This is a genomic window from Pseudomonas sp. MWU16-30323, assembly GCF_020515595.1.
GTDB classification, from domain to species: Bacteria; Pseudomonadota; Gammaproteobacteria; order Pseudomonadales; family Pseudomonadaceae; genus Aquipseudomonas; species Aquipseudomonas yamanorum.
The window spans coordinates 57,672-111,335 of record NZ_JAIWYM010000021.1 but is presented as its reverse complement, the minus strand read 5'-3'; the positions used below and the strand labels follow the sequence as shown (position 1 = coordinate 111,335).

The 53,664-nt window shown below is 61.7% G+C and carries 39 protein-coding genes and 1 pseudogene (1 of these 40 cut by a window edge); 22 read left to right on the top strand and 18 right to left on the bottom strand.

Annotated elements, in window-relative coordinates; genetic code table 11:
• Positions 1–43: 43 nt before the first annotated feature.
• A complete protein-coding gene (locus tag LIY45_RS21910) occupies positions 44–484 on the bottom strand; it encodes a hotdog fold domain-containing protein (RefSeq protein ID WP_026077972.1) in 441 nt (146 codons plus the stop codon).
• A 146-nt stretch (positions 485–630) separates the two neighbouring features.
• Here LIY45_RS21910 and LIY45_RS21905 point away from each other — a divergent pair, with 146 nt between their 5' ends.
• Entirely contained in the window at positions 631–1,248 is a 618-nt protein-coding gene (locus tag LIY45_RS21905; RefSeq protein WP_226477584.1) for a TetR/AcrR family transcriptional regulator, read from the top strand.
• 7 nt (positions 1,249–1,255) lie between these two features.
• Here LIY45_RS21905 and LIY45_RS21900 read toward each other — a convergent pair.
• Positions 1,256–1,665, bottom strand: a pseudogene (locus tag LIY45_RS21900) (Rrf2 family transcriptional regulator).
• Between LIY45_RS21900 and LIY45_RS21895 the strand changes: the two are divergent.
• Entirely contained in the window at positions 1,664–2,554 is an 891-nt protein-coding gene (locus LIY45_RS21895; protein WP_226477580.1) for an NAD(P)/FAD-dependent oxidoreductase, read from the top strand. The pseudogene LIY45_RS21900 and the gene LIY45_RS21895 sit on opposite strands and share 2 nt — an antisense overlap.
• A 2-nt stretch (positions 2,555–2,556) precedes the next feature.
• On the opposite strand, the gene gudD is transcribed toward LIY45_RS21895, so the two are convergent.
• Entirely contained in the window at positions 2,557–3,906 is a 1,350-nt protein-coding gene (gudD, locus tag LIY45_RS21890; RefSeq protein WP_226477579.1) for a glucarate dehydratase, read from the bottom strand.
• A gap of 10 nt (positions 3,907–3,916) precedes the next feature.
• A complete protein-coding gene (locus LIY45_RS21885; protein ID WP_226477578.1) occupies positions 3,917–5,266 on the bottom strand; it encodes an MFS transporter in 1,350 nt (449 codons plus the stop codon).
• Positions 5,267–5,554: 288 nt separating this feature from the next.
• Between LIY45_RS21885 and LIY45_RS21880 the strand changes: the two genes are divergently transcribed.
• Together LIY45_RS21880 and LIY45_RS21875 are read left to right on the top strand one after the other, a co-directional pair.
• The gene (locus LIY45_RS21880) at positions 5,555–6,265 is read left to right on the top strand and encodes a FadR/GntR family transcriptional regulator (RefSeq protein ID WP_017477549.1); all 711 of its coding nucleotides are present in this window, start codon (positions 5,555–5,557) and stop codon (positions 6,263–6,265) included.
• 85 nt (positions 6,266–6,350) lie between these two features.
• On the top strand, positions 6,351–6,938 hold the full coding sequence (locus tag LIY45_RS21875) for a LysE family translocator (protein ID WP_017477550.1): 588 nt from the start codon (positions 6,351–6,353) through the stop codon (positions 6,936–6,938).
• A 1-nt stretch (position 6,939) separates the two neighbouring features.
• Here the strand turns inward: LIY45_RS21875 and LIY45_RS21870 are convergent, their stop codons facing one another.
• The 12 genes from LIY45_RS21870 to gloB all read right to left on the bottom strand — a co-directional run bounded on the left by LIY45_RS21870 (position 6,940) and on the right by gloB (position 25,527).
• On the bottom strand, positions 6,940–7,764 hold the full coding sequence (locus tag LIY45_RS21870) for a helix-turn-helix domain-containing protein (RefSeq protein ID WP_226477583.1): 825 nt from the start codon (positions 7,762–7,764) through the stop codon (positions 6,940–6,942).
• A 63-nt stretch (positions 7,765–7,827) separates the two neighbouring features.
• A complete protein-coding gene (locus LIY45_RS21865) occupies positions 7,828–11,271 on the bottom strand; it encodes a hypothetical protein (protein ID WP_226477577.1) in 3,444 nt (1,147 codons plus the stop codon).
• Positions 11,272–11,427: 156 nt separating this feature from the next.
• A complete protein-coding gene (locus LIY45_RS21860; protein ID WP_226477576.1) occupies positions 11,428–13,896 on the bottom strand; it encodes a TonB-dependent receptor in 2,469 nt (822 codons plus the stop codon).
• Between the two features lie 96 nt (positions 13,897–13,992).
• A complete protein-coding gene (locus LIY45_RS21855; protein ID WP_226477575.1) occupies positions 13,993–14,952 on the bottom strand; it encodes a FecR domain-containing protein in 960 nt (319 codons plus the stop codon).
• On the bottom strand, positions 14,949–15,479 hold the full coding sequence (locus tag LIY45_RS21850) for a sigma-70 family RNA polymerase sigma factor (RefSeq protein ID WP_226477574.1): 531 nt from the start codon (positions 15,477–15,479) through the stop codon (positions 14,949–14,951). The genes LIY45_RS21855 and LIY45_RS21850 overlap by 4 nt, the downstream gene beginning before the upstream one ends.
• A 234-nt stretch (positions 15,480–15,713) precedes the next feature.
• A complete protein-coding gene (locus LIY45_RS21845; protein WP_226477573.1) occupies positions 15,714–17,318 on the bottom strand; it encodes an ABC transporter ATP-binding protein in 1,605 nt (534 codons plus the stop codon).
• A gap of 1 nt (position 17,319) precedes the next feature.
• The gene (locus LIY45_RS21840; protein WP_017477556.1) at positions 17,320–18,339 is read right to left on the bottom strand and encodes an ABC transporter permease; all 1,020 of its coding nucleotides are present in this window, start codon (positions 18,337–18,339) and stop codon (positions 17,320–17,322) included.
• Between the two features lies 1 nt (position 18,340).
• A complete protein-coding gene (locus LIY45_RS21835) occupies positions 18,341–19,414 on the bottom strand; it encodes a microcin C ABC transporter permease YejB (RefSeq protein WP_226477572.1) in 1,074 nt (357 codons plus the stop codon).
• 1 nt (position 19,415) lies between these two features.
• Positions 19,416–21,254: an extracellular solute-binding protein gene (locus tag LIY45_RS21830; RefSeq protein ID WP_226477571.1), complete on the bottom strand. Its 1,839-nt coding sequence runs from the start codon at positions 21,252–21,254 to the stop codon at positions 19,416–19,418.
• Complete coding sequence (locus tag LIY45_RS21825; RefSeq protein WP_226477570.1) at positions 21,251–23,080, bottom strand: extracellular solute-binding protein; 1,830 nt, start codon at positions 23,078–23,080, stop codon at positions 21,251–21,253. The genes LIY45_RS21830 and LIY45_RS21825 overlap by 4 nt, the downstream gene beginning before the upstream one ends.
• 168 nt (positions 23,081–23,248) lie before the next feature.
• The gene (locus LIY45_RS21820; RefSeq protein WP_226477569.1) at positions 23,249–24,661 is read right to left on the bottom strand and encodes a lytic transglycosylase domain-containing protein; all 1,413 of its coding nucleotides are present in this window, start codon (positions 24,659–24,661) and stop codon (positions 23,249–23,251) included.
• 98 nt (positions 24,662–24,759) lie between these two features.
• The gene (gene gloB, locus LIY45_RS21815) at positions 24,760–25,527 is read right to left on the bottom strand and encodes a hydroxyacylglutathione hydrolase (protein WP_226477568.1); all 768 of its coding nucleotides are present in this window, start codon (positions 25,525–25,527) and stop codon (positions 24,760–24,762) included.
• A 65-nt stretch (positions 25,528–25,592) separates the two neighbouring features.
• Here gloB and LIY45_RS21810 point away from each other — a divergent pair, with 65 nt between their 5' ends.
• The 3 genes from LIY45_RS21810 (at position 25,593) to dnaQ (ending at position 27,716) form a co-directional block, all read left to right on the top strand.
• On the top strand, positions 25,593–26,351 hold the full coding sequence (locus LIY45_RS21810; protein ID WP_017477562.1) for a methyltransferase domain-containing protein: 759 nt from the start codon (positions 25,593–25,595) through the stop codon (positions 26,349–26,351).
• Between the two features lie 101 nt (positions 26,352–26,452).
• Positions 26,453–26,905: a ribonuclease HI gene (gene rnhA, locus LIY45_RS21805; protein WP_053255695.1), complete on the top strand. Its 453-nt coding sequence runs from the start codon at positions 26,453–26,455 to the stop codon at positions 26,903–26,905.
• Positions 26,906–26,975: 70 nt separating this feature from the next.
• Positions 26,976–27,716, top strand: coding sequence for a DNA polymerase III subunit epsilon (dnaQ, locus tag LIY45_RS21800; RefSeq protein WP_226477582.1), 741 nt, complete (start codon positions 26,976–26,978; stop codon positions 27,714–27,716).
• A gap of 3 nt (positions 27,717–27,719) precedes the next feature.
• Here the strand turns inward: dnaQ and LIY45_RS21795 are convergent, their stop codons facing one another.
• Entirely contained in the window at positions 27,720–28,586 is an 867-nt protein-coding gene (locus tag LIY45_RS21795; protein ID WP_226477567.1) for a LysR substrate-binding domain-containing protein, read from the bottom strand.
• Between the two features lie 234 nt (positions 28,587–28,820).
• Here LIY45_RS21795 and LIY45_RS21790 point away from each other — a divergent pair, with 234 nt between their 5' ends.
• The 10 genes from LIY45_RS21790 to metC all read left to right on the top strand — a co-directional run bounded on the left by LIY45_RS21790 (position 28,821) and on the right by metC (position 39,445).
• On the top strand, positions 28,821–29,657 hold the full coding sequence (locus tag LIY45_RS21790) for a transporter substrate-binding domain-containing protein (RefSeq protein WP_226477566.1): 837 nt from the start codon (positions 28,821–28,823) through the stop codon (positions 29,655–29,657).
• A gap of 3 nt (positions 29,658–29,660) precedes the next feature.
• Positions 29,661–30,467 carry a transporter substrate-binding domain-containing protein gene (locus LIY45_RS21785; protein WP_226477565.1) on the top strand — a complete coding sequence of 269 codons (807 nt, stop codon included), beginning with the start codon at positions 29,661–29,663 and terminating at the stop codon, positions 30,465–30,467.
• Complete coding sequence (locus tag LIY45_RS21780) at positions 30,460–31,881, top strand: FAD-binding oxidoreductase (protein WP_226477564.1); 1,422 nt, start codon at positions 30,460–30,462, stop codon at positions 31,879–31,881. Before LIY45_RS21785 ends, LIY45_RS21780 begins: the two co-directional genes overlap by 8 nt.
• Positions 31,878–33,089 carry an aminotransferase class I/II-fold pyridoxal phosphate-dependent enzyme gene (locus tag LIY45_RS21775; protein WP_226477563.1) on the top strand — a complete coding sequence of 404 codons (1,212 nt, stop codon included), beginning with the start codon at positions 31,878–31,880 and terminating at the stop codon, positions 33,087–33,089. The genes LIY45_RS21780 and LIY45_RS21775 overlap by 4 nt, the downstream gene beginning before the upstream one ends.
• Positions 33,086–33,820 (top strand): amino acid ABC transporter permease, encoded by a 735-nt coding sequence (locus tag LIY45_RS21770; RefSeq protein WP_226477562.1) that lies wholly within the window; start codon positions 33,086–33,088, stop codon positions 33,818–33,820. Before LIY45_RS21775 ends, LIY45_RS21770 begins: the two co-directional genes overlap by 4 nt.
• Positions 33,810–34,502 carry an amino acid ABC transporter permease gene (locus tag LIY45_RS21765; protein WP_063030764.1) on the top strand — a complete coding sequence of 231 codons (693 nt, stop codon included), beginning with the start codon at positions 33,810–33,812 and terminating at the stop codon, positions 34,500–34,502. The genes LIY45_RS21770 and LIY45_RS21765 overlap by 11 nt, the downstream gene beginning before the upstream one ends.
• Positions 34,489–35,313, top strand: coding sequence for an amino acid ABC transporter ATP-binding protein (locus LIY45_RS21760; protein ID WP_226477561.1), 825 nt, complete (start codon positions 34,489–34,491; stop codon positions 35,311–35,313). The genes LIY45_RS21765 and LIY45_RS21760 overlap by 14 nt, the downstream gene beginning before the upstream one ends.
• A gap of 16 nt (positions 35,314–35,329) precedes the next feature.
• Positions 35,330–35,926, top strand: coding sequence for a cysteine dioxygenase (locus LIY45_RS21755; RefSeq protein ID WP_226477560.1), 597 nt, complete (start codon positions 35,330–35,332; stop codon positions 35,924–35,926).
• A gap of 135 nt (positions 35,927–36,061) precedes the next feature.
• Positions 36,062–36,709 carry a glutathione binding-like protein gene (locus LIY45_RS21750; protein ID WP_226477559.1) on the top strand — a complete coding sequence of 216 codons (648 nt, stop codon included), beginning with the start codon at positions 36,062–36,064 and terminating at the stop codon, positions 36,707–36,709.
• 24 nt (positions 36,710–36,733) lie between these two features.
• Entirely contained in the window at positions 36,734–39,445 is a 2,712-nt protein-coding gene (gene metC, locus LIY45_RS21745) for a cystathionine beta-lyase (protein ID WP_226477558.1), read from the top strand.
• A gap of 848 nt (positions 39,446–40,293) precedes the next feature.
• Here metC and LIY45_RS21740 read toward each other — a convergent pair.
• On the bottom strand, positions 40,294–44,400 hold the full coding sequence (locus LIY45_RS21740) for a DUF6543 domain-containing protein (protein ID WP_226477557.1): 4,107 nt from the start codon (positions 44,398–44,400) through the stop codon (positions 40,294–40,296).
• A gap of 307 nt (positions 44,401–44,707) precedes the next feature.
• Between LIY45_RS21740 and tpx the strand changes: the two genes are divergently transcribed.
• The 5 genes from tpx to LIY45_RS21715 all read left to right on the top strand — a co-directional run.
• Positions 44,708–45,208 (top strand): thiol peroxidase, encoded by a 501-nt coding sequence (gene tpx / locus LIY45_RS21735; RefSeq protein ID WP_226477556.1) that lies wholly within the window; start codon positions 44,708–44,710, stop codon positions 45,206–45,208.
• Positions 45,209–45,438: 230 nt separating this feature from the next.
• Positions 45,439–46,749 (top strand): MdtA/MuxA family multidrug efflux RND transporter periplasmic adaptor subunit, encoded by a 1,311-nt coding sequence (locus LIY45_RS21730; protein WP_017477567.1) that lies wholly within the window; start codon positions 45,439–45,441, stop codon positions 46,747–46,749.
• A complete protein-coding gene (locus LIY45_RS21725) occupies positions 46,746–49,847 on the top strand; it encodes an MdtB/MuxB family multidrug efflux RND transporter permease subunit (RefSeq protein WP_017477568.1) in 3,102 nt (1,033 codons plus the stop codon). Before LIY45_RS21730 ends, LIY45_RS21725 begins: the two co-directional genes overlap by 4 nt.
• The gene (locus LIY45_RS21720; protein ID WP_226477555.1) at positions 49,844–52,951 is read left to right on the top strand and encodes an efflux RND transporter permease subunit; all 3,108 of its coding nucleotides are present in this window, start codon (positions 49,844–49,846) and stop codon (positions 52,949–52,951) included. The genes LIY45_RS21725 and LIY45_RS21720 overlap by 4 nt, the downstream gene beginning before the upstream one ends.
• Positions 52,948–53,664, top strand: partial view of an efflux transporter outer membrane subunit gene (locus LIY45_RS21715; protein WP_226477554.1) — the 5' end (the start) only. The gene runs 762 nt beyond the window's last position; 717 of the gene's 1,479 nt are visible here — the first part of the coding sequence; its start codon is at positions 52,948–52,950; its stop codon lies off the right edge, out of view. The genes LIY45_RS21720 and LIY45_RS21715 overlap by 4 nt, the downstream gene beginning before the upstream one ends.

Genomic DNA, 53,664 nt, shown 5'->3' with positions numbered 1-53,664 from the left:
GTCAGCAGCCGTTACCGCAGCAACGGATATGCCCCCAACCCCCTCACCCCAATTTCACATTCATGGTAATCCGCGCGGTAAACACCAATTTCCCCTCCGCATCCAGCATCTCCACCGGCACCACCTTGTCACCCGCCGTTTGCCAATCAATCCCCTCACCATTGGCCGTCGCCGTCACGCTGCTCTTGGCCTTGGCCAGATACTCCACCGTCATCCCCTTGGGAATCCACCGCGCCCCGGCCGGCACAGAAACGTCCGTCATGGTGCCCGCCGCCAACTCCGCAGCGTTGCACATGGCAATCGCATGCACCGTCCCCAGGTGGTTGGTAATGGCCTTGCTGAACGGCACTTCCACCGAGGCAAACCCCGGACGCAGCTGGGTCATCAACGGATTGATGGTGCTGAAGTAGGGCGCCATCTGACACGCCAGTGTGCTGAACGCTTCGGGACCCACACTGTTGAACATGCTCAAAGCCTGACTCATGGTGCTGCCTCGCTGAGGGTGTGAGATTTACGGAATCTTGTTCCGTTACAGAATAATATTCTGTAACGGAACAGTATTCTGCCCATGGGAAATCTGTCAAGCTGCCCGGGCTTATCCTTTCTTCAACGATTGAGTTCGTGTTCAGCATGCAAACCCCGGATCTGCTCCAGCGTTGCTTCCCTGGCCGAAGGGCCGAATTGAAGCGCGACATCTTCAAGGCCGCCCTCGACCTGTTCAACGAGCAGGGCCTTGAAGCCACCACCATCGAGATGATTCGCGCGCGATGCGACACCAGCGTCGGCGCGATCTATCACCACTTCGGCAACAAGGAAGGCCTGGTCGCCGCGCTGTTTTTTACCGCGCTGGAGGACCAGGCCGAATTGCGTGGGCGCTATCTTGAGTCGGCCGAAACGGCGAAGGAGGGCGTGTACGCGCTGGTCCACAGCTATGTCGATTGGGTCGACAGCGAACCGCAATGGGCGCGTTTCCAGTACCACGCGCATTTCGCCGTGACCAAGGGGCCGTTCGCCGCCGAACTGGAAAGCCGTAACCAGGCGCGCAATGCCGTGCTGAAGGATTGGATGGCGCTGCCTGGGCGTAGTGATCAGCTCAACCAGGTACCCGCCGAACTCTTGCCATCACTGATTATCGGCCAGGCCGACAGCTATTGCCGCGCCTGGCTGGCCGGCCGGTCAGTCAGCAGCCCGCGGGTTTACCGGGAAGCCCTGGCCGAGGCCGCGTGGCGTGCGGTGGGCGGTGCTTAGGGCGCCGTTACGCGCACGGCACCGGCGTCATCGCTACCTGGTAGCGCTCGTCAAAATCATCCGCCAACTGGGCCAGCGTCACCTCGCCCAAGCGCTGCAGGAGCAACGCCTGGGCGTCATCAAAGGCCTGGTTCAGCGCTGCGTTAACGGCCCATTGCGGATGATCAGTGGACAAGCCGACGGCAAAGATCGACGACGTGCCGAGGGCATTGTGGATGTCCAGCAGGGTGATTTCACTCAAGGGTTTGCCCAGGCTCCAGCCGCCCTGATGACCTTTTTCTGAACGCACATAACCCTTCTCCTTGAGCAGGCCCAGGGTGCGGCGCACCACCACCCATTGGTGCCGAGCATCTGCGCGATGGTCTCCGAGGTGGCGCGTTCCTCGTGACGGCCCATGTGGATCAGCACGTGGAGCATGCGCGAAAGTCGAGTGTCTATCGTGGGCGGCAGCTACGCCGGAATGTCCGCTGGGCTTCAACTGGCGCGGGCTCGGCGCAAGGTGCTGGTGATCGATGCCGGGCAGCGGCGCAATCGGTTTGCGGCCACCTCCCATGGTTTCCTCAGTCAGGATGGCCAGCCGCCGGAGCTGATCGCCGCCGAAGGGCGAGGGCAGTTGATGGCGTATCCGACGGTGACCTGGGTGCAGGACACCGCCGTTGAAGCGACCCAGCGCCAGGACGGTTTCGTGGTGCAAACCCGCTGCAACGGTGGGTTCAACGCTAAGCGCCTGATTCTCGCCACCGGCGTGGTGGATGAGTTGCCCGAGGTGGAAGGGCTGAAGGCGCGCTGGGGCAAGCATGTGTTTCATTGCCCGTATTGCCACGGCTACGAGTTGAATCAAGGCCGCATCGGCGTGCTGGCGACTTCGCCGCTGGCGATGCATCACGCCATGCTGCTGCCGGATTGGGGCACCACCACGCTGTTTACCAACGGCGTCTTTGTGCCGGATGCCGAGCAGCAGGCGCAACTGGATCGGCGTGGGGTCAGCGTCGAACGCTCGGCGGTGCGGCGGATTGTCGGGGAGCGGGCGGATGTGGAATTGGCCGACGGCCGGGTGATCAACCTGGACGGTATTTTCACCCTGTCCCGAACGCGCATGGCCAGCCCGTTGGCCGAGCAGTTGGGGTGTGAGTTTGTCGAAGGACCGACCGGGCCCTATTTGCTGACCAACGAGACGCGCCAGACCACGGTGCCCGGCGTGTTTGCCTGCGGTGATGCCAACCTGGCCGGCGGCTCGGTAGCGCTGGCGGTGGGCGAGGGCGTGCGCGCCGGGGTGGGCGCGCACTTTTCGATGATCTTCAACTGAGGTCAGCGCACCAGGCACGGCCGCTTGTTATCGAACGTCCAGCCCGGAATCATGAACTGCATCGCCACGCTGTCATTACGCGCCCCCAGGCCCATGCCTTTGTACAGCTCATGGGCGTGGGCCACGGCGTCCATGTCGATGTCCACGCCCAGGCCCGGTTTGGTCGGCACCTTGATATGCCCGTCGACAATCTTCAATGGAGCCTTGGTCAACCGCTGGCCGTCCTGCCAGATCCAGTGCGTGTCGATGGCGGTGATTTCCCCCGGCGCGGCGGCGGCCACCTGGGTGAACATCGCCAGGGAAATGTCGAAGTGATTGTTGGAATGCGAGCCCCAGGTCAGGCCCCATTCGTGGCACATCTGCGCGACCCGTACCGAGCCCTGCAGGGTCCAGAAGTGCGGATCGGCCAGGGGAATATCCACGGACTGCAACTGGATCGCGTGACCCATTTCCCGCCAGTCGGTGGCGATCATGTTGGTGGCGGTTGGCAGCCCGGTGGCACGGCGGAATTCGGCCATGACTTCACGCCCGGAGTAACCGTTTTCCGCACCGCAAGGGTCTTCGGCGTAGGCCAGTACGTGGTGCTGGTCGCGGCACAGGGTGATGGCTTCTTTCAGTGACCAGGCGCCATTGGGGTCCAGGGTGATGCGCGCATCGGGGAAGCGCTCGGCCAGCGCCGTGACCGCTTCGATTTCTTCGGCGCCGCGCAGTACGCCGCCCTTGAGCTTGAAGTCATTGAAACCGTATTGCGCCTTGGCCGCCTCAGCCAGACGCACGATGGCTTCGGGGGTCATGGCTTGTTCATGCCGCAGGCGGAACCAGTCTTCGGCATGGTCTTCACTGCGATAGGCCAGGTCGGTTTGCTGGCGATCACCGATGTAGAACAGATAGCCAAGCATCTTCACTGCGTCGCGTTGCTGGCCTTCGCCGAGAAGGGCCGCCACTGGGACTTCAAGAAACTGGCCGAGCAAGTCCAGCAGTGCAGCTTCCATCGCCGTGACGGCATGGATGGTGATGCGCAGGTCAAACGTCTGCAAACCCCGGCCCGCCGAATCCCGCGCGGCGAAGGTCTGGCGCATGGCATTGAGGATGCTCTGGTACTGGCCGATGGGCTTGCCGATCACCAGGCTGCGGGCGTCTTCCAGGGTTTCGCGAATGCGTTCGCCGCCGGGCACTTCACCGACGCCGGTACGGCCGGCGCTGTCGGTAAGGATCACGATATTGCGCGTGAAAAACGGCCCGTGGGCGCCGCTGAGGTTGAGCAGCATGCTGTCGTGGCCGGCCACCGGGATGACTTGCAGGCCGGTAACGACTGGGGCGCCATTGGCGTGGTGCTGGTGTTCTGTGTTCATCGTGGAGTCCTTATTTGCTCAAGACGGGGGCGGGTTGCAGCACGCTGCGGGTGGTCGGGCCGGGCAGTGTCCTGGCGAAAAACACCAGGATGGCCGCAAGGATCGAAGTGCCCGCCAGGCCATACAGGCCGCCCTGGATCGAGCCGGTGGTCTGTTCCAGGAAGCCAAAGGTGGTGGGCGCGACAAACCCGCCGAGGTTACCGATGGAGTTGATCAACGCGATCACCGCTGCGGCAATGCGTGCATCCAGGTAACCCTGGGGAATCGGCCAGAACAGCGAGGACGCCGACTTGAAGCCAATCGCCGCAAAGCAGATGGCGATAAAGGCAAAGATCGGCCCGCCGGTGGTGGACAGGAACATCCCGACCGCAGCGATCAACAATGCCGCAGCGACCCACGCTTGCTGGAACTTGAACTTGCCTGCCAGTGCGGCGAAGGCGTACATCGCGATGATGGAAATCAACCACGGGATCGAGTTGTAGAAACCCACCTGGATGTCGCTCAGGTCGCCCATTTTCTTGATGATGCTCGGCAGCCAGAAGGTGGCGGCGTAAATGGTCAGCTGGATGCAGAAGTACAGGGCGCAGAACAGCATGATCTGGCGGTCCTTGAGCAGCTTGCCCAGGGTCGGCTTGACCGTGGTGGCGGCGTCACGCTCGCGCTGTTCGCGGTCGATCTCGCCCACCAGCGCATCCTTTTCTTCAAGGCTGAGCCACTTGGCGTCGTGGGGCTTGGAGTCGAGCCAGAACCACACGAAAAAGCACAGCAGTACCGACGCCATGCCTTCAATGATGTACATCCACTGCCAGCCGTGCAGGCCAAGGCCGGTGATTTGCAACAGCACGCCGGACAAGGGGCCGGAGATCAGCGAGGCGAGGGCCGAGCCGCTGAGGAAAATCGCAATCGCCTTGCCGCGTTCGACACCGGGCAACCAGCGGGTGAAGTAGTAGATCACCCCAGGGAAGAAGCCGGCTTCGGCCACGCCCAGCAGGAAGCGCAGGATGTAGAAGTGGGTTTCGTTCTGGATGAAGGCCATCAACGTCGCGGTGATGCCCCAGGTGAACATGATGCGGGTCAGCCAGATGCGTGCGCCGACTTTTTGCAGAAGCATGTTGGACGGTACTTCGAACAGCGCGTAGCCGATGAAAAACAACCCGGCGCCGAAGCCGTAGGCGGCGGCACCAATGCCCAGGTCGTGCTCCATATGGGTACGCACAAAGCCGATGTTGACGCGGTCGATGTAGTTGACGATGAACATGATCACGAAGAGCGGGAGCACGTGGCTCTTCACTTTCTTGATCGCGCGGGCCAGGACCGGGTCGGTGGCGGGCGCAGCTGTCGCAGGGCTGGAAGAGGTCACGAGGTCAAACTCCCACTGATTATTGTTGTGCGGGGACGTGCTTGGGTTACCAGAGATGTCTGACAACTTGATAGACATCATACAACTGCAATTTCAGAGATGGCAACCCTTTGTAGGAGCGAGCTTGCTCGCGAAAAGCCTCAATGATTACGCGGTAATATTGATTTTTTGCGGTGCGGCGGGCTTTTTCGCGAGCAAGCTCGCTCCTACAGGTATTTGTTTGTTGTCATACAAGTTGGTTCGTTTAAGAATGCTAGTATTGCCAGGCGCCCTTGAACGGAATTCCTGATGCAAAACCCCAGCTCGGCACCTCATCGCAAGCGCTCCCCGGGCCTTGCTCACGACATCGTCACCGCGTTGACCCAGCAGATTCTCCTGGGGCAAATGGCACCGGGTGAAAAACTGCCGTCCGAATCGGCCATCGTGGGTGAGTACGGCGTCAGTCGCACGGTGGTGCGCGAAGCGCTCTCCAAATTACAGGCCGCCGGGCTTGTCGAAACCCGCCATGGTGTCGGCACCTTTGTGCTGGCGCGTGACGAACGCCAAGGCCTGCACCTGACCCATGACACCGCCGCCAGCGTGCGCGGCATTCTTGAGCTGCGCATGGGCCTGGAGACTCAAGCGGCCGCACTGGCGGCCCTGCGCCGCACCGACGAACAACTGCAGCAGATGCGCCAGGCACTGGATGATTACCAGGACTCACTGGCCAACAACGACAGCGCTGTTGAGCCGGATGTGCGTTTTCACCGCCTGATCGCCCAAGCCACCGGCAACACCTATTTCACCGACGTGATTTATCACCTGGGCAACTCGGTCATCCCGCGTACCCGAATCAACGCTGAAGAACGCGGCGACGCGGACCTGATGGAGTTGGGGCGGCTGGCAAACCTTGAGCACGAGGCGATCCTGAAAGCCATTCGCCGACAGGACCCGGATGCCGCCAGAGCCGCCATGCTGTTGCACTTGAGCAACAGCCTGGAGCGGATGACGGGAGAGTAGCCTCGCCAGGGGCATTTTCTTCAATACCGCGATCCGTCTTCCCCTTAAGGTTCCGCTCATACCTGCACAACAACAAGGAACTGCAATGAGCTTGATCATCTCCATGGCCGCCTTCGCCCTGGCCACCTCCATCACCCCGGGACCGGTGAATGTGGTGGCCCTCAGTTCAGGCGCGCGCTTTGGGTTTGCCGCCAGCCAGAAGCATGTGGCCGGGGCGGCGCTGGGATTTACTTTGCTGTTGGTGCTGATTGGCCTGGGGCTGCATGAGGTGCTGGTGCGCTGGCCGCTGCTGACCCAGTTGATTCAGTGGGGCGGGGTGGCCTTCCTGTTGTACATGGCCTGGAAACTGGCAGTGGACGATGGGCGCCTGGAGGCCGACGGTACGGCTACGGCGCCCTCGATGCTGTATGGAGCAATCATGCAGTGGCTCAACCCCAAGGCCTGGTTGGCGTGTGTGGCGGGCATGGGGCTGTTTGTCGCCGATGGTGATGCCCGGCAAGTCTGGCTGTTTGCGGCGATCTACCTGGTGATTTGCTACCTGTCGGTGGCGTGCTGGGCCTACGCAGGCACATTCCTGCGGCGCTACCTGAATAATCCGCAGGGCGTGCGCCTGTTCAATCGCTCGATGGCGGCGTTGCTGGTGGCCAGCGTGGGATATTTACTGCTCGCCTGAATCAGCCGCGATACTGCCCGGGCGTTGCCGCCAGATGCTGTTTGAACGTGCGCTGGAAATGCGCCTGGTCAGAAAAGCCAGCCGCCAGTGCGACGTCGGCAATCAACTGGCCGCTGCGCAACTGGGTGCGGGCAAACTGAATACGGCGATTGACCAGAAACGCGTGGGGCGTCATGCCGTAATACTGCTTGAACGCGCGGATCAGGTACGACGGCGACAGTTCCGCTGCCTGGCAAATGTCTTCGAGCTTCAGGGCCTCGGTGCAATGTTCGCGGATATAGTCGGCGGCCCGCTCCAGCTTGTGATTGACCTCGCGCACCGGGGTCTCCGACGGGTTGAGGCGTTGCTGCACCTCGGTGAAAAAACTCACCACTGCACTCTGCTTGTGCAGGTGTTCGGCGTGGTTGTCCACCAGCACCTCATACAGCTCGTTCAGCCCGCGGTACAACGCGACATCCGTGGTGTGGGTGGCGGTGAACGGCCGAAAGTCCTGGTCCTTGCTGAAACCCAACTGGTGCTGCAGGTCGGTCAGCCAGGCCGTATCGATATACAGCATGTGATAGGACCAGGGCAGATCATCAATGGGGTTGCAGGCGTGGACATCTCCGGGGTTCATCAAGACCACGGTGCCGGTGCTGATCTTGAAAGTCGATGCCCCATGGATGTACAGGCTCTGCCCGGCCGTGATCGCACCGATGGAAAAGTGTTCGTGGGCGTGGCGGGTGTAGCAGACCTTCCTCCCATCGGCGATGGTGCGGGCCTCAATGAACGGCAGGCGTTCATCGCGCCAGAAGGAAGGGGCAGTCGGTTTGAGGGGCGATCGCATCACTACAAGTCTCACCGGGAAACAATGAAGTGAATAATTACACAGAACCCGGCCTGTAACGTTTCATTTCATGGTTTCGGGCTCCATTCTGCGCAGGAAACCGACCCGCGGGTCCGTGCCGCTGATGGCGTCTGCCAGGGACAAGGGTTGTTTCGCCGCGGCTCGCGCCTCATCGGCGCCTACCAGCAAGTGCTGGTCAATCACAATGCTGGCAATGGCCAGGCTGCGTGGTGAGGTGAAGGTGTTGGGCACCGCAGGGCGAGGCCCATAGACGTCAGGCAGTCCGGCAAAGCGTTGGGCGATGACGTGTGCTTGTTGCTGCCCGTTGGGGCGCGTGCCGCGGGCGTAGGCTGCCCAGTCGATCGGGAGCGTACTGCCCTGGGTATTGCCGGTGCGCAGGGCCTGCTCGAACATTTGAACGCTCAGGCCCGGTAGTGGGGCAACCTTCAATTGCTTGGGGAGAAACTCATAGAAGCGCTTGTCGCCGGCGTACTGGCACAACACCAGCACCCCGAATCGCCCGATGCCCGCTGGTTGCCCGCCAGCGCTGGGGCGCAGCGTTCGCAGGCGATGGAATTCCAGGTTGCCATATTCCATGCCTTCACGACTCAGCAGAGGCAGTTGTGACATCCAATACATGATCGACTGCAGCAGCGCTGCGCGCACCGCCGTGTAGCGCTTCTCGAACTCGGCGGCGAAGGCGGAGTGGATCGACCCCAACTCATTGAACCGTAACGCCATGCTGGGGAAATCAATGTCCTTGAGGGTGGAACGCCATTGCGTCGTGCCCTTGGTCAGCTTGCCTGCCATGTGCAACTGAACCAGCGAAACGGAGGTGTTGCCGGCGATGCCCGGCTCGGGTCCGGTACCAGGCCTGGCTTGCCACTGCATGACCAATCGCTCCAGGTCAGTGTTGCCGGCAAACACCCGTTGAAGGTCCTGCAAGGCCATCTCATACAGGCTGATATGCCCGTTCTTCAACAACTCGGAACTGACCTGCAACAGATTGATCTGTTCGTTCAACGCGGCAATGGCGCGATTCTTTTCGGTGGTGTCTCGGGCATTCGCGCTTTTGGCCAGCACCCCGTTGGCCACGGCCCAGTCGGTAATCGGCAGGCTGCCCCGGCGGACCCTGCGGGAAGGAATGATGAAGTAGATCAGCGCCCTGAAGTCAGCGAAGCTCATGGTCCGTGATGCGCCTGGTGTTTCAGCTTCGATCAGGTCTACGTATTGCTTGAAATGCACCCAGATATGCGAACTCATGTACGACACCTCATCAGGGATGTATCGCACCAGCAGCTCCGGGGCGACACCCGCCAGCAGCAAGTGTGCGGCCATGGGCACGGCGTTGGTGCGCAACACTTTGAACTGGACCATGGCTTCTACGACGCCACGTACTTCATCGAAGGTCAGGCCCCAGTTGTGGGAATCCGTCAGGTCGTAACCCGCGACGGTGGCCCGTCGCGTGCCGGCATTCGCGTCCAGGCTGAGAATCAGTGCGGCGAACAACAGTGCGTTGCGGCTGGCACGGGTGTTCGCGGCGCCGGCATGTTCACCGTACCAGCCCACGGTTTCTGACAGCCGCGCGGCCAGCGCCTGGGCCAGGGGCGACGCCAACAGTTGGTGCAGCAGCAGATCAGCCTCGGCGCGCACTTGGTCGCGGTTTTTTTCGCCGACGATCGGTTCGCTCAGGTAGTCGAATAGTTTTATGTCCGGGTTGGGCAGGAAGGCGGCGACGGTCTGCAGCACCTGGGTGCGTTGCGCCGCCAGCAGTGGCATCACCTGCAATGCCCGCCAGTAGTTGCCGTGCCGGGGCGGCTTGAGTATCGCAATGTCCAGCAGGCGTGCGGTGATGTGCGCTTCGTCACGGGTGCCTGGTATTGCCATCTGGTACAGGTTAAGTAACTGTCGCAGGCTGACTTGGCCATCGGTGCTGATGCGACCGCCGGATTGGCGGGCCAGCTCCAGCAAAGGTTCGGCCATCGCGGTCAGGCTTGAAAGGGGTGTGTCGATACGGGTAAGTACCTTGGGGGTGTCGTCCAGCGCATGACCACTGAGGTCACCGTCCGCGTTCAGCACGTATTCCCGGGCCGAGTTGAACTGGCGGCTGGCGCTCAGGCGTTGGAAGGTCGCTTCCTGGCGCAGGCCTGCGAGCAATTGCGCGCCTTTGTCGACCAGCGCGGAAAAGGGCGAGTCCAGGGCCAGGTTGAAGGTCATGTCCAGGGTGCTGTTGAGCTGTGTATCGAGGGTGATCGACTTGAGTGCTGCCCGCATGGTGTAGCGGTCGTTGAGCACCGCGATATGCCGCGTGTGTTTGCTGACGGCCATCAACGAGTGCGCCGCCGAGCTGACATAGGGAAACGTGGCAACGGTGGTGGCGCGCAGTTGTTCGATCAGGGCCTGGGCTTCCTCAGCGCTGGCGGGGCGGGGTAGGCGATACACCGTCATCAGCGCCGCCAGCGTGAGGCTGGCGTCCGGCAATATGTCGGTATGGGCGAGATTGGCCAAGCGCTCGAGTTCGTCCCATTGCTGGTTCAGCGGCGAGTTGCTGGAGCGATCCCGGGGCGAGGTGTTGACCTCTCGCGCGCCGGTCATGGCAATCACTGCTTTTTGGTCGACGGAGTAGCGGTAGGTGGTTACTGCGCCTTGACTCGACGGGTTGAGGCTTGCGAATTCTTCCCCTTGCGTCACGGTGTCAAGCAGTTGTGCCGCGTCCTTTAACGTGCTCGACAACATCGAGTCTGATTCCAGGGTGCAGCGTTGCAGGTAGAGCTGAAGCCAATCGAAAGGCGGGCTGCCGTTTGTGCTCTGCCCCAGCAGGGCCTGCAGCGCGTCGGCCAGTTGCTGGTAATCCCGTTGCTCCTCGGTCAGGCGCTTGCGCAGGGTTGATTTGAGGCGCCCGCTTTCATCGACACCGGGTAGCGTGTCAAGGGTGTGGATTTCTTCGAGAATGACCTGGGCCTGCAAATGGTTGGTCGGTACCGGATAGCCGTAGAACGGCAATATCAGATTCAGGGGCAATGCCCGCGAACGAGGCTCAGCGGGGTTTTCCATGTACCGCAAGCCGGCGTTGACCGGGTCGATAACCTGCACTACTTCCAGGATCGGGGTCGCGACGCGCCACCAGTCGGAGTCTTTGTCCAGGGTGAAGGTGTACGGTGTTTTGACCGTGCCTTCCAGGATCGTGGCCTGCAAATCGCCGCCCCGAAACACCAGGCTCGCCAGTTCCAGGTCATGGTGCGAGGCCCACTCACGGAAGGCTCGGCGGCCGATGGCATCGCAGAAGAGCCGCGCCCACTGACCGAGCATGCTGTGTTCGGGCACGTTGACCAGGATGGGGTCGGTGGCGGGCGTGGTGCCTTGGCCAACCAGGCTGATCAAGCCCGCGATCAGCTGCGCGATCAGCACTTGGTCATCCTTGAGGCGCAATGCCTGGCGCTTGATCAGGTCCAGGGCGGAGGGCGAAATATTCTTCAACAGGTGGGACAGAAAGGGTAAGTCATCCATGGCGTTCAGGCTCTGTGCAAGGTCGCCCACGTGCTGTGGGCGACCGGAGCCTGCATCGTCGGCTGGGCCGGACAAGAACAAAAGACGTACCTTCCTGATGGGGTGTAGCACGAGTCGACTGCCGTTGCAGGCGCTACGGCAGTCTGGCGTTTGGGCTCAAAAATCCCAGCGGGTCGCCAATTGCAGGCTGCGCGGCTCGCCGTAGAAACCGGTGCCGAAGTTGCCCAGGCCGGTGTAGTACTTTTTGTCGAACAGGTTCTTCACGTTCAACGTGGTGCTCAAGTGCTCGTTGAAGCGGTAGCGCGCCATCACGTCCACCAGGAAGTAGCTGTCCTGGGTGATGCGTGAGTTGTGGCCGAAATTCATCGAGTCATTGGGATCGGGCTGGAACACATTGCCGAAGAACTCGCTCTGCCAATTCACGCCACCACCCACGGTCAGGTTTTCCAGAGCGCCGGGCAGCCGATAGGTGTTGAACAGCCGCACCACTTGCTGCGGCGTGGTGGTTTGCAGCACGGAGCCATAGACGTAATCGCCGTTGGCGTCACGGCTGTGCTGGTAGGTGTAGCCCGCCGAGACGTTCCAGCCGTCCAGCACTTCACCGGCCAGTTCGACTTCAAAGCCCTTGGTGGTGGCGCCGGCAATCGGTCGATACACCGAGTCGGTCTCAAACCCGGAAACGTACTGCGCGACGTTGTCCTGTTCGATGCGGAATGCGGCGAAGCTGGCGTTCAGGCGGCCGTCGAAAAACGCTGCCTTGAGCCCGGCTTCGTAGGTGTCGCCTTCAATCGGATCGAGCAACTTGCGGTCGGCGTCCTTGCTGTTCTGCGGCTTGTAGATCTTGGTGTAGCTGGTGTAGACCGACCAGGTGTCATTGAGGTCATAGACGATGCCGGCATAGGGCGTGACCACGCCCGACTGGCGATAGGTCATACGGTTGTCGGCCTTGGTCGGGTCGTAGAAGTCGGTGTTGTCGGTGCCGCTGAAGTTGCTGACGCGGGTACCCAGGATCACCGACAGGTCATCGGTGGGTTTCAAACGCGTGGCCAGGTACGCGCCGGTCTGGCGTTGCACGATGTCGTTCTGGCCGCTGCGGGGAATGTCTGGCTTCGGGTATTCGCCGCGCCAGTCGTAAATGCTGCCACCCACGGGCGGGTAGATCGAGCCGTACACCGGCACGTCCTGTTTCGAGCGGGTGGCCATGAAGCCCATGATCAATTCATGCTCGCGCCCGAACAGGCTGAAGGGGCCATTGAGGTTGATGTCCAGGGTGTTTTGCACCTGGTCACCCTTGTACTTGCCCATGAACATGTACATCCCGTCGCCCGTGACCGGGTCCGGGTTGCCGCCGCTGGCGGAGGCGAGCAGGGTGTCGTGCTGGCTGCGCTTGCGATCGAGGCTGATTTTCAGCGACCAGTCGTTCGCGAGCTTTTGTTGCACCGAGGCAAACAGGGTCTGGTTCTGGAAGTCGCGGCGGCTCCAGTCGGCGGCCGGGTTGAAGGAACGCGAGAAGTCGGTGCGCGAACCGTTGCTGAAGTACATCGGGAAACCGGTCCAGCTGGCGCCACGGGAGCGGGTGTCCTGCTGGTCGATGCCGAAGGTCAGCAGGGTGTCCGGCGTCAGGTCCGCTTCGAGAATGCCGTAGGCGATGTCCTTGGTGTTCTGGTAGTGGTCCAGGTACGACTGGCGATCCTGATGCACCCCGACGAAGCGCCCGCGCACGTTGCCGGCGTCGGTCAGTGGCCCGGAAATATCGCCTTCGGTGCGGTAGTTGTCCCACGAGCCGAACGTCTGCGTGACCGAAGCCTTGAAGTCCCGGGTGGGCTTTTTGCGAATCAGGTTGACCGTCGCCGAAGGATCACCGGAGCCAGACATCAGGCCCGCCGAGCCCTTGATGATTTCCAGGCGGTCATACACCGCCATGTCGGTGCTGGTGGTGCCGTAGTCATACACGCCGTCGTAGGTGGAGTTGACCCCGTCATACTGGAAATTGGTGATCGGCAGGCCGCGGCTGGAAAACTCCCAGCGCTCGCTGTCGTAGTTCTGCACGCTCACGCCGGGCGCACGACGCAGGGTGTCGGCGATGCTGGTGGAACCCTGGTCATCCATTTGCTGGCGGGTGATGACCGTCACCGATTGCGGTGTCTCGCGCATCGACAGCGCCAGGCCGGTGGCCGAGGCCATGGCGCCGGTGGTGTAGGAGTGAGTGTCTTCGGTGGTGGCGCCCAGGCCTTCGCCGGAGATGGTGGTGGCGCCCAGTTCCAGGGCGCCGGTGTTGGCCGGAATCAACTCCAGCACGTAGCCGTTGTTGCCCTGGGACACGGCCTGCAAGCCGCTGCCTTGCAACAGCCGTTGCAAACCGCTGGCCGGGGTGTAGCTGCCGTTGAGGCCCGGGCTGGTTTTGCCGCTGGCCAGGCTGTTGTGGCCGGCGAAAAAGATCCCTGACTGCTCGGCGAAGCTGTTCAGCACGTTGACCAAAGAACCCGCGGCGATGGTGTAGTGGCGGGCCGTTTCCTGAGTCGACGGCGACTCGGCGGCTTGCGCGTCGAGCGCGCCCAGGCACAACAAGGTAGCAGTAACAGCCAGCGCCAGCGGGCGTAAAGTGAAGCGAGCGGGTTGCGACATGAACATTCCCTTTGGATCAAATCGATCGGCGAATTGAAAGCATCTGCTGGGTTAACCGAACGAGTTTTGGAAAAGGGAACTGACGGCTGAAAGTTTTTATGTGCTTGGGTGTTTGGGCCTGACCGTGACCCACCACGGCATGAGTATGTCGACCTGAATCGGCAGCGCAGCCTGTAGCAGGCGCAGTGCGTGGTCGCTGTCTTTGAGGGGAAACGAGCCCATTACCGGCAATTGCGCCACCGCCGGATCACAGCCCAGGTGGCCGGGGCGATAACGGTTGAGCTCGGCGACCAGTTGGCCAAGCGGCAGATTGTCGGCCAGCAGCACGCCACGGCTCCAGGCCTCACGGGTGGCGGATGCGGGTGAATTGAGGTTGAACCCGTCGCGGGTGAAGGCCACTTGTTGCCCGGCCTTGATGATTCGTTCTTGCTGGCTGGCGGCGGTGCGCACTTCGACCCGGCCTTCAAACACATTGAGCACGGTGCTCGCGCCGTCCTGCAACACGCTGAAGCGGGTGCCGAGTGCCCGCAGGCGACCCTGTTCAGTCTCCACCAGAAACGGGCGGTTCGGGTCCTTGGCGGTCTCGATCAGCACTTCGCCGAAGCGCAGGTGCAGCAAGCGCTGGCCGCGGTCAAAACGTACATCCAGGGCGCTCAAGGCGTTCAGCCACAGGCGGCTGCCATCGTCCAGCAGCGCTTCGCGGGTTTCGCCGTCGGCGGTAGCGTAGTCGGCACTCCAACCCCCTACCAACCGGGGCAGGGCAGTGTGGCGCCAAGTGCCCCAGGCCAGGGTTGAACCGGCGCACAGCACCAGCAGGGTCTTGAGCGTCTGGCGCCGAGAGCTGCGCAATGCACGGCTGGCGCTGTGGCATTGCTCGGTCAGCGGCGCAAAGCGTTGGCTGACCCGCTCTACGTAACCCCAGGCAGCCTGGTGTTCCGGACTTTGTCCGAGCCATGCCCGCCAGTGCTGGGCAGCCTCTGGCTGATCCTGCAGGCGCACGTACCATTGGGCAGCCTGTTCCAGGCTGGCATGGCTGAGTTTTCCGGGGCTGGTCACTCCACGAGCATCCCGTCCAGTTCCGCTTCCAGCGCCGCGCAATGCAGCAGCGCCTGGGCCAGGTATTTTTTCACCATCCGTTCGCCCACCCCGAGTTGCTCACCGATCTGCTTGTAGGGCATGCCGTGCAACTGCGCCAGTAAAAACGCTTCGCGCACCTTGTGGGGCAGTCGGGCGAGCATGGCGTCCACTTCGTAAAGGGTTTCGACGATGATCGCCCGCTGCTCCGGCGACGGTTGCAGCGCTTGCGGCCGATCCGCCAGGCTTTGCAGCCACGCTTGTTCCAACTGGCGCCGGCGCCAGTGATCAATGCACAGTCCCCGGGCGATGGTGGCCAGGTAGGAGCGCTCCCGCGTCTCATCGGCGTCGGCAGGCGGACGCTTGAGCACCCGGATAAACGTGTCGTGGGCCAGGTCCGCCGCATCCCAGCGATTGCTCAGGCGTCTGCGCAGCAGGCCCAGCAGCCAGGAATGGTGATTGCCGTAGAGGTCGCTGAATGAGGTGGGCGAGGTCGACACAGTATCCATGTGGCGTAGAAGCCTTGGCGTAAATAAGAATTGGTCGCGATTAAACCAAAGGGCCAGGCACTGCGCAAATGATATTGGTTTGCTTTTGGGCAAGAAGGACCCGAGCGCCCGTAGCAGCTGTCGAGCCCAGCGAGGCTGCGTCCGGAGCGCCCCGGTGCAATGCCTGGCTCGATAACACGGGTGCGGCCAACGCAGCCTCGCTGGGGCTCGACAGCTGCTACGGTGGTTCTGTTACTAGGGGCCGGGCACCAAAAACGCGGCCTCCAGCAGTTGCCGGGTGTAGGCATGCTGGGGGTTGGCGAAGATCGCGGGTGCATCTCCCTGTTCAACCGCCTGCCCGTGCTTGACCACCATCAGCTGGTGACTCAAGGCCTTGACCACCGCCAGGTCGTGGCTGATGAACAGGTAGGTCAGGTTGTACTTGGCTTGCAGGTTGCGCAGCAGTTCCACCACCTGGCGCTGCACGGTACGGTCGAGGGCTGAGGTGGGTTCATCCAGCAAAATCAGCCGTGGCTTGAGCACCAACGCGCGGGCGATAGCGATGCGCTGGCGTTGGCCTCCGGAAAATTCGTGGGGGTAGCGATTGCGGGTTTCCGGGTCCAGGCCCACTTCCTTGAGCGCGGCGATAATCGCTGCTTCCTGCTCGGCAGCAGTCCCCATCTTGTGGATGCGCAGGCCTTCGCCGACGATCTCGCTCACGCACATGCGCGGGCTCAGGCTGCCAAACGGGTCCTGGAACACCACCTGCATTTCCCGCCGCAAGGGTCGCACCTGCTGCTGGCTGAGTTTGTCCATCTGATGGCCTTCGAAGCGAATGCCACCCTTGCTCGCAATCAGCCGCAAAATCGCCAGGCCCAAGGTGGATTTGCCCGAGCCACTTTCACCGACGATGCCGAGTGTCTGGCCCTGGGGCAGGCTGAAGTTGATGCCGTCCACCGCCTTGACGTAATCGACTGTGTTGCGCAGGAAGCCTTTCTTGATCGGGAACCAGACCTTCAGGTCATCGACTTCCAGCAACGGTGGGCCGATTTCATTGGTGGCAGGGCCGCCGCTGGGCTCGGCTGCCAGCAGCTCCTGGGTGTACGGATGCTGCGGCGACTGGAACAGGGTTTCGCATTCGGCCTGTTCGACGATGCAGCCTTTTTGCATCACGCATACCCGGTGGGCAATGCGCCTGACCAGGTTCAAGTCGTGGCTGATCAACAGCAAGGCCATGCCCAGGCGCGCCTGCAATTCCTTGAGCAGCTCCAGGATCTTCAACTGCACGGTGACGTCGAGTGCCGTGGTCGGTTCGTCGGCAATCAGCAGCTCGGGTTCATTGGCCAGGGCCATGGCGATCATCACCCGCTGGCGCTGGCCGCCGGACAGCTCGTGGGGCAAGGCCTTGAGGCGCTTGTGGGGCTCGGGGATGCCCACCAGTTCCAGCAACTCCAGGGTGCGTTGGGTGGCGACCTTGCCGGTCAATCCCTTGTGCAGGCCGAGCACTTCGTTGATCTGCTTCTCGATGGAGTGCAGCGGGTTCAGCGAGGTCATCGGCTCCTGGAAAATCATCGCAATCCGGTTGCCACGAATATGCCGGATGGTCTTTTCTTTCAGGGTCAGCAAATCGTGGTTGGCGTACTGGATCGTCCCCGAGGGGTGACGCGCCAGCGGGTACGGCAACAGGCGCAGGATCGAGTGCGCCGTGACCGACTTGCCCGAACCGCTTTCGCCCACCAGCGCGAGGGTTTCGCCGCGCTTGATATCGAAGCTGACATTGTTCACCACACGCTGCTGGGTGTTGCCTACGACGAACTCGACGGAGAGGTCGCGGACTTCGATCAGATTGTCCTGATTCATCTCATTTCCTCGGGTCGAAGGCATCGCGAGCGGACTCGCCGATAAACACCAGCAAACTCAACATGATCGCCAGCACGGCAAAGGCACTGATGCCCAGCCACGGCGCCTGCAGGTTGGATTTGCCCTGGGCCACCAGTTCACCCAGGGACGGCGAGCCGGCTGGCAGGCCAAAGCCCAGGAAGTCCAGGGCGGTGAGGGTGCCGATGGCGCCGGTCAGGATGAACGGCATGAAGGTCATGGTGGAGACCATGGCGTTGGGCAGGATATGGCGGAACATGATCGAGCCGTTCTGCATCCCCAGCGCCCGGGCCGCCCGTACGTATTCCAGGTTACGCCCGCGCAGGAATTCGGCGCGCACCACGTCCACCAGGCTCATCCAGGAAAACAGCAGCATGATCCCCAGCAGCCACCAGAAATTCGGCTGCACAAAACTGGCAAGGATGATCAGCAGGTACAGCACCGGCAAGCCGGACCAGATTTCCAGGAAGCGCTGGCCGGCCAGGTCGACCCAGCCGCCGTAGAAGCCCTGCAAGGCCCCGGCGATCACGCCGATGATCGAACTGAGTACGGTCAACGTCAGGGCAAACAGCACCGAAATCCTGAAGCCGTAGATCACCCGTGCCAGCACATCGCGGCCCTGGTCATCGGTGCCCAGCAGGTTGTCCCGTGAGGGCGGCGCGGGTGCAGGGACTTTCAGGTCGTAGTTGATGCTCTGGTAGCTGAACGGGATCGGTGCCCACAACGTCCAGGCCTCCTTGGCCTTGAGCAGCTCCTGGATATACGGGCTCTTGTAGTTGGCTTCCAGCGGGAATTCGCCGCCGAAGGTGGTCTCGGGGTAACGCTTGAGCGCCGGGAAGTACCAGTCGCCGTCGTAATGCACCGCCAGCGGCTTGTCGTTGGCGATCAGCTCGGCGCCCAGGCTCAGGCCGAACAGGATCAAAAACAGCCACAGCGACCACCAGCCACGCTTGTTGGCCTTGAAGCGCTCGAACCGGCGACGATTGAGGGGGGATAGATTCATCTCAATGCTCCCGGCTGGCGAAGTCGATGCGCGGATCGACCAGGGTGTAGGTGAGGTCACCGATCAGTTTCACCACCAGCCCCAGCAGGGTGAAGATAAACAGCGTGCCAAACACCACCGGATAGTCGCGGTTGATCGCCGCTTCAAAGCTCATCAGGCCCAGGCCGTCAAGGGAGAAGATCACTTCCACCAGCAACGAGCCGGTAAAGAAGATGCCGATAAAGGCCGACGGGAAGCCGGCAATCACCAGCAGCATCGCGTTGCGAAACACATGGCCGTAGAGCACGCGGTGGTTGGTCAGGCCCTTGGCCTTGGCGGTGACCACGTACTGTTTGTTGATCTCGTCCAGAAAGCTGTTTTTGGTGAGCAGGGTCATGGTCGCGAAGTTGCCGATCACCAACGCCGTCACGGGCAGGGCGAGGTGCCAGAAGTAATCGAGGATCTTGCCGCCCCAGCTCAATTCATCAAAGTTGTTGGAGGTGAGCCCGCGTAATGGAAACCAGTCGAAGTAACTGCCGCCGGCGAACACCACGATCAGCAGGATCGCAAACAGGAAGGCCGGGATCGCATAGCCGACGATGATCGCCGAGCTGGTCCACACGTCAAAGTGGCTGCCGTGCCGCGTAGCCTTGGCGATCCCCAGGGGGATCGACACCAGGTACATGATCAGGGTGCTCCACAGCCCGAGGGAGATGGACACCGGCATCTTTTCCTTGATCAGGTCGATGACCTTGGCGTCACGGAAGAAGCTGTCGCCGAAATCCAGCTTGGCGTAGTTCTTGACCATGATCCACAAGCGTTCCGGCGCCGACTTGTCGAAGCCGTACATCTTCTCGATTTCCTTCACCAGCGCCGGGTCCAGGCCCTGGGCACCGCGGTAGCTGGAGCCGGCCACCGAGACTTCGGCACCGCCCCCGGCGATTCGGCTGGTGGCGCCTTCAAAGCCTTCAAGCTTGGCGATCATCTGCTCCACCGGGCCACCCGGGGCGGCCTGGATGATCACAAAGTTGATCAGCAAAATGCCGAACAGCGTCGGGATGATCAGCAGCAGTCGACGAACAATATAGGCCAGCATCTCAGTCGCCCCCGCTCGCCGGATCGGCACTCTGGTGGGTGTCCACGGTTATCGCAGGCTTGGCGTCGGGTTTGCTCCACCAGGTGGCGGTGCCGACGTCATACCGTGGTGAGACCTTCGGATGGCCGAGGTGGTCCCAATACGCCACGCGGAAGGTCTTGATGTGCCAGTTGGGGATCACGTAGTAGCCAAACTGCAGCACGCGGTCCAGGGCCTTGGCGTGGGCCACCAGGCTCTTGCGCGAGTCGGAGTCGATGAGCTCTTCCACCAGTTGGTCGATGGCCGGGTCTTTCAGGCCGATGTAGTTGCGGCTGCCGGGCTTGTCGGCGCTGGATGACTTCCAGTACTCACGCTGCTCGTTACCGGGCGAGGAGGACTGCGGGAAGCTGCCCACCACCATGTCGAAATCCCGGGAGCGGATGCGGTTGATGTACTGCGAGATGTCGACCCGGCGGATCACCAGGTCGATCCCCAGGTCTGCCAGGTTGCGCTTGAACGGCAACAGGATGCGTTCGAACTCGGTCTGGGCCAGCAGGAACTCGATGGTCACCGGTTTGCCGGTGCTGTCGACCATCTTGTCGTCGACGATCTTCCAACCGGCCTCTTGCAGCAACTGATAGGCCTCGCGCTGCTGGGTGCGGATCATGCCGCTGGCGTCGGTCTTCGACGGCTCGAAGGCTTCGGTAAACACCTGGGGCGGGATCTTGTCCCGCAGCGGTTCAAGAATCGCCAGCTCATCCGGGCCGGGCAGGCCGGTGGCGGCCATCTCGGAGTTTTCAAAATAGCTGCGGCTGCGGGTGTAGGCGCCATTGAACAGCTGTTTGTTGCTCCATTCAAAGTCCAGCAGCAGGCTGATGGCCTTGCGCACCCGCACATCCTGGAACATCGGCTTGCGGGTGTTGAACACGAAGCCCTGCATCCCGGTAGGGTTGCCGTTGGGAATTTCTTCCTTGATCAGGCGGCCCTGGGCAACGGCGGGGGTGTTGTAGGCGTTGGCCCAGTTTTTCGCACTGATTTCCAGCCAGTAATCGAACTGCCCGGCCTTGAGGGCTTCGAGGGCCACGGTGTTGTCGCGGTAGTAATCGGTGACGCGGTAATCGAAGTTGTAGAAGCCCTTGTTGATGGGCAGGTCCTTGGCCCAGTAGTCCTTGACCCGCTCGTAGCGGACCGAACGCCCGGCCTTGACCTCGGCCACCTTGTACGGGCCGCTGCCCAACGGAATCTCCAGGTTGCCCTTGGAGAAGTCGCGACCCTCCCAGTAATGCTTGGGCAATACCGTCAGTTGCCCAAGGATCAGCGGCAGTTCGCGGTTGTTGGTGCGCTTGAACTTGAACAGCACCCGCAACGGGTCTTCGGCGACCACTTCGTCGACGTCGGCGTAATAGGTCTTGTAGATCGGCGAGCCGTCCTTCATCAGCGTCTGGAAGCTGAATACCACGTCTTCGGCGCGGATCGGGTGGCCGTCGTGGAAGCGCGCTTCGGGGCGAATGTAGAAGCGTACCCAACTGTTGTCCGGGGCCTTTTCGATCTTGCCGGCCACCAGGCCGTATTCGGTGATGGGTTCGTCCAGGCTTTGCTGGGCAAGGGTGTCGTAGATCAGCCCGATATTGTCTGCCGGCACGCCCTTGCTGATGAACGGGTTGAGGCTGTCGAAGCCGCCCATGCTGGATTCGCGGAAGGTACCGCCCTTGGGGGCGTCGGGATTTACATAGTCGACATGCTTGAAGTCGGCGGGGTACTTGGGGGGTTCGTTATAGAGGGTCAGGGCATGTTGTGGGGCCGCATTGGCCGCGCCGCACAACAGCAGGCTGCCAAGGATCGCAGTACGCAAAGGCATCATTGGGCTTTCTCCGAAGCTTTCAGCCACCATGCGCTCAGGCCCAGGCTGTAGGGCGGCGTGGTGACGAAGGCGAACCGGTTGCGGTACGCCAGGCGATGATAGTTGAGGTACCAGTTGGGAATACTGTAGTGCTGCCACAGCAGGACGCGGTCCAGTGCCCGGCCGGCGGCCAATTGTTCTTCACGGGTTTGCGCCGCCAGCAGCTGGTCCAGCAGATGGTCGACCACCGGGTTGGCGATGCCTGCGTAATTCTTGCTGCCCTTGATCCCCACCTGGCTGGAGTGGAAGTACTGCCACTGCTCAAGGCCGGGGCTGAGGGTCTGGTTGAGGGTCATCAGAATCATGTCGAAGTCGAACTGATCGAGGCGTTGTTTGTACTGTGCGCGGTCTACCGTGCGCAAGCGGGCATCGACGCCGATGCTTGTCAGGTTTTCGACATAGGGTTGCAGGATGCGCTCCAGGTTCGGATTCACCAGCAGGATTTCCAGGCGCAGGGGCTGCCCGTCACTGTTAAGCAACCGTTGCCCTGACAGCTTCCAGCCCGCTTCGGCCAGCAAGGCGAGGGCGCGGCGCAGGGTGTCCCGGGGGATGCCGCGCCCGTCGGTCTGGGGCAGGCTGAACGCCTGGGTAAACAGGTTGGCCGGTAGTTGATCGCGATAGGGCGAGAGCATCAGCCACTCATGGCCGGTGGGCACGCCGGTGGCAGAGAATTCGCTGTTGGGGTAATAGCTGAGGGTGCGTTTATAGGCGCCGCTGAACAGGGTGCGGTTGGTCCACTCGAAATCGAACATCAAGCCCAGGGCTTCACGCACCTTGGCCTGGCTGAAGGCCGGGCGTCGGCTGTTCATGAACAGGCCCTGGCTCTGGGTCGGGATCTGGTGGGCGATCTGTGCCTTGATTACATCACCCCGGTTGACTGCCGGGAAGTTGTAGCCGTTGGCCCAGTTCTTCGCCTGGTGCTCGATATAGATATCGAACTCGCCGGCCTTGAAGGCTTCGAAGGCCACGTCGCTGTCGCGGTAGAACTCCACCTCGACCTTGTCGTAGTTATAGAAACCACGGTTGACCGGCAGGTCCTTGCCCCAGTAATCCTTGACCCGTTCGAACACCAGTTGCCGTCCCGGCGAGACCTTTGTGATGCGGTAAGGCCCGCTGCCCAGCGGCGGCTCGAAGGTGGTGGCCTTGAAGTCACGGTTTTTCCAGTAGTGCTGGGGCAATACGGGCAGCTCGCCCAGACGCAGGATCAGCAACGGATTGCCGGCGCGCTTGAACACGAAGCGAATGCGGTGCCGGTTAAGAATGTCGACCCGGGCCACTTCCTGCAGGTTGGTGCGGTATTGCGGGTGGCCTTCGGTCAGCAGCGTGCGATAGGAAAACGCCACGTCGTAGGCGGTGATCGGCTTGCCATCGTGGAAGCGTGCCTCGGGGCGCAGATTGAACACCACCCAGCTGCGGTCCTCGCTGTATTCCACCGATTGGGCAATCAGGCCGTAGCTGGAAGTCGGCTCATCGCCGGAAGGGGCGTATTGGCCGGTGCCGACCATCAACGGCTCATTCAGCTCGTTGACCCCGTATTGCAGGAAGTTGGCGGTGGAGACCGGGCTGGAACCCTTGAAAGTGTAAGGGTTGAGAGTATCGAACGTGCCAAACGCCATGACCCGCAAGGTGCCGCCCTTGGGCGCTGCGGGGTTTACCCAGTCGAAGTGGGTGAATTTGGCCGGGTACTTGAGCGTGCCGAACTGCGCATAACCGTGGCTCTCGGTGATGGCTGCGTTCGCGGAAAAGCTCAAGGCCAGACTTATTAGTAGAAGGAGGGGACGCTTCAAGTCAGAGATCCGATCCAGGCGGCTTGGGCTTTATGAAGCGTACAGTAACAGCTTGTTCCGATTGGAAAAAGGCTGTTGCCGCAGGAGGGGGACTACAGGCTTGGGTGTGGGTTGGCGGGGTTAAGAACAAAGGGGGAACTGTTGCCAGTTCCCCCTTGTGTTTGCTGCTTAGCGCGGCCCGGAAACCACCAGCATCTGGCCCGGCTTCAACGCCTGACCCGTGCGCGGGTTCCAGCGCTTGAGATGTTGCATCTCGACGTTGAAGCGCTTGGCAACGATGTACAGCGAGTCGCCTTTCTTGACCTTGTATTGCACCGGCTTCTTGCTGTCAGCCTTGGCCACCAGCTTGCGGGTGTCCTGCATCACCAGGGTCTGGCCGACCTTGAGCGCCTGGCCATTGAGCTTGTTCCAGCGCTGCAGGTCATGCACGTCGACCTTGTTGGCCTTGGCAATCAGCGTCAGGTTGTCGCCGCTGCGCACCTTGTAGCTGCGGGTACGACCGGCAATGGCCTTGTGCTCAACGTCGTCGAACACCGGCTTTTTCGGACGCATGCTCAGCAATTCTTCGGGCTTCATCGCCGAAAGGCTGCTGGCCAGCAACTGCGCCTTGGAAGTCGGCACCAGCAAATGCTGCGGGCCGTCCAAAGTCGTGCGCTGCTTCAAGGCCGGGTTGAGCTGGAACAGTTCGTCTTCGTCGATCTCGGCCAGCGCGGCGACCCGTGACAGGTCCATGCTGGTTTTGATCTCTACCACTTCAAAGTACGGCGTGTTGGCAATCGGGTTCAGGTTGACGCCGTACGCCTCGGGGGCCAGCACCACCTGGGACAGCGCCAGGAACTTGGGCACGTAGTCCTTGGTTTCCTGGGGCAGTGGCAGGTTCCAGTAGTCCGTCGGCAAGCCGAGCTTCTCGTTACGTTCGATGGCCCGGCTGACCGTGCCTTCGCCCGCGTTATAGGCCGCAAGCGCCAGCAGCCAGTCACCGTTGAACATGTCATGCAGACGTGTCAGGTAGTCCAGGGCGGCGGTGGTGGAGGCGGTGATGTCGCGGCGGCCGTCGTAGGCGCGGGTCTGGCGCAGGTTGAAGTAGCGCCCGGTGGCGGGAACGAACTGCCACAGGCCCACCGCATCGCTGCGGGAATAGGCCATTGGGTTGTAGGCACTTTCAATCACTGGCAGCAGCGCCAGCTCCAGGGGCATGTTGCGTTCTTCAAGGCGTTCGACGATGTAATGAATGTAGAGGCTGCCGCGTTCGCCGGCGTTCTCAAGAAAGGATGGGTTGCTGGCAAACCACAATCGTTGCTGTTCAATGCGCGGGTTGACGCCTAACCCGTCCTGCAATTGAAAGCCCCGGCGCATGCGTTCCCAGACATCCTGGGGCACTTCCGGGCTTGGCTTCTCTGATAGCCAAATGGGTTTTTGCTTGATCTTGGCGGTAAGGTTGGGCTTGGGTTGCACGGTGGATTGTGCGGCAAAATGGGTCGATTGGCAGCCCGCCAGAGTAGCGGACACAGCCACCGCCACGGCTTGAGCCAGGCGGGTCAATGCGTCTGAATGGTTGGCTTTACGAATAGATGACGACATTGGCTGGAAGTAAGTTCCGGGCAAAAATGTCGGGCGATTCTAGAAAGCGCGTGGGTTGCGGTCAACCATTCAGAAATTACGTACTAAATTCCGCGCGCTTAGAACGTATCTTTCCACGACCTCAAGCTAGCAAATACCTCACTCCCGGCCCGGTTATCGCGGCCATTCCGTTCGTCCGCTTTTTCTTTAACGGATGTTTCAGAGGTCCGCAGAAAAGGATTAGTGAGTTTTTCCAGGGCCAAAGTCGAAGGCAATGTTATCTGGCCGTTCGCCCGCAGTTGCCGCACGTTCTCCACCCGTTCGGCGATATCCGCGTTATGCGGTTCCACAGCCTGGGCGAATTTCAGGTTACTTTGTGTGTATTCGTGGGTGCAGTACACCCGCGTGTTGGCCGGCAAGGCCGCGAGGCGTTCCAGTGAGGTGTGCATTTGCTGTGGGGTGCCTTCGAACAGCCGGCCACAACCGGCGGCGAAGAGGGTGTCACCGCAGAACAGCACGCCCTCGTGATAAAAGGCGATATGGCCCAGGGTGTGCCCGGGTACGGCAAACACCTCGAAGTCCCAGCCCAGCACGTTGATGCGGTCGTTGTCCTGGAGTGCGACGTCCCGCGCCGGGATTTTTTCGTTCGCCGGGCCGTAGACCGTGGCGCCTGAAACACTTTTCAGTTGCTCCACGCCACCGACATGATCGTGGTGATGGTGAGTCACCAGGATGTCGCTGAGGGTCCAGTCGGGATGCTGCTGGAGCCAGGCCAGCACGGGCGCGGCATCACCGGGATCGACCACCGCGCAGCGCTTGTTCGGCTGATCCTGTAACAACCAGATGTAGTTATCGGTGAAAGCGGGCAGGGCACTGATCTGTATCATTCTTTGATTCGCCAAGCTGAACACATTGGTGCATCTTAGAGCTTCTTGGCGAGTTGGAGAATGCAATGACTGATAAAGCGTTCGCCCAGGCCGATCCCGAGTGGCTGGCACTGATCAGTGCCGCCCGTGAATGGCTGTCCGGGCCTGTCGGGCAATTTTTACTGGATGAAGAACGACGCATGCTCGAAGACGAGCTGGGTCGGTTCTTTGGTGGCTACCTGGTGCATTACGGCCCGTCGGCACAAACCCCGCCGGCGGCGCCCCAGGTACAACGCAATGTGCGCCTGGGGGCGCCGTTGCCGGGTGTCGAGATTGTGTGCGAGGAACAGGCCTGGCCGTTGAGCGAGCATGCGGCCGACGTGGTGGTGTTGCAGCATGGCCTGGATTTCTGCCTGTCGCCCCATGGTTTGCTGCGCGAAGCCGCCAGCAGTGTGCGCCCAGGTGGCCATTTGCTGATCATTGGCATCAACCCCTGGAGCAGTTGGGGTTTGCGCCATGTGTTCGCCCACGACGGGTTGCGCCAGGCGCGCTGCATCTCGCCGTCACGCGTCGGCGATTGGTTGAACCTGCTGGGCTTTGCGCTGGAGAAACGCCGCTTCGGGTGCTATCGTCCGCCGCTTGCGTCTGCCAAGTGGCAAGGCCGGCTGGCCGGCTGGGAACGCAGGGCCGGTGCCTGGCAATTGTCCGGCGGTGGTTTCTACCTGTTGGTGGCGCGCAAGATCGTCGTTGGCCTGCGCCCGGTGCGCCAGGTACGCCGCGAACCAATGGGCAAGCTCGTGCCGATGCCCATGGCCAAGGTCAATCGCAAGCAGAGCGAACAGTAAAAAACCTTTTTTGATTTCAGGTCGAGTCTCTCGACCTCGGGCCCTTGTCGGTCGATTATCGACAACCCGCTTTGATGGATCCCGCTTTAATGGACAGTGAAATGACCGATACCGTAGAACTCTTCACCGATGGCGCCTGCAAGGGCAACCCCGGCCCCGGCGGATGGGGCGCCTTGCTGGTGTGCAAGGGCGTGGAGAAGGAACTGTGGGGCGGCGAAGCCAACACCACCAACAACCGCATGGAACTGATGGGGGCGATCCGCGGCCTGGAAGAGCTCAAGCGTCGTTGCGACGTGTTGCTGGTGACCGACTCCCAATACGTGATGAAGGGCATCAACGAGTGGATGGTCAATTGGAAGAAGCGCGGCTGGAAAACCGCTGCCAAGGAACCAGTGAAAAACGCCGACCTGTGGCAGTTGCTCGATGAACAATGCAACCGCCACAACATCACCTGGAAATGGGTGCGCGGGCACATCGGCCATCCTGGCAACGAGCGGGCCGACCAGTTGGCCAATCGCGGCGTGGATGACGTGCGCGGCTACAAGCAGAGCTGATGCCGGTTCACGTGTTAAGATCCCGCCCCTTGAAATGTACCAAACCGTTGAGAGCTGAACCCTGATGGCCATCCGATCTGTTGTACTCGATACCGAAACCACCGGCATGCCGGTGACCGACGGCCACCGGATCATTGAAATCGGCTGTGTCGAACTGATGGGCCGCCGCCTCACCGGCCGGCACTTCCACGTCTACCTGCAACCGGATCGCGAAAGTGACGAAGGCGCCATCGGCGTCCACGGCATCACCAACGAATTCCTGGTGGGCAAGCCACGGTTTGCCGAAGTGGCCGATGAGTTCTTCGAGTTCATCAACGGCGCGCAGTTGATCATCCATAACGCGGCGTTCGACGTTGGCTTCATCAACAACGAATTCGCCCTGATGGGCGCGACCGACCGGGCGGATATCACCCAGCACTGCTCGATCCTCGACACCTTGATGATGGCCCGTGAGCGTCACCCGGGCCAGCGCAACAGCCTCGATGCCTTGTGCAAACGCTATGGGGTCGACAACTCCGGCCGTGAACTCCACGGCGCCTTGCTCGACTCCGAGATTCTCGCCGACGTCTACCTGACCATGACCGGCGGCCAGACCAGCCTGTCCCTGGCCGGTAACGCTTCGGACGGCAATGGCTCGGCAGAAGGCTCGGGCAATCGCCCTTCGGAAATCCGTCGCCTGCCAGCGGATCGCCAGCCCACCACGATTATTCGCGCCAGCGAGCAGGACCTGGCCGAACACGCGGCGCGCCTTGAGGCAATCGCCAAGTCCGCCGGCGCACCCGCGTTGTGGACCCAATTGACCCAGCAATAACCGTCACCCCAGCGCCAGCCCCTGGCTGGCCCTGATCAAGTCATAAGCCTTGCGTGCAATCGGGTTCGCCGTGTTCGGGCGGATCCACAGGTAATACGTCACCTCCGGCATCCTCGGCAGCCCATCGTTCTCCCCCAATACCCGCATGTCCGGCCCGAGCATTTCCATGCTCCGTGGGGTCACGCCGAGCCCTGCGCGGGTGGCCGCCTTGATCCCGATCAGGTTCGACGCCAGGTACGCCTGGCGCCACGGAATGTTCGCCCGTTCCAGTGCCTCCAGGGCATAGCGCCGATAGATGCTCGGCTCATCCACCAGAATCAACGGCAGCGGTTCGCTCGGCGAGTGAAGGTATTGCGCCGAACAAATCCACCACACCGGCGAGGTGCGCAGCGCAAAGCCTTCCAGGTTGGCATCGGCGCGGGTGGAAATCACCATGTCGACCTTGCCCCGGTGCAAGTCGTCCATCAGGAACGGGCTGCGGCCCACGTCGATCTCCAGGCGCAGGCGCGGTGCGGAGCGGGCGATGTGGCTGAGGATCGGCGGCAGGATGGTGTCGGCGATGTCGTGGGGCGAGCCGATGCGCAACACACCGCTGAGGCTGCTTTCCCGCAGGGAGTTGAGTGCATCGTCATTCAACGACAGCATTTGCCGTGCATGGCGCAACAGCTGCATCCCAGGTTCTGTCAGCTGCTTTTGCCGACCACGTTTTTCAAACAGGCTGACGCCTACTTGCTGTTCGAGGCGCTGCATATGCTGGGTGACGGACGATTGCGTGCGGGCCAGATGGATGCCGGCTTCAGCAAAGCTGTGGTGGTCGACCACGGCGATAAAGGTGCGGAGCAGTTCGAGATCGAGGGTCGACATGGCCATTCCAAGGCATTTTTTATATCAGGGGCGTGAAGATAAACATTACATATATTTATGTGTTGTCGCGTCGAATTTTTACAGAAGCCAATGATTACGAGTATATGGCCAAAGATGAGGTCGTCCATATACAGGAAGTTATAACGATATTAGATATTTGAATTTCCGTTGCCCCGGCACTCTCCCTAGCATGCCCCCACATCAGGTCGGGGTACGCCGATCGCTAATGAGGGGAGTTCCATGGGTTTTGTGCGCGCGGCGGTAAAACGAAGGTTGCCTGTGGTCCTGGGCGCGTTGATCGCCCTGGGCGGCAGCGCGGTGGTGCAGGCCGACGCGACCCTGGACAAGATTCAGCAACGCCATGTGCTGGTGGTCGGCGTGCTGCTGTCCGGCGGGCCGTTTGGCGGCATCGATCCCACCACCCAAAAGCCCAAGGGCTTGAACGTCGACCTGGCCAACGAGCTGGGCCGTCAGTTGGGTGCCGAAGTGCAACTGGTGCCGGTATTGCCGGCCAATCGCGTGCAGTTTCTGCAACAGGGCAAGGTTGACTTGCTGATCGCCAATATGGAATGGACCGCCGAGCGCGGCGAAATCCTCGGTTTCGTACCGACGCCGTTCTACAGGATCGGCGGCACCGCAGCGGTCCTCAAGGACAGCAAGATCACCCACTGGGAAGACCTCAAAGGCCAGCCGGTGTGCACCTCCCAAGGCAGCAGCTACGTCAAGCCGCTGACCGAACTGGGCGCCCAGATCAAAGGCTTCAAGAGCTCCTCCGAATCCCTGCTGGCCCTGCGCGGCAACAACTGCGTCGCGGCGGTGCATGATTCCACCCTGATCAACCCGCTGATCAACGACAGCGCCGAATGGAAGGACTACCGCGCCATCAGCCCCGAGCTGAACCCGGCGCCGTCGGTGATCTGGACTCGCCGCGGCGAGAACGACACCCAGGCCAGACTCGACCCGATCATCCAGGAACTGCACCGCAGCGGCTGGCTGATCGACGCCCAGACCCGCAACCACATCACCCCGGCGTCCCCGGCACTGGTGGAGTTGCAGAAACAGTTCAAGGGCGTCTGACACATGACATTGAGAACCCTGACTGCCTTGGGCCTGGCACTGTGCGCCAGCCTGGCCCACGCCGACGCCACCCTCGACAAAATCCAGCAACGCCACGCCATCAGCGTCGGCGTGATCCTCAGCGGTCCGCCGTTTGGCACCCTCGACCCCAAGACCGGCGAACACCTGGGCTACAACGTCGAGTTGGCCAAGGGTCTGGGCCAGGCGCTGGGTGTAGAGACCAAGACCGTCTCGGTGCTGGCGCCCAACCGCGTGCAGTTCCTGCAACAAGGCAAGGTCGACGTGCTGATCGCCAACATGCAGTACACCGACGAGCGCGCCGAAATTCTCGACTACGTGCCCACGCCCTATGAAGAAGTCGGCGGCGCAGCGTTGATTCGCAAAGGTGCCGGCATCACCCAGTGGGCCGACCTCAAGGACAAGCCGGTGTGCGTGTCCCAAGGCAGCAACTTCATCAAGCCGTTGCAGGAAACCTATGGCGCGCAGATCAAGGCGTTCCGCAGCCAGGCCGAATCCCTGCTGTCGTTGCGCGGCAATGGCTGCGTGGCGGCGGTGCACGTCAGCCCGACCATGCACGCGCTGCTGGACGACGCTGAATGGTCCGGCTACGAAATCCCGTTGCCGGGGGATTTGATCCCCTCCAAATCCGTGATCTGGATCCGAAAGGGCGAGCACGACACCCAGGCCAAGCTCGACGCCATCGTGCGCGACTGGCATCGCAGCGGCTGGTTGATCGCCCTCGGCGAACGCACCGGCATGGCCCCGTCGCAGGCCCTGCGTGATCTGCACGAGCAATACAGCCATGAGTGAACCGCTCTTCGCCACCCTGCAGCAATTGCTCGGCGCCGCCCATGTGCAGCGCAGTGAAGACGCCCCCCAGTACCTCACCGACAAACAGGGCCGCTACACCGGCCAGGTGATCGCCGTGGTGCACCCGGCCAATACCGAGGAGGTCGCCGCCGTGGTACGTGCGTGTGTGGCCCTGGAAGCGCCCATCGTGGTCCAGGGCGGCAATACCGGCCTGATGGCGGGCGCGACGCCGGACGCCAGCGGCCGCGCGGTATTGCTGTTGCTCGACCGTATGAACCGGGTGCGCGTGATCGATACCGACAACGACACCCTGACCGTCGACGCCGGCTGCATCCTGCAAAACATCCAGGACGTGGCCCGTGAAGCCGGTCGCCTGTTCCCGCTGAGCCTCGGCGCCGAAGGCAGTTGCACCCTTGGCGGCAACCTCGGGACCAATGCCGGCGGCACGGCGGTGCTGCGTTATGGCAACACCCGCGAGCTGACCCTGGGCCTGGAAGTAGTCACCGCCGAAGGCGAAATCTGGAATGGCCTGCGCGGTCTGCGCAAGGACAACACCGGCTACGACCTGCGGGATTTGTACATCGGCAGTGAAGGCACCCTGGGCATTATCACTGCTGCGACCCTGAAGCTGTTCCCGCTGCCCAAGGCCCAGGCCACCGCGCTGCTGGCCTTTGATGAATTGGCCCAGGCGGTAGCGTTCCTGTCCCATGCCCGCGCCGGTTTTGGTGCAAACCTCACCGCATTCGAATTGCTCAGCGCCGATTGCCTGGCGTTGTTGCGCGAGCAGTTTCCCGAAGGCCCGCAACCGTTCCTCAAGGCCAGTCAACCCTGGTTCGCCTTGCTGGAACTCTCGGATAACCACGGCGAAACCCACGCCCGCGAAGCCTTCGAAAACGTCCTCGGTGAAGCCTTCGAACAGTCACTGCTGGCCGACGCACTGATCGCCGAGAGTCTGGCGCAGAGCGAAGCGCTGTGGCTGCTGCGGGAGAACATGAGCGAAGCGCAGAAACGTGCCGGGCGCAATATGAAGCACGATATCTCGGTGCCGATCTCGCAAATCGTCGCCTTCGTCGCCCATACCGATGCGCTGTTGCAGGTGCATTTCCCCGGCGTTCGCAACTTCACGTTCGGGCACCTGGGGGACGGCAACCTGCATTACAACGTGGCCCATCCGCTGGGTTCCACGGTGGACGAGCATATGCGCAACTACGCGGCATTGAGCTTGCTGGTACACGACAGCGCCCATGCCCACGGCGGCTCCATCAGCGCCGAACACGGGATTGGCCAGCGCAAGGTCGGCATGCTGGGCCGTTATAAAAGCCCGGTGGAACTGGACCTGATGCGCCGCATCAAACGCGCCCTCGACCCGAAAAACCTGCTCAACCCCGGCAAAGTCCTGGAGGTGCAGCCATGACGGTTCGCCTGTCCAAGCGGGTACAGCGGGTGTCGCTGTCGGCCAACGCCGCGGCCAAATCCCGCGCCACCGAACTGCGTGACGCGGGCCGCGACATTCTGGACCTGACCACCGGCGAGCCAGACTTCGACACCCCGCAGCACATCAAACAAGCCGCCTGCGCCGCCATCGCTGCGGGCGCTACCAAATACACGCCAACACCCGGTGTGAAAGCCTTGCGCGTCGCGGTGCAGCGCAAGCTGGCCGACGAAAACCACCTCGACTATTTGCTGCCGAATATCGTGATCGCCAACGGCGCGAAACAGATCATCTTCAATGCTTTTGCCGCCACCCTCGACGACGGCGATCAAGTGCTGGTGCCGACGCCGTACTGGCCGTCTTTCCCTGACAGCGTACGGTTCAACGGTGGCGAACCGGTGTTTATCGAGTGCGGGCTGGAGCAAGGCTGCAAGCTGCTGCCGGCCCAACTGCAGCAGCAGATCAATCAGCGCACCCGCTGGCTGATCCTTAACGGCCCGGGCAACCCGAGCGGCGCCGTGTACAGCGAGGCTGAACTGCAAGCGCTGGCCGAGGTGCTGCGTCGCCATCCCCAGGTGCTGGTGCTGCTGGATGAACTCTACGAACACATTCGTTTCGACGGCCGCCCGGCCCAGAGCCTGCTGAACGTCGCACCGGATTTGCAGGACCGTTGCCTGCTGGTGGGCGGCGTGTCCAAGACCTACGCCATGACCGGCTGGCGCATCGGCTTCGGCGCCGGGCCGCAAACGCTGACCAATGCCATGGCGGTGGTGCAGTCGCAATCCACCTCCGGTGCGTCTTCCGTTGGGCAGGCCGCCGCGTTGGCCGCCTTCACCGGCGGGCTGGGCTTCTTGGCCGGGCAGGTGGCCGCTTACCAACTGCGCCGAGACCTGTTGATGATGGCCCTCGGCACCGTCGACGGCCTGGAAGTGCTCGAGCCCCAGGGCGGTTTTTTCGTGTTTGTGCGTTGCGCCGGTTTGCTTGGTCGCTATCGCCCGGACGGCCAGCGCCTGGACGATGACGGCGATGTCGTCGCGTACCTGTTGGAGGAAGGTGTCGCCGGTGTAGCGGGCAGCGCCTACGGCCTGTCGCCGTGGTTTCGCCTGTCCATCGCTACGGCGACCGACAGCGTGGCCGAAGCCGGCCGCCGTATCGCCGCCGCCTGCGGCAAGCTGCGGGGCGCCGAATGAGTCATTGGCTGGAGATTTTTGTGCGCTGGGCCGCCGGTATCGGCCTCAACTACAGCTTCCTTCTGGATGCCTATCAACGCGGCACCCTGGAGCAGGGCGCACTGACCACCGTGCTGTTGTGTCTGTTCACCCTCGTCGGCAGCCTGCTGGCGGGGATCAGCCTGGCGGCGCTGCTGACTTCGGGCAATCCGTGGCTGGCCAAACCGGCGCGGGTATTTATCGAAGTGACCCGCAACACGCCGACCCTGGTTCAGCTGTACTGCGCGTTCCTGGTGTTGAACATGCTGCTGACCCAGGCCGTCGGCGCGGCCAACCCGCTGACGCCGTTTGCCTGGGTGGTGATCGTGATCTCGCTGCACAAGGGCGCGTTCCACGCTGAGGCCCTGCGCGCCGGCATCGAAGCGGTACCTTCCGTGACCCTGGAAGCCGCCAGCTCCCTGGCCTTCAGCAGCCGGCAGTTGCTGTGGAATGTGCAATTGCCGTTGGCCCTGCGCTTCGCCTTGCCGTCGCTGATCAACAACCTGATCGACCTGGTGAAGATGACTGCCGTGGCCTCGGCCATCGCCGTGGGCGATATCACCTACGCCTCGATCATGATCTGGACCCAGAGCGACAACGTGCTGGAACTGATGATTCTGATCCTGAGCTTTTTCGGCTTGCTGAGTTTTACCGTCAATTGTGTGGGGCGCTGGCTGGAAGCGCGCCTGAGGATGCCCGGCTATGGCCATTGATTCATTCCCGGTGCTGTCGGCGTTGCTGCAATGGTCGCCGGCGCTGGTGACTGGTTTCGGCCAGAACATCCTGATCAGCCTGGTGGCGATTGGTCTTGGTTCGCTGCTGGGCCTGATGGTGGGCGCGTTGGCCCTGTCGCCGTTGCGCCTGCTGCGCTTGCCGGCACGAATCTGGGTACAGATTTTCCGCAACGCGCCGTGGCTGGTGCTGATCTATTTCACTACCTATGTGTTCCCGTTCGAGATCCATATCGGCAGCTCTTACGTATCGTTCCCGGACTGGGTCAAGGTGACCATCGGCCTGGCCTTGCCGGCCAGCGCCAACGTGGCGGAGATCTTTCGCGGCGCCATCGGTTCGATCCCCAGCACCCAGTGGGAAGCGGCGCGCTCACTGGCATTTACCCGTGGCCAGATCTTCCGCTCGATCATCCTGCCCCAGTGCTTCAAGCGCATGTTGCCGCCGTGGATGAACCTCTACGCGGTGGTCACCATGGGCACCGCCCTGGCGTCGCTGGTGGGCGTGCACGACGTGATCGACACCGCGCAGATCGCCAGCAACACCGTGAACATGACCGGCTTTACCGTGGTGATCTACCTGAGTTTGCTGGTGCTGTTCTTTGCCTACTGCTACCCGATTTCCCGTTTGACCCAACGCCTGGAGCGCCGTTATGCCTTCTATTGAACCCCTGGTCAGCCTGCGGGATTTGCAGCTGTCGTTCGGTGACAACCGGGTGCTCAAGGGCATCGACCTCGACGTGCATCGCGGCCAGGCAGTGTCGATCATCGGCCCGTCGGGCTCGGGCAAGTCGACCATCCTGCGTTGCATCACCGGCCTGTTGCAGCCCCAGCGCGGCACCCTCCGTGTGGGCGAGACCCGGGTCGATACGCTGACCCAGGAAGCCCAGCGCATCGAGTTGCGCAAGCGCGTCGGCTTTGTGTTCCAGCAATACAACCTGTTCCCGCATCTGTCCGTGTTGGAAAACCTGGTGATCGCCCCGCGCAAGGTGCTTGGCCGTAACCGCGCCGATGCCGAGAAGGACGCGCGGGCACTGTTGGCCAAGGTACGCATGGAGCACAAGGCCGATGCCTATCCCGGCCAGTTGTCCGGCGGCCAGCAGCAGCGAGTGGCTATTGCCCGGGCATTGGCGATGCGCCCGGAACTGATCCTGTTCGATGAAGTGACCTCGGCCCTGGACCCGGAAACCGTCGGTGAAGTGCTGACGGTGATTCGCGAGCTGACCGAAGAGGGCATGACCTGCGTGCTGGTGACTCACGAAATGCGCTTCGCCGAAGAGATCAGCGACATCGTCTATTTCACCGAAAACGGTGTGATCGTCGAGCACGGCAGCGCCGAGCAGATCTTCCAGCGCCCCACCAGTGAACGCACCCAGGAATTCCTGCGTCATGCAATGGGCGATCCCGGCCGCCGACCACCGATCGCCAACGATCCGTACCTGTTGACCAACCTGAGCCGCTACACCCTGTCTGTCTAACAAGAGGAACCTCGTCATGAGTACCGCAAACCGTGCCGCCGTTATCGAAGACTTCCTGCAGCAGATCCGCGTCATCAACCAGCGTGGCGTAGACCGCGCGGCCCTGGTGGAAATCGTCGGGCTGCTGGAAACCCTGGCCGAGCGCCGGGACCTGTTCAACTTCAACGAATTCCCCGCGCCAGTGCCGGGGCAGGGCAGTACCGCGTTCCGCTATCGCCTGAACGACGACGGCGACACGCCGACCCTGTACCTGAACTCGCTGCTGCCGGGCAAAAGTACCCTTCCTCACAACCACGAAACCTGGGCGATCATCAGTGCCGTGGAAGGCCAGGAAATCAACTACGTGTATAGCCGCAGCGATGAAGGGCGGGATGCAGGTTTCACCACCCTGACTCTTGAGAAAGAAGTCATCGTGCAGCCGGGCACCTCCATCTCGTTTCTCGGTGAAGACCTGCACGGCATTCGCGTGGAGGGTGCGCAGGCAACCTTGCATTTCCACCTGTACGGCTTGCCGCTGGAATCCCTCAACGGCCGTTATGGCGTTGAAGCAGACGGCCGGATCCTCAACTACAACGCCTCGCAGATGGCGCCTTCAATCCGGGCCTATTCCTGAGCACAACACACCTCAAATGTGGGAGCGGGCTTGCTCGCGAATGCGGTGGGTCAGACACGCATTCATTGGCTGACACACTGCATTCGCGAGCAAGCCCGCTCCCACAATTAGATCCGCCTTCATCCAGGTTTTTTTATGATTGATCTGTATTACTGGCCTACGGGCAATGGCCTGAAAGTCGGCATCCTGCTGGAAGAGCTGGAGACGGAGTACCGCCTGATTCCGGTCAACATCCGCGAAGGCGCGCAGAAGCAGGAAAGTTTCCAGCGCATCAGTGCCAATGGGCGGATTCCGGCGATTGTCGACCACAGCCTTGAAGTCCCCCTGAGCCTGTTCGAATCCGGGGCGATCCTGAATTACCTGGCCGACAAGGCCGGTCGCTTCCTGCCGCCCGCCGGCACCGCCGAGCGCCAGAAGGTCCAGGAGTGGCTGTTCTGGCAGGTGGGGCATATCACCCCGTACCTGAGCCAGTTGCAGCTGTTCAAGGAAAAGGCCCCGGAACCGATTCCCTTCGCCCTGGATTTGCTCAACGCCGAAGCCGCGCGCCTGTATCGGGTGCTGGAACAACGCCTGGCCGAGGTGCCGTATGTGGCGGGGGAATACTCGGTGGCCGACATCGCGATCTTCCCGTGGATCCAGCCCCTGCGCCAAGGCCAGAACCTGGCGGATTACCCGAACATCCAGGCCTGGCGTTTGCGGATCAAGGCGCGCCCGGCGGTCCAGCGGGCCTATGCCAAGGGACGTGAAGTCGCCGCCGGCGAGCGTTCGTTGGCCTTGCAGTAACTCATCTTTTTTTGCGGGACTTCCATGAGCCAGACCATCACACCCGGGCAATTGCAACAATGGCTGTTCGACGGCCAGGAAATCGCCCTGTTCGACGTACGCGAGCACGGCCAGTACGGCGAGGCCCACCTGTTTCACGGGGTGAACCTGCCCTATAGCCGCCTGGAACTCGAGGTGCAGCGCCTGGCGCCCAACCCACAGGTGCGCCTGGTGATTTACGACCAGGACGGCGGCGATGTGGCTGCGCGCACGGCGCTGCGCTTGCAGGCGCTGGGCTACCGCCATGTGCATGTGCTGGAAGGCGGCGCGGACGGTTGGCAGGCCGCCGGCCTGCAACTGTTTGCCGGGGTGCATGTGCCGTCGAAAGCCTTTGGCGAGTTGGTGGAAGAGGCCAGCCATACGCCCCATGTCACGGCGCAGCAATTGGCGGACTGGCAAGCCACGGGCGCGCCGCTGGTGGTGCTGGACGGCAGGCCGTTCGATGAATACCGCAAGATGACCATTCCTGGTTCCATCTGCTGCCCCAACGGTGAGCTGGGCTACCGCGTGCACGACCTGGTGCCGGATGAGACCACGCCGATCGTGGTCAACTGCGCCGGGCGTACCCGCAGCATTATCGGCGCCCAGACGTTGATCAACCTCGGTGTGAAGAACCCGGTTTATGCCCTGGAAAACGGTACCCAGGGTTGGTACCTGGCGGATTTCAAGCTGGAGCATGGCAGCACCCGGCGTTATGCCGATCAGGTCTCGACGGATCTGGGCCAACAGCGCGAGGCTGCCCGGCAACTGGCGGAGCGGGCAGGGGTGGTCAGTGTTAAGGCGGCGCAGGTCCGGCAATGGGCGGCGGATCCGGCCCGTAGCCTGTTCCTGTGTGATGTGCGCACCGCCGAAGAATTTGTCGCCGGCAGTTTGCCGGGGGCGCAACACACGCCGGGCGGGCAGTTGATCCAGTCCACCGACCTGTACATCGGCGTGCGTCAGGCGCGGGTGGTGCTGTTGGACAGTGACGGTGTGCGTGCGCCGATTGTTGCCAGTTGGCTGCGCCAACTGGGGCATGAGGCGTATGTACTGGAGGATGGAATCCATAGTGGATTGGCGCTGGAGGTAAAGGGGTCTGTCCCCTTTGAAGCGCTGCCGGTGATGTCGGTGCAGGCACTGGCCGATGCGCTGAAGGACGACGCCGTGGACCTGGTGGACCTGCGCCCGAGCATGATCCATCGCAAGGGCCGGATTGCCGGTTCGCGCTGGTCGATCCGCTCACGGTTGACCGCTGGTGCGCGCCCGTTAGTGCTGCTGGCGGATGATCCGGCGCTGGCTGCTTTTGCTGCGATGGGCTTGGGCGACGATGTGCGTTTGCTCGACGGCGGCTATGCCGCGTGGGTGGCGGCCGGTTTGCCGGTGATCGAGGATGCGCAAACGCCTCCGGACAACCAGTGCATCGACTTCCTGTTCTTCACCCACGACCGCCACAGTGGCAACAAGGACGCTGCCCGCCAGTACCTGGCCTGGGAAATTGGCCTGTTGGCACAGATGAGCGAAGCGGAAATCGCCAGTCTCAAACCGTTGTTGCCCGTGTCACGCGTGCGTACCCGCTTGATTCACGCGGCGCGTACCGAAGGCGGCAATGGTGGTCGGGCGGTGAATATACCCATCACCCGCCTGAGCACCGTGCTGTTCGATAACCTGGCCCAGATGCGTGACGCCCGCTCCCGGCGCGACAGTGAGCGGGTCCTGAGTTACGGCGCTCGCGGGAATCCCACGGCGTTTGCACTGGAAGACCTGGTCACCGAACTGGAAGGCGGCTACCGCACCCGGTTGTATGGCACGGGGCTCGCTGCAGCGGCGCAGACGTTCCTGGCCTACCTGCGGCCCGGCGACCATGTGCTGATCACCGACGCCGTCTATTCGCCGGTGCGCAAACTGGCCCGGGAGTTCCTCCAGCCATTCGGCATCGAAGTCAGCTACTTCACCCCGGACGGCAGCGGTCTGGAGGCGCAGTTGCAGGCCAACACCAAGATGGTCTATGCGGAAGTGCCCGGTTCGCTGCTGTATGAACTGTGTGACCTACCCGCGCTAGCCGCACTGTGCAAACCGCGCGGGATTCTGCTGGCGGTGGACAACACCTGGGGCTCGGCGTACCTGTACCGCCCGCTGGCGCTGGGTGCCGACATCTCGATCATGGCCTTGACCAAGTACCTTGGGGGCCACAGCGACGTGATGATGGGCAGCGTCTGCACCAGCGAAGCGGCATGGCCGGCCCTGGCGAAAATGAGCGACACCTTTGGCAATGCGGTGAGTGCTGACGATGCCTACCTGATCCTGCGGGGCGCACGCACACTCGCTTCCCGGCTGGAGGTGCACGAGCGCCAGGCGCTGGCGATTGCCCGGTGGTTGCAGGCGCAGCCGCAGGTCAAGCGGGTGTTTCATCCGGCTTTGCCCGAGCACCCTGGCCATGCGCTGTGGAAGCGGGATTTCAGCGGCAGTAACGGTTTGCTGTCGTTTGAACTCAACAACGCGGACGCCGGTTACGTCGAGCGGTTTATCGACGGCCTGCAACTGTTTGGGCTGGGCGCTTCCTGGGGCGGTTTTGAAAGCCTGGTGACCCTGGCCGACACGCAGGATCGCCAGAGCGCCGCCGACCGTGGATTGAACCCGGTGGTGCGCCTGCATGTGGGGCTGGAGGATGTGGAGGCGTTGATCGAAGATTTGCGGCGCGGGTTCGCACTGGCCACATGACGTTGCCCGCAAGGGCTGGCACAGCCAGCTCTTGCGGGAGCGTCGCTTACGCGGCGAAGGCAAGCACCTGTTTGGTCAACGTGCCGTCGAACACGCCATCTCCGGCTTCTGCCAGCGTGAATGTACCGTTCGGGTTAACCTCAATACCGCTGGAGCCCGCTAATACAGTCTCCACACCGGGTTTTGTAAGAATATCCAGAAGCGGTTTTTTTCCGTTGTATTCCTGGCCCACGACCATTCCCATGCCAAATCGGGACGAGGAGTTCACGCCGCCTACAAATATGACCTTGCCGCCATTGGCCAGAGACTTATCCAGGTCGTCCATGAGTTGGGCGACATCTTCATTCGGCAAGCCGAACTCCAGGACGCTGCCGGTTATATGCATCAATGTCCGTTTTTGATAGACCCCGTCTTTCAAGTCAGTCAGCACTACCAGGGCGGAGCAGTCGGTCAAGGCATCGGTGGAGAGCACCGAGTTTGTGTCTTCGATAGTCCTGGAGTTGCCCATCAGTACTTCGACCTTGGGGGGCACAACGGTCGGACGGACCGGTTCGCTTCCCTTGGGTGGTCCCACACGGACAGGCCGATAGTCGATGGGCATTTCAACCCAGGCAGGTTTTGCTGCCGTCCCATAATTGATTCGAATCGGAGCGCCGTGCTCTTTACTTACCTGAGGAAAGATATCTTGCGCGGCGTAGTATTTATTCAGTTCTTTGTTGGCAAGCCATTCAATGGTTTTTTTCGGTAGATGCGGATACGTGGATTTATAGCTGGTGTAAAAGTCGTCGTATAAGTCATCCGGGAGTCTTTTATCCGAGAAGTTGGCGATGACGGTTCCCTCAAAACCTTTAACCGGTTTGCCCGTAATGGTGTGCAGGTCGCTGGCGAACGACCGCGTACCACCGTCTCCCGAATAGCAGAAAAGGGTGCGAATGTTGGGGTATTTCTTCAGGTCGATCCCACGGGCCAATAGCTTGTCGTAGGTCTCCTGCGCGGAATAGCGTGCACCATTCTCGCCGACAATTTTTGCGGCCTGGCCAGGTTGTGGTTGTTCGCCATGAGCGTAGATATTGATACGTTCGGCACCGTCGTAGGTATCCACGAACGTCTGAATTTCCCCATCGATGGCATCGACCTGGGTGACAGGCCCTCCCAGCCGTATTTGATACGTTGGTTGCGTAGGTGATGACGCTTCTGGTGGCGAGAGCCTGCCACTTGCCACCTCTGGGGGGGGCGTTCGTTCCCAAGGCCTCGCCAGGCGATGGTGCACGAAAGTGCAGAAACAGTGTCGCCAGGTTGAGCAACAGATCGGCCAGAGCCGCCTCTTTGTTCCTTCCGTCTTTGCTGGCCAATGTATTGATATCTTGGCCAATGCCCAGCGCCTGCATCGCTATGCCGATAGAGGCGAGGGGGCCGCGCAGCACAGGCAGCACGCTGTTGAGCACCAGCAGTCCGCCCCTTTTGGCAGACGCCCAGCGACTTTCCGCATTCGAGACGGACTGCTGATCGGCCAGGCTTGCCAGGCCGTTCGCGTTGTCTTCGTACAACCGGTTCATCAATTGCCCCGATTCCAGCGCCTGCTGCAGCTGGGTCGCGGCATGACCTTCGGTGGCAAGGACAGGCGGTGCCGGCGTCGATATCGGCGCAAAGTCGTCGCCCACGGTAAAGCGCCGGATGTGAGGTGCTTTAAATCCGCCGTTGTTGTAGATCGCCCGGGTCGCGTCGTCCGGCAGCCAGGCGAGGATATCTTTTTGCAATTGGTTCGGCTTCTGAATGGCCTCCATCAAGGCCTGGCGGGTTGGAAACTGCATCAACTGCATGGTGGTGTTCAACGGGCGATACAGAATATGCGGTCCGGTGGTGCTGTCCTTGGGTTCAATCAGGTACATGTTGTTGACAACATCAGGTGCCTTACCCGGCTCGCGCGTAAAGGCCAAGGGCCGGATCACGATCTCCTTGCCGTCGACGGTTTTTGTGCCCGGCGTTGGATCAAGTAGTTGCTCAACGTACCGGAACCCCGTGGTGTCGAAACCGGATGCGCCTGTTGTTGCCAGTTTCAGGGCCTGGAGCTTCAGCTCGATGGGTACCTGCTGGGCAAACAACGAGAGGCGCTGAGCTTTTTTTGTGGGGTCGCCGAGCAATTCTTGCTTGAGGCGCTCCGGGTATTGCTTGCCGATGTCAGCGTCTTGAATCATTTTCTTGAGGACGCCGCCGCCCTCAAGTGCGGTTATTCGTGCATTGCCTGGCTTGCCATCTGGCTTGTAATAGACGTCTATCTGCCCGTCCGGCAACCCCGACAGATTACGCAGCAGCATGTCGGTCAGGCTCATTCTGACTCGATCGACGGTACCGAGGCCCGCCGAGATGTCCCCACCTCCCGAACCGGCCAACAGCCAGCCGCTCGTAGGCTTGAATTCAACTTCAATCTGCGAGGTGTTGTACGACCTGGGGCTGGGCAGCTGTGCGTCGAATTGCTTTTGGGCAAAGGTGCGCAGGTCGTCTATTGCGTAGTCGTACGACTGCCCTTTGTTGCGCTGCACAAAGCCCGCCAGCTCCAGCATGAGGTGGTGCAAGACGACGCGTTGCGAGTCGTTGGCCTGATTGACCCAGGCCGGCGGCTGAGCGGCTGCTTGAGTCTGGTCCGGCGCCTGCGCTGCAGATCGGTTGACGGACAGCGTGTCGACCCATTCACCGTCGATGATAATGCTGGCTTGGGTATCGAACGGATTGCCGGTCAGCACCCGCCCGAGACGGCCGGCTTGTAATGCGTCGTCCCAGGAGTCATAAGGCGTAATGTTGCCACTGGGTTCCACCACCAAGAGAATCTCGCGAGGCCCTGTCACGGAGCGATGAATCAACAGGTTGGGCGTGTCGTTGTGCTCGGGCCCGTTTGTAAGGCGATAGACAGTGGCTGGAGAACTGTTTGGGTCCTGGGGGGCAGCACGCGTCGAACCTTCAGGATGCTTTACGACCATGTCGATGGTTTTGCGTTGTTCGTCATCCAGCCCGGGCTGTTGGAGGCCGGCTCGCTGCAGGTTGTCTTGCAGGAGGCGGCTGACCAATGACTGACGGCTGTCGTTATAGAGCGCAGGCGCAGTGAAGGCGGGCTGCCTCCAGTAATCGTGGGTGGCCGCTTTGTAAATCGTTTCCACTTGCGTCGGTAAACGGAGCAACTCATTCTTCAGGGCGTTCATATCGATAGGGACGGGGACGTATCCGGGTGTCCCGGTGCGTGCCAGAAGGTCAGGGCGGGTGTCGAACAATTGGGCGCCCGGGGGGAAACGCAGTGATTGACTGTTGCTTAACGCGTTCATGGCGTAGTCCATGAGCGGCACCTCTTTGCGCTCGGCGGGATTCTCCGGGTCGTGTACGCCAATGCTCAGGTGGTTGATGTCCAGGTCCCCCGCACCATGGGCGATGCCCCGGACGTAGAAACCCAGCCATGAAGCCACCGCCGAATACAGGCTGGGGGCTGCGGCAAACAGGCTGTTGACGATGCGGGTTGCGGGGTCGATGGTGTTGGCGGGCGTTTTAGCGGGCTCCGACGTGACGGGTTGAACGTTACTTGCGTCCTCGAGCTGCCGGATGGCGGCGAGCTGTGCTTGCTGCACCGCGCGTGAGCGCTCGTCGGTGGGAGGGGGTTCCTGGTTCAAGGCGGGAAAGCCCTTTTGGAAGAGGGCGGTGCTCAGTGTGAGCGTCTCTGGCAAGGTTGTGCTGGTGGCAGGCACGCCATAAAAATTCAGGGCGTTACGGATAGAGATGGAACCGTCCGGGTAATAAGGCACGAGTTCATTCGTTCCGTCCCCCAGTTTCTTGGCCAGCGCCCTGATATCAACCGATAGCTCGGCCCATCCCGACTGATCATTGACCGTAGCGATCTTGCGCAAGGCGTTGCGCTCAGGCACCAGCAGATCGCCGCTTGGCAGCGATATGCTTACGGTTGAAATGTCGATGTTTTGGCGTCGCAGAAAGTCCAGGACTGCCGGGGTCTGAAAGGCCTTGTTAAAGGCTTTGATCGTTTGTCCGAGCGTGGAGTGCTCGGGGGGCGTAATGAGGGTACCTGAGGCTGTGTTTGCGTCGGCCGGGTGTATTTCGTTTCTGTGCAGCAACAGCGCGGTGGCGCTCATTCGCGCCACTTCTTTATCCGCGTCGATAACGCGTGCCGCTATTGTTTGAGCAGGCGCCACGGCGGGTATTGGCCCGCTGGCATCCATGGCGGCAATGTCCTTTATGGTTTGTTGCTGGAGCTCGCTGACGTGGCGGTGGTAGTAGTGAGTGGAATCAGACAGCGACGGGAATGTTTGGGTAGTCAATAGAATGCCGGCCATTGGAAGCCGGGCCGGCACGGAGCGGTGGCCATAAAAGGTACCGACCAGCTCGGTCGGGGCGTTGTTTGGGCCGGTGTAGGTAAACGGCCCTCCAGTTCTTCCAATAAGCACTTTTGCTGCTGCCGACAGGTCTGCGGTGGCCCGTGCCCAGCCAGGACTTTCGTCATAAAAGGTTGCGATGCTCCCGTCAGTAAGACCCGCATAGAAACTCGTCCCGTAGCTGGGATACCAGCAGATTTTTGACAGGTCGATGTGGTTATCGCGGGCAAAAGTCGCGAAGGGTTCTGAGTTCAGCGCGCGGGTAAAATTGGCCCAGGCTATGCCAAATGTGGAGTTGGGCTCGACAGCGGTGGTCAGAGGGGTCCAACTGCTCCGGTGATCGTCCTGTGCGGTTGAGTTCGCGGCTTCCGTCAAGCCGAAGGCATAGTTGACGGCCATTTTACTGTCGCCTTGTTCTACCAGCGTTTTGGCGCGTTCCTCCTGCGGGCTCAGATCGTTGTCGCGGTGTGTACGCACCCGGGCGAGTGACTCGCTCGACACTTGAGGTGGCGAGGGAACCGCCTGAGGCGAGGTAGAGGGGGACGTGGGAAGGGCGATGGAAGCGGCACGCGAATCGGTAACTCTCATGAGGGCATCCTTCAGTTCATGTAAGACAGAGGCAGCGGCTACCGATAAGTTTTTCACGGCGGCAGTTGTGTGTCGTTCACCTGGGATGTGCAGTTCCGGGCGTGCCCGGGCCGCTTTGCAACGTGAAAAAATACGTGATGGATGGGTGAGACTTTTCGAGAAGGCCCTAAGCGCGTGCTGGGTCTGTGCGTCTGTTTCGGGGCGGTTCCAAGACAATTTGCGCCCGACCATAGGTGCCCATCGAACTTTGTGGTTAACTTCGGCACCTGAATTTCGTTTCACTACCACCACTAGAAGGATTCCGTTCATGGCTCAAGTTACCCTCCGAGGCAACCCTGTCCAGGTCGAAGGCGATTTGCCGAAAGTCGGCGCCAAGGCGCCAGACTTCACCCTGACTGCCGGCGATCTGTCTGACGCAACCCTGGCAAGCTTTGCCGGCAAGCGCAAAGTGCTGAACATCTTCCCAAGCGTTGATACCCCGACCTGCGCCACGTCGGTTCGCAAGTTCAACGCCCAGGTCAACGACGTGAACAACACCGTGGTGTTGTGCATCTCCACCGACCTGCCATTCGCCCAGGCGCGCTTCTGCGGTGCCGAAGGCCTGGAAAACGTGAAGAACCTGTCGGACTTCCGTGAGCCAGCCTTTGCTGTCGACTACGGTGTTTCGCTTGCTGACGGCCCGCTGCGCGGCCTGACTGCCCGTGCCGTCGTGGTACTGGACGAAAACGACAACGTGCTGCACAGCGAACTGGTCAGCGAAATCGGCCAAGAGCCAAACTACGAAGCAGCCCTGGCTGTTTTGAAGTAACTGTAACTACGCGTGACTGTCGTTTTGCAGTAACACGCGTGATGCAGTATTACGGCCTGGCCTAGTCCAGGCCGTTTTTATTTGTGCTTCAGATGCTTAGCCAGATAGCCAATGGACTAAGCGAAGAAGTTAAAAGTTGTAATCCAAGGTAAATAGCCGGTAAAGGCGCTTTTCTTAACGCGCCCCAGTGCTTATCTTTCAGCCTCCCGAAGAAGAAGCTCTCGCACCCAATGGTTGATCACTCCATGCAATCCACCCCTCGTCACTCCCGCCGCTGGCTGTTCGGCCTGCTCGTGCTGCTGGTCATTGCTGGCCTGTGCTGGAAGTTCTGGCCCGGCAGCAGCCACAAAGACAGCGCCGAGAAGAAGCCCGCCGGGCATGCCGGCAAGTCGGGCATGATGCGCCCGGGCTTTGGTGGTTCTACCGGCCCGGTGCCGGTGCGTGTGGCGCCCGCCGTGCTGGGTGAGTTCCCGGTGTACTACAAGGCGCTGGGCACGGTCACCGCCCTGAACACCATTAATGTGCGCAGTCGGGTAGGGGGAGAGCTGGTCAAGATCGCCTTTGAAGAAGGGCAGATGGTCAAGGCCGGTGACTTGCTGGCGGAAATCGACCCGCGCAGTTACCAGAATGCCTTGCTCCAGGCCCAGGGCACGTTGCTGCAGAACCAGGCCCAGTTGAAAAACGCCCAGGTCGACGTGCAGCGTTATCGCGACCTGTATGCCCAGGACAGTATCGCCAAGCAGACCCTCGACACCGCCGAAGCGCTGGTGTTGCAGTACCAGGGCACGGTCAAGACCAACCAGGGCGCGGTGGATGACGCCAAACTCAACCTCGAATTTACCAAGATCCGCGCCCCGATTACCGGGCGTGTCGGCCTGCGCCAGGTGGACGTGGGCAACCTCGTCGCGGCCAACGACACCACCTTCCTGGCGGTGATCACCCAGACCCAACCCATCAGCGTGGTCTTCACGCTGCCGGAAAACACCCTGGAAACCGTGCTGGCGCGTTATCACGCCGGCAACAAGCTGCCGGTAGAAGCCTGGGACCGTGGCGATGTGGCCCTGAAAGCCAGCGGCGTGTTGCAGAGCCTGGACAACCAGATCGACGTCACCACCGGCACCCTGAAATTCAAGGCGCGGTTCGATAACAAGGACCAGGCGCTGTTCCCCAACCAGTTCGTGAATGTGCACCTGCTGGCCGACACCCTGCATAACGTAGTGCTGGCGCCGTCGGCGGCGATTCAGTTCGGCAACAATGGCACCTTCGTCTACGTGCTCGATGGCGACAAGAAGGTCAAGGTACGTCCGCTGGTGATCGGTGACTCCGACGGCAACAACACCGTGATCAAGCAAGGCCTGGCCGCCGGCGACCGCGTGGTACTGGAAGGCACCGACCGCCTGAAGGACGGCAGCGATATCGAAGTGGTCAACGACAGCACTGAAGTGCCGACCACGCCGACCGAACACCTCCAGGGCCAGCCGGCAGCCAAGACGCAGCAAGGCCCGGCTGATGCCGGCAAGGCGCAAAAGGGCGGCGCATGAACCTCTCGCGGCTGTTCATCCTTCGCCCGGTAGCAACCACCCTGAGCATGCTGGCCATTGTTCTGGCCGGGGCGATCGCTTATCGCCTGTTGCCGGTCTCGGCCTTGCCCCAGGTGGACTACCCGACCATCCGGGTGATGACCCTGTACCCCGGCGCCAGCCCGGACGTGATGACCAGCGCGGTGACGGCGCCCCTGGAGCGTCAGTTCGGGCAGATGCCCGGCCTGACCCAGATGGCGTCCACCAGCTCCGGCGGCGCCTCGGTGCTGACCCTGCGTTTCAACCTCGACATCAACATGGATGTCGCCGAGCAACAGGTGCAGGCCGCGATCAACGCCGCCACCAACCTGCTGCCCAAGGACTTGCCGGCACCGCCGGTGTACAACAAGGTCAACCCGGCGGACACCCCGGTACTGACCCTGGCCATCACCTCCAAGACCATGTTGCTGCCCAAGCTCAACGACCTGGTCGACACGCGCATGGCGCAGAAAATCGCGCAGATCAGCGGCGTCGGCATGGTCAGCATCGCCGGTGGCCAGCGCCAGGCGGTGCGGATCAAGGTCAACCCCGAGGCCCTGGCGGCCAACGGCTTGAACCTGTCAGACGTGCGTACCCTGATCGCCGCGTCCAACGTCAACCAGCCCAAGGGTAACTTTGACGGCCCTACGCGGGTGTCGATGCTCGACGCCAACGACCAGTTGGTCTCGCCCAAGGAATACGCCGAGCTGATCCTCGCCTACAACAACGGCGCGCCGTTGCGGCTCAAGGACGTGGCGCAGATCGTCGACGGCGCCGAAAACGAGCGCCTCGCGGCCTGGGCCAATGAAAACCAGGCGGTTTTGCTGAACATTCAGCGCCAGCCCGGGGCCAACGTCATCGAAGTGGTGGACCGGATCAAGGCATTGTTGCCGAGCATCACCGACAACCTGCCGGCCGGCCTCGACGTGACGGTGCTCACCGACCGGACCCAGACCATCCGTGCCTCGGTCCGTGACGTACAACACGAATTGCTGATCGCCATTGCCCTGGTGGTGATGGTGACGTTCCTGTTCCTGCGCCGCTTCAGCGCCACCATCATCCCGTCCATCGCCGTGCCACTGTCCCTGGTGGGCACCTTTGGCGTGATGTACCTGGCCGGTTTCTCCATCAACAACCTGACGCTGATGGCCCTGACCATCGCCACCGGTTTTGTGGTGGACGATGCCATCGTGATGCTGGAGAACATTTCCCGCTATATCGAGGAAGGCGAGACGCCCATGGCGGCCGCGCTCAAGGGCGCCAAGCAGATCGGCTTCACCCTGATTTCCCTGACCCTGTCGCTGATTGCGGTATTGATCCCGCTGCTGTTCATGGCCGACGTGGTGGGGCGCTTGTTCCGTGAGTTCGCCATCACCCTGGCGGTGGCGATCCTGATTTCCCTGGTGGTGTCCCTGACCCTGACGCCAATGATGTGCGCGCGTTTGCTCAAGCGCGAACCCAAGGAAGAAGAGCAGGGCCGTTTCTACAAGGCCAGCGGCGCCTGGATCGACTGGCTGATCGCAGCCTACGGGCGCAAGTTGCAGTGGGTGCTCAAGCACCAGCCGCTGACCTTGCTGGTGGCCATCGCCACTTTGGGCCTGACCGTGGTGCTGTACCTGGTGGTGCCCAAGGGCTTCTTCCCGGTGCAGGACACCGGCGTGATCCAGGGCATTTCCGAAGCGCCGCAGTCGATTTCCTTTGCGGCCATGAGCCAGCGCCAGCAGGAGCTGGCGAAGATCATCCTCGAAGACCCGGCGGTGGAAAGCCTGTCGTCCTACATCGGGGTGGACGGTGATAACGCCACCCTCAACAGCGGCCGCCTGCTGATCAACCTCAAGCCCCACGGCGAACGGGACCTCAGCGCGGCACAGATCATCACGCGCCTGCAACCGCAGCTGGACAAGCTGGTGGGTATCCGCCTGTTCATGCAGCCGGTGCAGGACCTGACCATTGAAGACCGCGTCAGCCGCACCCAGTACCAGTTCAGCATGTCCTCGCCGGACGCCGAGCTGCTGGCGCTGTGGAGTGACAAGCTGGTGCACGCCCTCAGTCAACTGCCGGAACTCTCCGACGTCGCCAGTGACCTGCAGGACAAAGGCCTGCAGGTGTACCTGGTGATCGACCGCGACGCGGCTTCGCGCCTTGGCGTGTCGGTCTCGACCATCACGGATGCGCTGTACGACGCGTTCGGCCAGCGGCAGATTTCCACCATCTATACCCAGGCCAGCCAGTACCGCGTCGTGCTGCAGGCCCAGTCGGGGGAAACCCTCGGCCCGGCCGCCCTGAACCAGATCCACGTGAAAACCACCGACGGCGGCCAGGTACGGCTGTCGAGCCTGGCCCACGTGGAACAGCGCCAGGCCCAGCTGGCGATCGCCCATATCGGCCAGTTCCCGGCGGTGATGATGTCGTTCAACCTGGCCCCCGGCGTGGCGCTGGGCAAGGGTGTGGAACTGATCAACCAGGCCCAGAAGGACATCGGCATGCCCGTCGGCGTGCAGACTCAATTCCAGGGCGCGGCCCAGGCGTTCGAGGCCTCGCTGTCGAGTACCTTGCTGCTGATCCTGGCGGCGGTAGTGACCATGTACATCGTGTTGGGTGTGCTCTACGAGAGCTACATCCACCCGATCACCATTCTCTCGACCTTGCCGTCGGCAGCGGTAGGGGCCTTGCTGGCCTTGCTGCTCAGTGGCAACGACCTGGGGATGATCGCGATCATCGGCATCATCCTGTTGATCGGTATCGTGAAGAAGAACGCGATCATGATGATCGACTTTGCCCTCGACGCTGAGCGCAACCAGGGCCTGGACCCGCAAACCGCGATCTACCAGGCAGCGCTGTTGCGCTTCCGGCCGATCCTGATGACCACCCTGGCGGCGCTGTTCGGTGCGGTGCCGTTGATGCTCGCCACCGGCTCCGGTGCAGAACTGCGTCAGCCCCTGGGCCTGGTCATGGTCGGTGGGCTGCTGGTGAGCCAGGTGTTGACCCTGTTTACCACTCCGGTGATCTACCTGTATTTCGACCGCCTTGGCCGTCGCTGGCGCAAAGAGCCCGTGCGCCTGGAGCCGGTTGAGTCATGAACCTGTCCGGACCTTTCATTCGCCGGCCGGTCGCGACCATGCTGCTGAGCCTGGCGATCATGCTGCTGGGCGGCGTCAGCTTCAACCTGCTGCCAGTCTCGCCTTTGCCGCAGATCGACTTCCCGGTGATCGTGGTGTCGGCCAGCTTGCCCGGTGCCAGCCCCGAGGTGATGGCGTCTACGGTGGCCACGCCGCTGGAGCGTTCCTTCGGCGCAATTGCCGGCATTACCACCATGAGCAGTTCGTCGAGCCAGGGTTCGACCCGGGTGATCCTGGCGTTCGACTCCAATCGCGACATCAACGGCGCGGCGCGGGAAGTGCAGGCGGCGATCAACGCCTCCCGTAACCTGCTGCCCAGTGGCATGCGCAGCATGCCCACCTACAAGAAGATCAACCCGTCCCAGGCGCCGATCATGGTGCTGTCCCTGACCTCGGACGTGTTGCCCAAGGGCCAGTTGTACGACCTGGCCTCGACTATCCTGTCCCAGAGCCTGTCCCAGGTGCCGGGGGTGGGTGAAGTGCAGATCGGCGGCAGCTCCTTGCCCGCCGTGCGTATCGAACTTGAACCCAAGGCCCTCGACCAATACGGCGTGGCCCTGGACGATGTGCGTAACACCATCGCCAATGCCAACGTGCGCCGGCCCAAGGGGTCGCTGGAAGACAGTGAGCGCAACTGGCAGATCCAGGCCAACGACCAGTTGGAAAAGGCCAAGGACTACGAACCACTGCTGATCCGCTACCAGAATGGCGCGGCCCTGCGCCTGGGGGATGTGGCGAAAATCAGCGATGGCGTCGAGGACCGCTACAACAGCGGCTTCTTCAACAACGACTCGGCGGTGCTGCTGGTGATCAACCGCCAGTCCGGTGCCAACATCATCGAGACCGTGAAGCAGATCAAGGCGCAGCTGCCGGCCTTGCAGGCGGTGTTGCCGTCCAGCGTCAAGCTGAACCTGGCCATGGACCGTTCGCCGGTGATCACCGCCACCTTGCACGAAGCCGAGATGACCTTGCTGATTGCCGTGGCCCTGGTGATCCTGGTGGTGTACCTGTTCCTCGGCAACTTCCGTGCCTCGCTGATTCCCACCCTGGCGGTGCCGGTGTCGCTGGTGGGCACTTTTGCGGTGATGTACCTGTTCGGCTTTTCCCTGAACAACCTGTCGCTGATGGCGCTGATCCTCGCCACCGGCCTGGTGGTGGACGACGCCATCGTGGTACTGGAGAACATTTCCCGGCACATCGACGAAGGCGTGCCGCCGATGAAGGCGGCGTACCTGGGGGCCCAGGAAGTCGGCTTCACGTTGCTGTCGATGAACGTCTCGCTGGTGGCGGTGTTCCTCTCGATCCTGTTCATGGGCGGGATCGTTACCAGCCTGTTCCGCGAGTTTTCCATCACCTTGGCGGCGGCGATCATCGTCTCGCTGGTGGTGTCCCTGACCCTGACCCCGATGCTCTGCGCCCGCTGGCTCAAGCCCCATGTCAAAGGCCAGGAGACAGGCTTGCAGCGCTGGAGCCAGAAGATCAACGACCGCATGGTGGCCGGCTACGCCCGCAGCCTGGACTGGGTGCTGCGCCACAAGCGCCTGACGCTGCTCAGCCTGTTGGTGACCATTGGCGTCAACGTGGCGCTGTATGTGGTGGTGCCGAAAACCTTCATGCCCCAGCAGGACACCGGGCAACTGATCGGTTTTGTGCGCGGCGATGACGGGCTGTCATTCAGTGTCATGCAGCCGAAGATGGAAATCTTCCGCAAGGCAGTCCTGCAGGACCCCGCCGTGTTGAGCGTGGCAGGCTTTATTGGCGGCAACAGCGGCACCAATAACGCGGTGATGCTGGTGCGGCTCAAGCCCATCAGCGAACGCAAGATTTCTGCCCAGGCGGTGATCGAACGCATGCGCAAGAATGTGCCACTGGTGCCCGGCGGGCGCCTGATGCTGATGGCTGACCAGGACCTGCAATTTGGTGGCGGCCGCGACCAGACCACCTCGCAGTATTCCTACATCCTGCAAAGCGGCGACCTGGCGGCGTTGCGCCTGTGGTACCCGAAAGTGGTCGCCGCGTTGCGTGAACTGCCGGAACTCACCGCCATCGATGCCCGTGAAGGCCGTGGTGCGGCCCAGGTCACGCTGATTGTCGACCGCGACCAGGCCAAGCGCCTGGGCATTGATATGAACATGGTCACCGCGGTGCTCAACAACGCCTACAGCCAGCGCCAGATTTCCACCATCTACGACAGCCTCAACCAGTACCAGGTGGTGATGGAAGTCAATCCGAAGTACGCCCAGGACCCGATCACCCTCAATCAGATGCAGGTGATCACGTCCACCGGTGCACGTGTCCCGCTGTCGGCCATCGCCCACTATGAAAACAGCCTGGCGGATGATCGGGTCAGCCATGAAGGCCAGTTCGCCTCGGAAAACATTGCGTTTGATATGTCACCCGGGGTCACGGTGGAGCAGGGCACGGCCGCTATCGAGCGAGCGATTGCCAAGGTCGGCCTGCCTGAAGATGTGATCGCGAAGATGGCCGGTACGGCCGACGCCTTCGCCGCCACCCAGAAAGGCCAGCCGTTCATGATCCTCGGTGCGCTGGTGGCGGTGTACCTGGTATTGGGGATTCTGTACGAGAGCTACATTCACCCGCTGACCATTCTGTCGACCTTGCCGTCGGCGGGGGTGGGCGCCTTGCTCTCGATCTATCTGCTGGGTGGGGAATTCAGCCTGATCTCGCTGTTGGGGCTGTTCCTGCTGATCGGGGTGGTGAAGAAAAACGCGATCCTGATGATCGACCTGGCGCTGCAACTGGAGCGCAAGGACGGCATGAGCCCGCTGGAATCGATTCGCGCCGCCTGCCTCGTGCGGCTGCGCCCGATCCTGATGACCACCCTGGCGGCGATTCTGGGCGCCGTGCCGCTGCTGCTCAGCACCGCCGAAGGCGCGGAAATGCGCCAGCCCTTGGGCCTGACGATTATCGGCGGGCTGGTATTCAGCCAGATCCTGACCCTCTACACCACGCCTGTGGTTTACCTTTATCTCGACCGCCTGCGCCACCGTTTCAACGGTTGGCGCGGAGTGCGTACCGATGCTGCCCTGGACACTGCGCTATGACCGACTCAACGTTTCCCACCGTGCAACGTCTGGCGATGACGCGCGGCTCCAAGCTGCTGAGCCTGGCCCTGTGCGGCGTGATGCTCAGCGCCTGCGCCGTCGGCCCGGATTACAAACGCCCCGAATTGACCGAGCCGGCCCAGTACAAGGAAGCCCAGGGCTGGCGCCAGGCCGCGCCCAGCGACTCGTTGGCCCGGGGGGCCTGGTGGGAGCTGTACGGCGACAAACAACTCAATGAGTTGGTAGAAAAACTCAACAGCTCCAACCAGACCGTGGCCCAGGCCGAGGCGCGTTATCGCCAGGCGGCCTCCCAGGTGCGCAGTGCCCGTGGTGCGTTCTTCCCCACGGTTGACCTGAGTGCCTCGAAAAGCCGGGCCAGCCAGGGAACCGGCAGCAGTAACGCCAGCCTCAGCAGCTCCAGCAGCGGTATCCGCGACACCTTGAACGCCCAGCTGGGCGTGAGTTGGGAAGCCGATATCTGGGGCAAACTGCGCCGGGGCCTGGAAGCCAATGAAGCCAGCGCCGAAGCCAGCGCAGCGGACCTCGCGGCGATGCGCCTGAGCCAGCAATCGGAACTGGTGCAGGATTACCTGCAGCTGCGGGTCATGGACGAACAGACCCGTTTGCTGCAAGCCACGGTGGACACCTACCAACGCTCCCTGCAAATGACCCAGAACCAATACCGTGCCGGAGTCTCGGGCAAGGATGCCATT

Coding starts and splice junctions, on each gene's coding strand:
- LIY45_RS21820 (WP_226477569.1), bottom strand. CDS start 24,661: ATGTCGTCATCTATTCGTAAAGCCAACCATTCAGACGCATTGACCCGC.
- LIY45_RS21905 (WP_226477584.1), top strand. CDS start 631: ATGCAAACCCCGGATCTGCTCCAGCGTTGCTTCCCTGGCCGAAGGGCC.
- LIY45_RS21835 (WP_226477572.1), bottom strand. CDS start 19,414: ATGCTGGCCTATATTGTTCGTCGACTGCTGCTGATCATCCCGACGCTG.
- LIY45_RS21785 (WP_226477565.1), top strand. CDS start 29,661: ATGACATTGAGAACCCTGACTGCCTTGGGCCTGGCACTGTGCGCCAGC.
- LIY45_RS21795 (WP_226477567.1), bottom strand. CDS start 28,586: ATGGCCATGTCGACCCTCGATCTCGAACTGCTCCGCACCTTTATCGCC.
- gudD (WP_226477579.1), bottom strand. CDS start 3,906: ATGAACACAGAACACCAGCACCACGCCAATGGCGCCCCAGTCGTTACC.
- LIY45_RS21840 (WP_017477556.1), bottom strand. CDS start 18,339: ATGAATCTATCCCCCCTCAATCGTCGCCGGTTCGAGCGCTTCAAGGCC.
- LIY45_RS21755 (WP_226477560.1), top strand. CDS start 35,330: ATGAGTACCGCAAACCGTGCCGCCGTTATCGAAGACTTCCTGCAGCAG.
- LIY45_RS21775 (WP_226477563.1), top strand. CDS start 31,878: ATGACGGTTCGCCTGTCCAAGCGGGTACAGCGGGTGTCGCTGTCGGCC.
- metC (WP_226477558.1), top strand. CDS start 36,734: ATGAGCCAGACCATCACACCCGGGCAATTGCAACAATGGCTGTTCGAC.
- LIY45_RS21880 (WP_017477549.1), top strand. CDS start 5,555: ATGCAAAACCCCAGCTCGGCACCTCATCGCAAGCGCTCCCCGGGCCTT.
- LIY45_RS21850 (WP_226477574.1), bottom strand. CDS start 15,479: ATGGATACTGTGTCGACCTCGCCCACCTCATTCAGCGACCTCTACGGC.
- LIY45_RS21720 (WP_226477555.1), top strand. CDS start 49,844: ATGAACCTGTCCGGACCTTTCATTCGCCGGCCGGTCGCGACCATGCTG.
- LIY45_RS21860 (WP_226477576.1), bottom strand. CDS start 13,896: ATGTCGCAACCCGCTCGCTTCACTTTACGCCCGCTGGCGCTGGCTGTT.
- LIY45_RS21910 (WP_026077972.1), bottom strand. CDS start 484: ATGAGTCAGGCTTTGAGCATGTTCAACAGTGTGGGTCCCGAAGCGTTC.
- LIY45_RS21760 (WP_226477561.1), top strand. CDS start 34,489: ATGCCTTCTATTGAACCCCTGGTCAGCCTGCGGGATTTGCAGCTGTCG.
- LIY45_RS21740 (WP_226477557.1), bottom strand. CDS start 44,400: ATGAGAGTTACCGATTCGCGTGCCGCTTCCATCGCCCTTCCCACGTCC.
- LIY45_RS21790 (WP_226477566.1), top strand. CDS start 28,821: ATGGGTTTTGTGCGCGCGGCGGTAAAACGAAGGTTGCCTGTGGTCCTG.
- LIY45_RS21770 (WP_226477562.1), top strand. CDS start 33,086: ATGAGTCATTGGCTGGAGATTTTTGTGCGCTGGGCCGCCGGTATCGGC.
- LIY45_RS21730 (WP_017477567.1), top strand. CDS start 45,439: ATGGTTGATCACTCCATGCAATCCACCCCTCGTCACTCCCGCCGCTGG.
- LIY45_RS21750 (WP_226477559.1), top strand. CDS start 36,062: ATGATTGATCTGTATTACTGGCCTACGGGCAATGGCCTGAAAGTCGGC.
- LIY45_RS21765 (WP_063030764.1), top strand. CDS start 33,810: ATGGCCATTGATTCATTCCCGGTGCTGTCGGCGTTGCTGCAATGGTCG.
- LIY45_RS21895 (WP_226477580.1), top strand. CDS start 1,664: ATGCGCGAAAGTCGAGTGTCTATCGTGGGCGGCAGCTACGCCGGAATG.
- LIY45_RS21810 (WP_017477562.1), top strand. CDS start 25,593: ATGACTGATAAAGCGTTCGCCCAGGCCGATCCCGAGTGGCTGGCACTG.
- LIY45_RS21725 (WP_017477568.1), top strand. CDS start 46,746: ATGAACCTCTCGCGGCTGTTCATCCTTCGCCCGGTAGCAACCACCCTG.
- gloB (WP_226477568.1), bottom strand. CDS start 25,527: ATGATACAGATCAGTGCCCTGCCCGCTTTCACCGATAACTACATCTGG.
- LIY45_RS21870 (WP_226477583.1), bottom strand. CDS start 7,764: ATGCGATCGCCCCTCAAACCGACTGCCCCTTCCTTCTGGCGCGATGAA.
- LIY45_RS21875 (WP_017477550.1), top strand. CDS start 6,351: ATGAGCTTGATCATCTCCATGGCCGCCTTCGCCCTGGCCACCTCCATC.
- LIY45_RS21865 (WP_226477577.1), bottom strand. CDS start 11,271: ATGGATGACTTACCCTTTCTGTCCCACCTGTTGAAGAATATTTCGCCC.
- LIY45_RS21780 (WP_226477564.1), top strand. CDS start 30,460: ATGAGTGAACCGCTCTTCGCCACCCTGCAGCAATTGCTCGGCGCCGCC.
- rnhA (WP_053255695.1), top strand. CDS start 26,453: ATGACCGATACCGTAGAACTCTTCACCGATGGCGCCTGCAAGGGCAAC.
- LIY45_RS21830 (WP_226477571.1), bottom strand. CDS start 21,254: ATGATGCCTTTGCGTACTGCGATCCTTGGCAGCCTGCTGTTGTGCGGC.
- tpx (WP_226477556.1), top strand. CDS start 44,708: ATGGCTCAAGTTACCCTCCGAGGCAACCCTGTCCAGGTCGAAGGCGAT.
- LIY45_RS21845 (WP_226477573.1), bottom strand. CDS start 17,318: ATGAATCAGGACAATCTGATCGAAGTCCGCGACCTCTCCGTCGAGTTC.